The organism is Saccharicrinis aurantiacus, assembly GCF_001660705.2.
Classification (GTDB): domain Bacteria; phylum Bacteroidota; class Bacteroidia; order Bacteroidales; family Marinilabiliaceae; genus Saccharicrinis; species Saccharicrinis aurantiacus.
This window is the reverse complement of record NZ_LYBV02000052.1, coordinates 1-42,022: the sequence shown is the minus strand read 5'-3', so window position 1 is coordinate 42,022 and position 42,022 is coordinate 1. Positions and strand designations below refer to the sequence as shown.

At 37.0% G+C, this 42,022-nt stretch carries 48 protein-coding genes; 20 read left to right on the top strand and 28 right to left on the bottom strand.

Translation table 11 applies throughout. The features are described 5' to 3' along the window. Nucleotides 1–66 precede the first annotated feature (66 nt). The 19 genes from A8B35_RS22435 (at nucleotide 67) to A8B35_RS22350 (ending at nucleotide 21,486) form a co-directional block, all read left to right on the top strand. Nucleotides 67–2,601 (top strand): hypothetical protein, encoded by a 2,535-nt coding sequence (locus A8B35_RS22435; RefSeq protein ID WP_075604083.1) that lies wholly within the window; start codon nucleotides 67–69, stop codon nucleotides 2,599–2,601. Between the two features lie 128 nt (nucleotides 2,602–2,729). Continuing rightward, nucleotides 2,730–3,281 (top strand): hypothetical protein, encoded by a 552-nt coding sequence (locus A8B35_RS22430; RefSeq protein ID WP_139314993.1) that lies wholly within the window; start codon nucleotides 2,730–2,732, stop codon nucleotides 3,279–3,281. Nucleotides 3,282–3,363: 82 nt separating this feature from the next. Then, nucleotides 3,364–4,206, top strand: a complete 843-nt coding sequence (locus A8B35_RS22425) for a hypothetical protein (RefSeq protein WP_068475778.1) — start codon at nucleotides 3,364–3,366, stop codon at nucleotides 4,204–4,206. An 88-nt stretch (nucleotides 4,207–4,294) separates the two neighbouring features. Beyond that, nucleotides 4,295–4,684: a hypothetical protein gene (locus A8B35_RS22420; RefSeq protein ID WP_068475776.1), complete on the top strand. Its 390-nt coding sequence runs from the start codon at nucleotides 4,295–4,297 to the stop codon at nucleotides 4,682–4,684. 18 nt (nucleotides 4,685–4,702) lie between these two features. Further along, the gene (locus tag A8B35_RS22415) at nucleotides 4,703–5,890 is read left to right on the top strand and encodes a hypothetical protein (protein ID WP_068475775.1); all 1,188 of its coding nucleotides are present in this window, start codon (nucleotides 4,703–4,705) and stop codon (nucleotides 5,888–5,890) included. Between the two features lie 86 nt (nucleotides 5,891–5,976). Further along, nucleotides 5,977–6,240, top strand: a complete 264-nt coding sequence (locus tag A8B35_RS22410) for a hypothetical protein (protein WP_139314992.1) — start codon at nucleotides 5,977–5,979, stop codon at nucleotides 6,238–6,240. A gap of 231 nt (nucleotides 6,241–6,471) precedes the next feature. Further along, entirely contained in the window at nucleotides 6,472–7,434 is a 963-nt protein-coding gene (locus A8B35_RS22405) for a hypothetical protein (protein WP_139314991.1), read from the top strand. 13 nt (nucleotides 7,435–7,447) lie between these two features. Then, a complete protein-coding gene (locus tag A8B35_RS23485; protein WP_171973260.1) occupies nucleotides 7,448–7,624 on the top strand; it encodes a hypothetical protein in 177 nt (58 codons plus the stop codon). Between the two features lie 10 nt (nucleotides 7,625–7,634). Then, the gene (locus tag A8B35_RS22400; RefSeq protein ID WP_068475769.1) at nucleotides 7,635–8,111 is read left to right on the top strand and encodes a hypothetical protein; all 477 of its coding nucleotides are present in this window, start codon (nucleotides 7,635–7,637) and stop codon (nucleotides 8,109–8,111) included. Between the two features lie 57 nt (nucleotides 8,112–8,168). Then, nucleotides 8,169–8,783 carry a hypothetical protein gene (locus A8B35_RS23650; RefSeq protein ID WP_222844208.1) on the top strand — a complete coding sequence of 205 codons (615 nt, stop codon included), beginning with the start codon at nucleotides 8,169–8,171 and terminating at the stop codon, nucleotides 8,781–8,783. A 19-nt stretch (nucleotides 8,784–8,802) separates the two neighbouring features. Further along, the gene (locus A8B35_RS22390) at nucleotides 8,803–11,349 is read left to right on the top strand and encodes a ring-infected erythrocyte surface antigen domain-containing protein (RefSeq protein WP_068475767.1); all 2,547 of its coding nucleotides are present in this window, start codon (nucleotides 8,803–8,805) and stop codon (nucleotides 11,347–11,349) included. Next, nucleotides 11,339–12,694, top strand: a complete 1,356-nt coding sequence (locus A8B35_RS22385; RefSeq protein WP_068475765.1) for an SAM-dependent methyltransferase — start codon at nucleotides 11,339–11,341, stop codon at nucleotides 12,692–12,694. Before A8B35_RS22390 ends, A8B35_RS22385 begins: the two co-directional genes overlap by 11 nt. Next, nucleotides 12,691–16,638, top strand: a complete 3,948-nt coding sequence (locus A8B35_RS22380; RefSeq protein ID WP_075604081.1) for a strawberry notch-like NTP hydrolase domain-containing protein — start codon at nucleotides 12,691–12,693, stop codon at nucleotides 16,636–16,638. The genes A8B35_RS22385 and A8B35_RS22380 overlap by 4 nt, the downstream gene beginning before the upstream one ends. Then, on the top strand, nucleotides 16,635–18,644 hold the full coding sequence (locus A8B35_RS22375) for an LPD1 domain-containing protein (protein ID WP_068475760.1): 2,010 nt from the start codon (nucleotides 16,635–16,637) through the stop codon (nucleotides 18,642–18,644). Before A8B35_RS22380 ends, A8B35_RS22375 begins: the two co-directional genes overlap by 4 nt. 42 nt (nucleotides 18,645–18,686) lie before the next feature. Beyond that, a complete protein-coding gene (locus A8B35_RS22370; protein ID WP_068475758.1) occupies nucleotides 18,687–19,529 on the top strand; it encodes a hypothetical protein in 843 nt (280 codons plus the stop codon). A gap of 107 nt (nucleotides 19,530–19,636) precedes the next feature. Continuing rightward, complete coding sequence (locus tag A8B35_RS22365) at nucleotides 19,637–20,161, top strand: P-loop NTPase family protein (RefSeq protein WP_068475756.1); 525 nt, start codon at nucleotides 19,637–19,639, stop codon at nucleotides 20,159–20,161. 2 nt (nucleotides 20,162–20,163) lie between these two features. Then, nucleotides 20,164–20,496: a hypothetical protein gene (locus A8B35_RS22360; protein ID WP_068475754.1), complete on the top strand. Its 333-nt coding sequence runs from the start codon at nucleotides 20,164–20,166 to the stop codon at nucleotides 20,494–20,496. Then, on the top strand, nucleotides 20,493–20,903 hold the full coding sequence (locus tag A8B35_RS22355; protein ID WP_068475752.1) for a hypothetical protein: 411 nt from the start codon (nucleotides 20,493–20,495) through the stop codon (nucleotides 20,901–20,903). Before A8B35_RS22360 ends, A8B35_RS22355 begins: the two co-directional genes overlap by 4 nt. Nucleotides 20,904–20,913: 10 nt before the next feature. Next, the gene (locus tag A8B35_RS22350) at nucleotides 20,914–21,486 is read left to right on the top strand and encodes a glycoside hydrolase family 108 protein (protein ID WP_068475750.1); all 573 of its coding nucleotides are present in this window, start codon (nucleotides 20,914–20,916) and stop codon (nucleotides 21,484–21,486) included. Here the strand turns inward: A8B35_RS22350 and A8B35_RS22345 are convergent. The 15 genes from A8B35_RS22345 to A8B35_RS22275 form a co-directional block, all read right to left on the bottom strand. Further along, a complete protein-coding gene (locus tag A8B35_RS22345; RefSeq protein WP_075604079.1) occupies nucleotides 21,483–21,941 on the bottom strand; it encodes a DUF2798 domain-containing protein in 459 nt (152 codons plus the stop codon). The two genes, A8B35_RS22350 and A8B35_RS22345, sit on opposite strands and share 4 nt — an antisense overlap. A gap of 75 nt (nucleotides 21,942–22,016) precedes the next feature. Beyond that, a complete protein-coding gene (locus tag A8B35_RS22340; RefSeq protein ID WP_068475745.1) occupies nucleotides 22,017–22,373 on the bottom strand; it encodes a cupin domain-containing protein in 357 nt (118 codons plus the stop codon). Nucleotides 22,374–22,539: 166 nt separating this feature from the next. Continuing rightward, nucleotides 22,540–23,025 carry a hypothetical protein gene (locus A8B35_RS22335; protein WP_068475743.1) on the bottom strand — a complete coding sequence of 162 codons (486 nt, stop codon included), beginning with the start codon at nucleotides 23,023–23,025 and terminating at the stop codon, nucleotides 22,540–22,542. Nucleotides 23,026–23,129: 104 nt separating this feature from the next. Further along, the gene (locus A8B35_RS22330; RefSeq protein WP_068475742.1) at nucleotides 23,130–23,975 is read right to left on the bottom strand and encodes a helix-turn-helix domain-containing protein; all 846 of its coding nucleotides are present in this window, start codon (nucleotides 23,973–23,975) and stop codon (nucleotides 23,130–23,132) included. Between the two features lie 13 nt (nucleotides 23,976–23,988). Continuing rightward, entirely contained in the window at nucleotides 23,989–24,264 is a 276-nt protein-coding gene (locus tag A8B35_RS22325; RefSeq protein ID WP_068475740.1) for a cysteine-rich small domain-containing protein, read from the bottom strand. A 12-nt stretch (nucleotides 24,265–24,276) separates the two neighbouring features. Next, a complete protein-coding gene (locus A8B35_RS22320) occupies nucleotides 24,277–24,612 on the bottom strand; it encodes a DsrE family protein (protein WP_068475738.1) in 336 nt (111 codons plus the stop codon). 10 nt (nucleotides 24,613–24,622) lie between these two features. Next, complete coding sequence (locus tag A8B35_RS22315) at nucleotides 24,623–25,279, bottom strand: haloacid dehalogenase type II (protein WP_068475737.1); 657 nt, start codon at nucleotides 25,277–25,279, stop codon at nucleotides 24,623–24,625. Continuing rightward, nucleotides 25,276–25,686 (bottom strand): hypothetical protein, encoded by a 411-nt coding sequence (locus A8B35_RS22310; protein WP_068475735.1) that lies wholly within the window; start codon nucleotides 25,684–25,686, stop codon nucleotides 25,276–25,278. The genes A8B35_RS22315 and A8B35_RS22310 overlap by 4 nt, the downstream gene beginning before the upstream one ends. Before the next feature lie 112 nt (nucleotides 25,687–25,798). Then, nucleotides 25,799–26,485 (bottom strand): hypothetical protein, encoded by a 687-nt coding sequence (locus tag A8B35_RS22305; protein ID WP_068475733.1) that lies wholly within the window; start codon nucleotides 26,483–26,485, stop codon nucleotides 25,799–25,801. Nucleotides 26,486–26,554: 69 nt separating this feature from the next. Beyond that, a complete protein-coding gene (locus tag A8B35_RS22300) occupies nucleotides 26,555–27,289 on the bottom strand; it encodes an SDR family oxidoreductase (RefSeq protein ID WP_068475790.1) in 735 nt (244 codons plus the stop codon). A gap of 17 nt (nucleotides 27,290–27,306) precedes the next feature. Then, nucleotides 27,307–27,873 carry a carboxymuconolactone decarboxylase family protein gene (locus A8B35_RS22295; RefSeq protein ID WP_068475731.1) on the bottom strand — a complete coding sequence of 189 codons (567 nt, stop codon included), beginning with the start codon at nucleotides 27,871–27,873 and terminating at the stop codon, nucleotides 27,307–27,309. Nucleotides 27,874–27,988: 115 nt separating this feature from the next. Further along, the gene (locus A8B35_RS22290; protein ID WP_068475729.1) at nucleotides 27,989–28,468 is read right to left on the bottom strand and encodes a flavodoxin family protein; all 480 of its coding nucleotides are present in this window, start codon (nucleotides 28,466–28,468) and stop codon (nucleotides 27,989–27,991) included. A gap of 17 nt (nucleotides 28,469–28,485) precedes the next feature. Further along, nucleotides 28,486–29,049, bottom strand: coding sequence for a peroxiredoxin family protein (locus tag A8B35_RS22285; RefSeq protein ID WP_068475727.1), 564 nt, complete (start codon nucleotides 29,047–29,049; stop codon nucleotides 28,486–28,488). A 50-nt stretch (nucleotides 29,050–29,099) separates the two neighbouring features. Then, a complete protein-coding gene (locus A8B35_RS22280; protein WP_068475725.1) occupies nucleotides 29,100–29,375 on the bottom strand; it encodes a hypothetical protein in 276 nt (91 codons plus the stop codon). Nucleotides 29,376–29,525: 150 nt separating this feature from the next. Further along, nucleotides 29,526–30,101, bottom strand: coding sequence for a TetR/AcrR family transcriptional regulator (locus A8B35_RS22275; protein WP_068475723.1), 576 nt, complete (start codon nucleotides 30,099–30,101; stop codon nucleotides 29,526–29,528). A 30-nt stretch (nucleotides 30,102–30,131) separates the two neighbouring features. Between A8B35_RS22275 and A8B35_RS22270 the strand changes: the two genes are divergently transcribed. Beyond that, nucleotides 30,132–30,488, top strand: a complete 357-nt coding sequence (locus tag A8B35_RS22270; RefSeq protein ID WP_068475721.1) for a putative peptidoglycan-binding domain-containing protein — start codon at nucleotides 30,132–30,134, stop codon at nucleotides 30,486–30,488. A gap of 51 nt (nucleotides 30,489–30,539) precedes the next feature. On the opposite strand, the gene A8B35_RS22265 is transcribed toward A8B35_RS22270, so the two are convergent. From A8B35_RS22265 to A8B35_RS22205, 13 genes are all read right to left on the bottom strand, one after another. Next, nucleotides 30,540–31,196 carry an NAD-dependent epimerase/dehydratase family protein gene (locus tag A8B35_RS22265; protein ID WP_068475719.1) on the bottom strand — a complete coding sequence of 219 codons (657 nt, stop codon included), beginning with the start codon at nucleotides 31,194–31,196 and terminating at the stop codon, nucleotides 30,540–30,542. 6 nt (nucleotides 31,197–31,202) lie between these two features. Beyond that, complete coding sequence (locus A8B35_RS22260; RefSeq protein WP_068475717.1) at nucleotides 31,203–32,114, bottom strand: helix-turn-helix domain-containing protein; 912 nt, start codon at nucleotides 32,112–32,114, stop codon at nucleotides 31,203–31,205. 36 nt (nucleotides 32,115–32,150) lie between these two features. Beyond that, nucleotides 32,151–33,257, bottom strand: a complete 1,107-nt coding sequence (locus A8B35_RS22255) for an MBL fold metallo-hydrolase (RefSeq protein ID WP_222844207.1) — start codon at nucleotides 33,255–33,257, stop codon at nucleotides 32,151–32,153. Nucleotides 33,258–33,350: 93 nt separating this feature from the next. Then, a complete protein-coding gene (locus A8B35_RS22250; RefSeq protein ID WP_075604078.1) occupies nucleotides 33,351–33,818 on the bottom strand; it encodes a flavodoxin in 468 nt (155 codons plus the stop codon). 1 nt (nucleotide 33,819) lies between these two features. Beyond that, complete coding sequence (locus A8B35_RS22245; RefSeq protein WP_139314990.1) at nucleotides 33,820–34,242, bottom strand: hypothetical protein; 423 nt, start codon at nucleotides 34,240–34,242, stop codon at nucleotides 33,820–33,822. An 83-nt stretch (nucleotides 34,243–34,325) separates the two neighbouring features. Beyond that, the gene (locus A8B35_RS22240; protein ID WP_083634685.1) at nucleotides 34,326–35,282 is read right to left on the bottom strand and encodes an alpha/beta hydrolase; all 957 of its coding nucleotides are present in this window, start codon (nucleotides 35,280–35,282) and stop codon (nucleotides 34,326–34,328) included. A gap of 65 nt (nucleotides 35,283–35,347) precedes the next feature. Continuing rightward, a complete protein-coding gene (locus A8B35_RS22235) occupies nucleotides 35,348–35,839 on the bottom strand; it encodes a nuclear transport factor 2 family protein (protein ID WP_083634682.1) in 492 nt (163 codons plus the stop codon). A gap of 12 nt (nucleotides 35,840–35,851) precedes the next feature. Beyond that, on the bottom strand, nucleotides 35,852–36,700 hold the full coding sequence (locus tag A8B35_RS22230; RefSeq protein WP_068475710.1) for an SDR family oxidoreductase: 849 nt from the start codon (nucleotides 36,698–36,700) through the stop codon (nucleotides 35,852–35,854). Next, nucleotides 36,700–37,161: an SRPBCC family protein gene (locus tag A8B35_RS22225; protein ID WP_068475708.1), complete on the bottom strand. Its 462-nt coding sequence runs from the start codon at nucleotides 37,159–37,161 to the stop codon at nucleotides 36,700–36,702. The genes A8B35_RS22230 and A8B35_RS22225 overlap by 1 nt, the downstream gene beginning before the upstream one ends. A 94-nt stretch (nucleotides 37,162–37,255) precedes the next feature. Further along, on the bottom strand, nucleotides 37,256–38,215 hold the full coding sequence (locus tag A8B35_RS22220) for an alpha/beta hydrolase (protein WP_068475706.1): 960 nt from the start codon (nucleotides 38,213–38,215) through the stop codon (nucleotides 37,256–37,258). Nucleotides 38,216–38,326: 111 nt separating this feature from the next. Further along, the gene (locus A8B35_RS22215) at nucleotides 38,327–39,265 is read right to left on the bottom strand and encodes an SDR family NAD(P)-dependent oxidoreductase (RefSeq protein ID WP_068475705.1); all 939 of its coding nucleotides are present in this window, start codon (nucleotides 39,263–39,265) and stop codon (nucleotides 38,327–38,329) included. A gap of 825 nt (nucleotides 39,266–40,090) precedes the next feature. Next, nucleotides 40,091–40,591 (bottom strand): hypothetical protein, encoded by a 501-nt coding sequence (locus A8B35_RS22210; RefSeq protein WP_068475703.1) that lies wholly within the window; start codon nucleotides 40,589–40,591, stop codon nucleotides 40,091–40,093. Nucleotides 40,592–40,790: 199 nt separating this feature from the next. Continuing rightward, on the bottom strand, nucleotides 40,791–41,261 hold the full coding sequence (locus A8B35_RS22205) for a hypothetical protein (protein WP_068475700.1): 471 nt from the start codon (nucleotides 41,259–41,261) through the stop codon (nucleotides 40,791–40,793). Nucleotides 41,262–42,022: the final 761 nt, after the last annotated feature.

The window sequence follows — 42,022 nt, the reverse complement described above, 5'->3', positions numbered from 1 at the left end:
CCCAATTCTAAACAATTCCGGCTTACTATAGCCAAACACAGCCAATTCCCAACTTAACACTACTATATGTTTGTTTCCATTATGGAAGCAAGCACAAAGAAAATACTAGGCACATTAGCTGCTGTTGCAGCCGTTGGTGGAGGTTTCTACCTCATTAAGAAAGGCAAAAAGCTTCTAGCCGGGGCAAAAATGAACTTTGCCCTCTTAGGATTCCGCATCCACAAGATGAACTTACAGGAAGTTCAGTTTGCTGTAAAGCTTCGCTGCTACAATCCCACCAAAGCACCCATTAAGTTAGCAGTTAACCAGGTAGTTGCAAATTACAAAGGTTCGGCAGTCGCTTATTCTACTCCCGATATTAAAGGACTTACCATTGGTGCTGGCAAAACACAAGAGCCAGAAATCGTTTTTCAAGTGCCATACCTGAATCTTATGGGCAAAGGTCTTACTCTCACCGTGCTTTCCAATACTGAAAAGCTAAAAGCTGATATGACTTTCACCATGACCATCAGCGTTAATGGCGAAACTCTTACTACCACGCAATCATTATCAGAGGAACAAAATATGAACGGATTAGCATTGGGCGAATTGGGCATTGTATCCGGCCCACGAAACACCCAAAACGGTAAACGTTTCAACCACCTTATAAAAAAGGCAAACGGACAGGACACATTTATCAAAAACGGTAACGTTCTTGAGACAGTTGAAAGCTGTATAGATACAATTGGTTCACATTTTAGAGAGGTAGAAGAACTAGCAAGCTTGCTTAAAGGTGATACGTTAAAAGAAACTTGTCGTAACATCTTCAACTTTTCATATACCTATTTGCAATACCATAAAGACGATGATGGAACGGAACAGCTTCGAACTCCTTCCCGATCTTGGTTAGATGGTCAAATTAAGTTCAAACAAAAAGGTAGAAAGAACGCAGGGATTGACTGTGATGACTACAGCATTTTTGTAGGTTCACTGTTAAAATGTTTGGGTATTCCTTTCAAACTCCGGATTACTAAATACGATGGTAAAAAGAACTTTCAGCATATCTATGTTATTGTTCCTGCCCTTGGTGATTCAGAGGATGAAATAGTCATTGACCCTGTATTATCAAAATTCGATTACCAAAAACCATACAGCTTTGAAAGGTCAGACTTTGATATGTCTCCTTTGCAATTGGCAGGACTTCGAGGTATCGATGGCTTAACAGGTTCTAGCGCTTTAGGTTTACCCATTTCTGTACTATCAGGTATTGATTTAACTGGTGGTCATCAGGCGCAAGCCGATCATGAGGAACTTATTGCCATTGTTTCAGGTGTTGACTTTGATGAAGCTGTAAATGGATTAGGCGATGCGGATGATGCGACTTATCGCTATTTAGTGCGCACCCGAAACTTTTTAAAGAAAGAAGACAATAGAGCTCGGATGGCTCATATTCAAAATCCAACACAGTTCATTTCCATGTTAGATCAGGCCATTAAGTTTTGGAATACACCAAAGCGTGATGCCGTATTAGAAAAGTTATCAGATATTGAAGAAAAGCTTGCACAAACAGGTTTGATGCAATATGATAGTGAAGCTCTGCAAGGTTTAGCAGAACTAGATACCATTGAAGAAGAAGTAGATGGAGTCATTTTTGAAGAAGTGGGTGACCTTGGTTTTTTCAAACGTAAAAAAGGGAAAAGACGTGGTGGGTTCTTTCGTTCCATAAAAAGAATTGGAAAGAAGATTGGTAAAGGCATTAAAAGAGCTGGTAAAAAGGTCGGTAAAGTAGCCAAGAAAGTAGTTAAAGCAATCGTTAGGTTTAATCCCTTAACAATTGCCATTAGAGGTGGTTTATTAGCTGCGCTGCGATTAAATATGTTCGGTATTGCCAAGAAATTACAATATGCTTATTTACCTACCAACCTTGCAAGCAAATACAACATAGACCACACCAAACTTATAAAAATTAAAAAGGTACATGCTAGGGTAATTAAGCTATTTAGAGGCTTACAAGGGAAAGAAAAGAACCTGAGAAATGCCATTATCAAAGGAGCTAAACAGAAAAGCACTGACTTCTCTCTAAAAGGCATGGATGGTTTGTTGGGTGACTTACAAACCATTGAATCTATGGGAGAATTGGCAGAGTTGGGAACTTTAGGTGCAGTTGCTACCGCAGCATCAGTAACAGCTGCAAGTGGCGTTTTGGCTAAAATTGGAGGCTGGTTAAAGCCTATCAAGAATCTCTTTTCAAAGGTTAAAAGCAAATTTAAGAAGAAAGCCCCTGCCCTTCCTGCTCCAGTGCAGTCTAACCAGCAACAGGTATCAGACACATCAGCTTATATTCCACAGACCGATAGTATAATGCCCCAATCTAATTATGCCATTCCACAGCCAATACTAAAATCAAGGAATTATACACCACAAACAATAGCTCCTACTCCATTGGTTACAGCTCCAAAGAAAGGCATAAGTAAAGGCGCAAAAATAGGAATCGGATTAGGTGTTGCAGCACTCCTTGGTACAGGCGCATATTTCGCTTTCCGCAAAAAGGATGATAAGCCCAAAAAACGCACATCAAAAGCTAGTTCAAAACAGGATTTAGGAAGTATTGCACTTCAATAAACAATAGATAATCATTAATTAAAATTTTAAACATGGCAGTTAAAAGAACAACGTCAGGTGGTGGTGTCAGAGCCACCAAAATTGACTTTATGAAAGCTACCAACAACATAGGCAAGCCTATTGCTGCCGTGGCAGGGTTTGCAGTTGGTAAGTACGCTTTAAAGAAGTTAGAAAAGAGCCAAACTGTAAGCGGATTATTGGGTAACGACATGAAAACTTACATCGTCCCAGCAGCCGTTACAATGGGCAGTCTTATCGGAACTCAGTTTACCAAAAACGAATACGTAAAGTTGGGCTTAGTAGGTGCAGCTGGCGCTGGTGTCGAATCCATCATCAAAAAAGCCACAGGTAAAACCATTCTTCAAGGATTAGAGGGCATTATCGGTGATAATGATTTAGATGAAATGGACGGATTACAAGCGCTGAATCCTATCACGCAAGCTTTACCAGCAGCCGATATTGACATCGAGCGAGAAATACAAGCTTCTGTATCTGGAGCAGCATCTGACTTTTCAATGGGTGATGATCCTATCGGTAATGCAGCAACGGATTATGCCATGAGCGATGAACCCATTGGCGCAATGGATTATTCCGATGATGAACCTGTTGGGAAGATTAAAGAAATTGATCCTGATAGCATGGACTTTGACGTGTTTGCCGGAGACATGATGGCATCCTAGTGCAGACAAGTATTACACAATCTACAAAAAGCAACTATTAATTTAATTAAAAATAGGCTATTAAGCCGAAAAACAAATTCTTATGGCAGAGATTAATGAGCAAAATGATTTGTACCCTTCGATGGAAGAAATAGAGGGTTTAGAGGAAGCAATTCTTGAAAATGAAGAGAATGCTTTAGAAAAAGAAGAAGACCAAGACGATACTGTCGAGGGTATTGGCGACTTAGGACGCTCACGTCGTAGAAGCAGACGTAGAGGTCGCAGAGGACGTAGAAGAACAAGCAGAAAGCGTGCTGTGCGTAGGTCATACAATGCAGGACAAAGAAGCACCGCTGTAAAAACCGGGCTTACTAAAAACTTGACTTCAAAAGGCCAGTTTGAGTTACGCAGACAGCAGCTTCCACCAGAGATTCAAAAGGCATTGAAAGATGCACGCATGCAAACGGTTGATACGGCAATCTACACCGTTAAGTCGATTAAAGATAAATCGGATATTGATTTGATGGAGGCATCGGATGATAAGAAGGCTGGACGTACCAACCTGAATCGTGCTCAATTGGATTCGGGTAAGTATTTACTTCTAACTGATATAGTACTTGAGTACGCTCACGGAGCATCGGAGGAAGATAATGACCCAGCAGATTTTGCTTTTGGTCAGTTTGCATTACCGCCTGCAATCTTGAACGGTACCTTCGAGATGACATTAGGTACAAAGGTTATTGTTCCTGAAATCTCATGTGCAATTTTTGATGATACTGATACCACAAAACGTAAGTTCCAATACAAGCTTTCTAATCCAAAGTGGTTGAAACCATCAATGGATATTACACCAAAACTGAACATGCCGAAATCGGTATCAGGCGACAAGGTTTATAACCCTGCTGTTAAGGTGACACTATTGGGAACTATCACAGAAAAGGCATAGTCTTTCATTTTTGATATACCATAATCGTTGGGGGTGGTTTACTTCGGGTTTACTCAGTTTACTTCCCCCCTTTTTTTAACATGCAATCATGGAAAAACAAGACAATAAAGTACGCAAGCTTCAGGTCATCAAATTTGAAGTAAAGAAAGGTGAAACCTTTGAGTTTAACGGAAATACTAAAACCGAACATGACCGCATTACAGGTTTCTTTGTTCGTCTATCCAATACTGAAGCATTACCTGGTTCAACATTCCGAATGTGGCTCGATGATGTAGAAGTTATTCCGGATGATACAGAGGTAGCCATTGCGCACCACAACACCGATATGAGTATTCCTGATGTCACATTCCCTGTGGATGAAAAGGCAAAGAATAGTCCTGTTCGCATCATCTATAAAGACGATAGCGAGAACCTTGCAGCAGACGACAGCTACAACGTGCGTGTGTACCTACTGGCCATACAAGATATAAAGAAGTAAACCCCAAATACTCCTGATATGAAACGATACCACGTCATAAAAAAGCTATCTGCTAATAATGAGCATCTGAACGACCAGGACTTGCTCCCTGCATCTTGTAAAATCATAACAGGGATTGCAGTAACTACTAACGTAAAGAAAGAAGCCGAAGCTGTTGATGGTTTAAGTGCATTAGCATTTCCGCAAGGTTTAATTACTCGTTTGTTGGCATCTGACCAAGTGGCTCATCTGTTCTATTCATACATGCGAACACGTCCTACTTTGGATGAAAGCAAGGCGTTTTTTGAAAGCGATATTCTGCCTGAAATGGTCAAGGTATTGCTTGATGGCATTAATTATCCTTCTCTAAGTGATTCAGAGCAGATAACTTTTAGCTCCAAGCTAAATGAATTGCTCATGGGTGGTAGCGACCAAGCTGAAATAGATTGGGATGGGCGTTTTACCGACCTGAAAACTGAATACAAAGCGCATTTATTTGCATTCCTATTAAGTACTTATGGAGCGTTTGGTTTTGATCCTGAAACCGATTTGGAAGCGTATGATTTAGACTTACTTTTTAACGCTTCTACTTCTATACGAAGCAATGCGCTATACCAGATAACAAGCATCGTGTATTACAAAATACGTAGCAATGAATATCTAGAAAGCTATTCAACGGTTTCTAAAAGCATTAATACGTATGGGAACTCCATTATGCAGGATTATGACCGTGAGCTTGCGCAATTACAACTAGATAAACTAGCCTATGAACAAGCGGAAACACAAGGGCTTGCACACTATCTGTTTGCGAAAGTGAGTGTTTTCGAGAAAGGAAAAGGTATGGAAAGTCTTGCCTTTACTGAGCTTATCGCACAAGAAACGCTTTCGTTTATCTATCAAAATAGGAATGGTCTTTTTGTGCGTCCTGTACAAAAGTATCTACGTCCCGCTGCATATGAATGTGGCAGCTTAAGTCTCCTGGTTAATGGAAACAGTTTCTTACTTCGTGATTATACGCTTACGGCAAACCGAAACATCAAATACCTATCCAAAGAAGTGATCCCATTCAGCGAACCACTTGATGTGAATAGCAGCATTCATACGGTTTATAAAAGCAATATGAAAAGTGGTACTGAACCGCTTAATATTCGCATTTACATTCAGTACGAAGATTTTAAAGAGCCATTGGCAGAGCTTGAACCCCAAAAACAGGAGGCTGAGTTATGATGAACACTAGTGAACTCCTACACACCATTGCCAAAGACCGCATTGAAGGGCTTCGTACGATAGACAGCTATCAATTAAAGCCTGTGATGATAATGATAACATCGGCAAATCACAGCATCGACTTGAATAATGATATGTGGATTCTGAATACTAAGTCTCTGCCAAGTTCAATCGAAGAAATTGAAATGATTAGCAGCGATAATGTTTTCACGGCTACTCCAGAGGAATACGACTTTATGGATGAGTTCCGATTCCGTGTATTTACAGATTACATCGACATCAAAAGCATTGCAGAAACATTCAAGCCTTACCGCTTGGAATTTGTGAAGGTTATCCCCCATCGCACATAAAACGTGAGTTGAGAATTGGGATTTATACATCAAGATTTTACAAGCTATAAATAGTCTTGATACTAACTACTTGATACTAATAAAATGTTAGACTATAGAGAACAAATACAGAGCATATATGAGTTTATCAAGCGTTCAGAGGTAGAACAAAAATACCCCTACGCTTATGAAATATACCTGGTAACGGGCATGGACGAAACGGCATTAACTTCAAGAACTGCTGGAACGGAAATGTTCAATAACGATATTGAAAAAGCCATTGAAAAGGCAAAACAAGCTCACGGTACATTACGAGTAAATGTATATGGTGGTAAAAGCCATAATGCCAAGCACCTGAATGATTACACTATCAATATTAGTGGACTATTGAATCCTCCAAAACAGCCTTTGGAACGTGGAGATATTCAGACTATTGTGCAGCAGGAAGTTGAGAAACAACAAATCCAAAACAAGACAGATGACTTAGGCGAAATCAATGGTTTGTTGGGTTTGATTACAGGAGAAAATGAACAAGCAAAGGGTAAGGTTCAAAGCTTATTTGGGCTGTTTAATGCCTTGTCTGGTAACAACAAAGAAGTAGAAAGAATCAGCTATCAAAAGCAGCTTGACGATTTCAAGTTTGAAACACGATATACAAACCTGGAAGAAAGGTTTGAACGCCTACGTAACGAGAATGCAGAGTTACGTGCCGAAAAAGACCGCTACTATGGCGAAAATAAAGAGCTAAAAACCGAGAAGACAGACCTTGAAAATCGTTTGGCTGGATATGCTCCCAACGAAGTAATGAAGCGTGTTGCTACAGGTGCTTTAGTGGGTATTGGTTCTCGTATTCTTACCAATAGTCCGAAAACAGCCGAGCTATTGGGTTTATCAGCAGATGAACTCAAAGGGGCTTTAGGGATGGTTGATGATAATTCGGAAGAGTCTGTCAATATTCCCGACACTAATGTCGAAGTCACAGACATGGGTTCTACAAGCTCTCCCGAAGACCAAAAGAAAGCGGAGATTATCAAAAACTTATCTGATGCCCTTAGAACATGGGAACTGCAAGAGGTGGCTAAAATAGCCAACATCGTTGGGCTTTGCCTGGACAAAGCAGAACTCATTAACAAGACCCTCATGTTCTTAAATCAAGCAATGAATGGGGTTTCGCACCCGAAAACCGATTTAGACAACGAAGAATTAGATAACTAAAAAACATACGATTATGAGAAAGTTCAAAGTAGGAATTACCATTGAAGCCAATACGACAGAAACAGTTAAGCAAGTTGGAAACCTTATACAAAACGCTGTTGATAAGGTGGAACAAGAGGATATTATTAAGCTACTGACCAAGGTGGCGAAGAATCCAACGATTGTGAAAACAGCATTACGATACATCTAAAAATTAAGCTATGGAGTTGAATAAGGCAAGTAAATCAGCACTCATTGGCACAGGTATTCGTGTAGGCATTCCATTGCTAGCTCTTGGCATTGGTGGATTACTGATTTATCGTACCATCAAAAAAAGTAGGAATCCTGACGGCACATCAGCTATCGCAGCTCCTTCTATAAAAAAGATGGAGATAAAGCAACAAAACCTGACTATATCGCCATCGGATGCTGCCTTATTTGCCAACACACTCTATGGTGCAATGCTTGATTTTGGTACAGATGAGAAAACGATCTATAGCACTATAGCCAAAGTTAGAACTAAGGATGACATGTTGCTTGTCATTAAAGCCTTTGGATTAAAGATGTACTTATTGGGTGGTCGAGCTGCTCTTTTAGGACAGAATCATAATCTGATTGGTTGGCTTCGCTTTGAATTAGACGACAAAGAGATTGCCAAAATCAAACCCAAGTTCGATGCTTGGGGAATCCCTCTCTAACAGGCCATGCCTGAAATAATTATTCAAGCATGAGCTATAAACTAAACGATTGAGCAGATGAACAAAAAGATATTATTTATTTCGGGAGGGGTATTAACCACCGGGGCAATAGTGACCGCAATTGTTTTGATTCGCAGAAGAAACAAACGCAATCGTGAGCTATTGCCCTCAGGTGGTTATGAAAAAAGCCCTGCCAATATTCTAAGCACAAATAACAATGCCCTCCCTCCTAATTTCAAGAATTGGAATGGTGGAAGTACTTACCTTTCCTCTATGCCTAGAGGTATTCGCAATAACAATCCGGGTAATATCATTCAAAGCAAAAGCAAGTGGCATGGTAAGCTCTCAAAGGACCAGAACAAAGACAGAAGGTTCGAGATGTTTACTGCTCCTGAGTATGGTGTAAGAGCCATGATTAAACTTTTCCGAAACTACATGGGCAAAGGATTTAACACAGTAGAAAAGATTGTACACAGATACGCTCCAAGCTTTGAGAACAATACAAAAGCATACATCAATACGGTTTGCAAAGATTTAAAGGTGCAGCCTCAAACAAAGTTGCTACCCACAAAAAATACACTTCGTCTTTTGGTTTTCTCAATGGCAAAAGTGGAAAATGGGAAGAATTATATCTCTCCACAACTCTTTGAGCAAGCTTATTCAATGATTTAGAAACTTATAAGATTTACAAATGAGTACTATAAAGAAATTCAAGGGAGGCATTCCTCCAACACTAAGAAATGGCGAGTGGGCAACCAATGGTAATTACGCTTATCTGGGTATGCCCTTTGATGAGTACAAGGTGTTCCAGGGCATTTTTGATTTAAGTGAATCTCAGTCGGTTTCAGGTTTTGATTTTGAACCTGAACAGAAAGGTTTTATCATAAAAAAAGATACGCCTTTTTCACAGATTGTTGACTTAATCAACTCATTGCCCAAGGCTTTGAAGTATAACGATGATGATGCAACCAGTATTAATCTATTGTTTGAAGATAGTCCTTACATGGATGATACAGGTGCTAGAATTGCATTTCGTGATTTTGCATATACCATCAACCTAAAGCCCTTGGCAGCCGACAATAACGTGCTATTCAATATAGACAACGCTTTCTTGATTAATAACAGTAACGTCAATTTTGAGCTAATCAATTTTCAGTACCCTGCTTCAAAAGGAGCTTTGGAACTCTTTAATAGCTCAGCTACGCTTACCGAGTGTGGTTTTGAGGCCAAACAAGATGTTACTGCAGGAGATATTGTATTTAAAGATTTGGGATTGAACCGAATTGTGGTAGTTAAACCATCATTCAAGATGGAAGCCAACAATGCAGGGAGTATCTTTGATGTGATAGAATCGGGAACTACAGCTAATTTGGTTAATCCACAGCTTTCAGACGCTGCTTATGCACCACGCACAGCAGCTGGACTTCTGAAAGGCGGTATTATCATTATTGGTAATGCAAATAACATTAAGCCAGCTGGAGAAGATGCTTTACAAACGAGCCCAACATCAAACGAGCATGGAGGTATCGAGATACGTACCACTTTTGCCGATAGTATTAGTGGTTCTGTTACAGGTATTAGCTATAATGATCTTGCAGATAAGCCTGATTTAGCCTATAAAGCCGACTTGGTTGATGGGCAAATACCATCTGCACAATTACCATCCTATGTTGACGATGTTTTGGAGTTTGCAACACTCACTGATTTCCCCGAAAGTGGAGAAACAGGCAAAATATATCTCGATAAGGAAAAGAATAAAACCTATCGTTGGAGTGGTTCAGAATATATTTTCGTAGGAAATGCACTTGAATTGGGAGAATCTGAAACGACAGCACATCGAGGCGACCATGGTAAAGCAGCCTATGAACATAGTCAGGCTGACCATGCCCCATCTGATGCTACTAAAGGTGCGGATTGGCAGGTTAATGTGAGTAATAAACCAACTACCATATCAGAAGAGCAAGCTACAGCTATTGAGGCAAATACGGCCAAACGTACTTATCCTCAAACTGATGAAGATAAGCTTTCAGGCATTGATGAAAATGCCACTGTTGGTGCGGATTGGCAGGCGAATGTGAGCAATAAACCAACTACCATATCTGAGGATCAAGCCACAGCAATTGAGGCGAATACAGCCAAACGTAGTTATCCTCAAACGGATGAAGATAAACTCTCTGGCATAGAAGAAAATGCAACTGCTGGAGCTGATTGGGACACAAATTTACAGAACAAACCTGTAACCATAAGCCCAGAACAAGCTGCTGCGATAGAAAGTAATTCTCAAAAGAATAGCTACCCACAAGCAGATCAAGATAAGCTTTCAGGCATTGAAGAAAACGCCACTGTTGGAGCAGACTGGCAGGAGAATGTGAGCAATAAACCAACTACCATATCCGAAGAGCAAGCTGCAGCAATAGAGTCGAATACAGCTAAGCGCAGTTATCCACAAACGGATGAAGACAAGCTTTCTGGTATTGAAGAAAATGCGACTGCTGGAGCGGACTGGAATTCCAATTTGAGTAATAAACCCACTACCATATCAGAAGATCAAGCTACAGCTATTGAGGCTAATACGGCAAAGCGTACTTATCCTCAAACTGATGAAAACAAGTTATCTGGTATCGAAGAAAATGCCACTGTTGGAGCTGATTGGCAGGCGAATGTGAGCAATAAACCAACTACCATATCTGAGGATCAAGCTACAGCAATTGAGGCCAATACGGCAAAGCGTACTTATCCCGAAACAGATGAAAACAAATTATCTAGTATTGAAGAAAACGCCACTGCTGGTGCTGATTGGGAAACAAATTTACAGAATAAGCCTCTAACCATAAGCCCAGAACAAGCTGCTGCAATAGAAAGCAACAGTCAAAAGAATAGCTATCCACAAATAGATAAAGATAAGCTTTCAGGTATTGAAGAAAATGCGACTGTAGGTGCAGATTGGAATGAAAATGTGAGTAATAAACCAACAACTATATCAGAAGATCAAGCTACTGCCATTGAAGCAAATACAGCAAAACGTTCTTATCCCGAAACTGATGAAAACAAGTTATCTGGCATTGAAGAAAATGCCACTGCTGGCGCAGATTGGGATAGCAATCTAACAAATATACCTGAGGTGTTAGTAGCCTTTATACAAGCCCTAGAGAGTGATGGAGTTACGCATTTTGAGATCATAGAAGATGGAACAGTTCTTCGGTTAGGCAAAAAAAATAATTCTAAAGATGAAGACTAAAAAGGGCTACATATCAAGGATTCGTAAGGATTTACGCAATGCACATAAGCACTCTAAAACCACTATTGAGAAGATTGCCAAGGGTTTTGGTATCACCAATAAAAATTTGGTGAAAGAATATACCGAGTTGGCCATAGTTCTTAATGCAAGAGAGATCGCCCATGATGCTTCGCTCAATACCTACGAAAAATATCTTGCTATTGTAGCTCTTTACCAATCACAAGTTAACCTATCCATGCGTACCAGCATGAGCGTGTTGATGCAGCAATATTCCACACCTGCACCAATATCCTTCTTGGCATCAAGTTATGTGCGAAATCCGAAACAAGAAGCACTGTATTTAGATCCATCAGCAGGTAATGGATTATTGACCATTGCACTTCCATATCGCAAGACTTTTGTGAATGAATTGGATGATATTCGTTTGGCTAATTTAAAGGAACAACCCTTTGCCAAAGTAAGTAATTGGGATGCCTTAAAACCGCCTTTTACGTATAATAAAAAGTTTGAAGGTGTGATAACTAATCCTCCTTTTGGAACGCTTTCAGAAGCCATGCTTATTGGCAAATTTAAGATCAAACGCTTGGAACATGCCATGGCTTTAAATGCCCTCAGATGCATGAAAGATGATGGAAAAGCAGCCATCATTATTGGTGGTCATACCTCATGGGACAAACAAGGCAGAGTGTCTGCAGGCAACAATCGCATCTTCCTAAATTACCTCTATCATTTTTACAATGTGGAGGACATTATTCCGATCAATGGTAAAAAATTATACTCTCGACAGGGGACGTCTTTTAACACCAGATTGATACTTGTTGATGGTGCAAAATTGAAACCTGGAGGTGCAGCTCCACTCAAAAATGAGTTGCATAATACTATAGTAAATAGCCACGAAGAACTTTGGGAAAGAGTAAAGCTTCAGAAGTCTCCTCAAGCCTCCAAAACAAATAAGAAGAGTATTGTCCTGGCTAAAAAGAAAGCCATTCGCATTAAACAAAAACAATTGAATCAGTTACTTGAACCCCAAAGCTACGAAGTGCTGCATTTTGACGTTTTGACCCATTTAAATAGTCTAAAAGGAGTCTATGATGTGAAGAATCTGTTTGAGAGCCCCAATAAACATGGGGATGTGGTTTCTCATTTCTCACTGAAATATGCACGAGAGGATCAATGGAATTTTGAAACAGCACGCTTTGTAATTACATGGAATAACAAGTCGATTTTTATACCAGAAATAGGTCAACAATCACTTCCGAATACCGACATGGTGAAACACATTTTTCACCTTTTACATGAACGCTATCCTCGACTTCTAAAACCATTTCAAAATAACGCTCTATGAAATCAAGCATAAAATTCACTAAGAATAGCATCACTGTTCGCTTCACCAGTAAGCCGAAAAATCACGTCGAATCACGACTACTGGAATTGGGTTTTAAGACTAAGGACAACAAGACTTTTATCCGTACTCAAAAGCTCGCTCAAAACGAACATGAGTACTTGCAAGGTATGTTAGGTATTCAAGGTTTGGGTATGGCTTATATTCCAGCAGCGGAGAAAGGCTTTATCTTGGATACTACTGTTCCGGATTCCATGGGACATGAAATGCACATTGCCATCCGCAAAATCAAAAAAAGCATAGGTATGCCACTCTTTGATTTTGTAGCTGAGAAGCTGAATTACGAGAATGAGGATTTGGTTAAATCTCTTTCGTGTGAACAGATCGATGCAGTATCCTTAGCCATCTATAATATCGAAAGTCGCAAGCAAGGGATCATCGTGGGCGATCAAACAGGAATCGGAAAAGGAAGAACGGCAGCAGCTTTAATACGCTATGGCGTGAAAGCTGGATTGCAACCCATATTCCTATCTGAAAAACCCAATCTATTTACCGATTTATATCGTGATCTATCTGACATAGGAAGTTCCGCATTAGTTCCATTTATCGTCAATGCCAAGGAAAGTAAAACCAATATCAAGAATAAGAATGGTGATATCATTTATAAAGCCCCTGAAAAACCAACACAGGAGCGCATTATCAAGGATAAAAGCATCCCGAAAAACTACAATTTTGTTTGTGCGACTTATTCTCAATTTAATCAACCCAAGAAACCCGCCAAGCAGCAGTTTTTATACGCAGCAGCCAAGAATAATATCATCATAATGGATGAAGCCCACAATGCTTCGGGCAGCTCCAATACTGGCGAGTTTATGCAAGATGTATTGCGCCAAACCAAAGGCGTTTGCTTCCTGTCTGCCACCTTTGCCAAACGACCAGATAACATGCCCATCTATGCTCAAAAGACATCCATGAGTGATGCCAATATGAGCAAGGAGGACTTGGTAGAAGCCATTACAAAAGGCGGTGTGGCACTGCAAGAAGTACTAGCAGCTCAGTTGGTATCTGAGGGACAAATGATCAGGCGAGAACGCTCTTTCGAAGGTGTAGAGGTCAATTACATTGAGCTCAAGGAAAAAGCCAAAGAACAGGCTGATATTGCCGATAAGGTAACTTCTATCATTCGAGATATAATCGGTTTTCAGGAGAAGTACATCAACAAACAGGTGAATGAATTGGATCAAATTGCTGCTGCCGAGGGAAAGGAAGTGGAAACCCGAAAGGGAACCAGTAAAGCAGGCGTAGATAACATACCTTATTTCTCAAAGGTATTCAATGTAATCAACCAATTGCTGTTTAGTTTGAATGCCTCCGATGTGGCCGATCATGCCATTAAACGATTAAAAGAAGGTAAGAAACCTATTATTGCATTTGCCTCTACCATGGGAAGTTTCCTGGAAGCTATGGCGAAGCCTGATGATGTGATTAATGGTGATTTTTCAACGGTACTAGAGAAAGGGTTGGATTCTGTATTGCGCTACACCGAGAAAGATATTGATGGAGAAACAGAAGGTAAAACCTTTAATGTATCTGATCTTTCTGAGGATGCTCAGTTAGCTTATCGCGATATCATCAAACGTATTGAACTGGCTTCCACAGGCATTACCATAAGTCCGCTCGACCTGATTATCCAAAAGATTAAAGAGGCGGGATTTACAGTTGGCGAAGTCACAGGACGTAAGCTGTCGGTTCAATACAATTCCACTAAAGCCAAGAATACAACTGCCCTTGTACTCAAACGAAAAAAGGAGAATACAGCCGATTTGTTTCGTCAATACAACGATAATGAGATTGATTGTCTATTGATCAATCAGAGTGGATCAACAGGGGCTTCTGCGCATGCTATTGTTACAGATAAAGTGCCTGCAGAAAAGGTTAAGCAACGTGTGATGGTGATTCTACAACCAGAGCTCAACATCAATACAGAGATCCAGAAACGAGGTCGTATTAACCGAACTGGGCAAATACTCAAGCCTATCTACGATTATATTATTTCATCCATCCCTGCTCAAAAGCGTTTTATGATGATGCTTAAAAAGAAGCTGAAATCATTGGATGCCAATACCACATCCAACCAAAAGAGCAGTAAGTCACAATTGGAATCGGATGATTTTCTCAATAAATATGGCGATAAGGTGGTACGCCAATATATGATGGAGAATCCGCAGCTCAATAAAGCCCTAGATAATCCACTCAAATTTGAAGGCAAAGAGAGTGATGAAACACCCACAGAAGGCGATGCTTCTAAAGTAACGGGACGTGTGGCTGTGCTTTCAGTTAAAGAACAAGAGAAGTTCTATGGCGAAGTGATAGAGCGCTATAATGATTATATCGACTACCTCAAACAATCGGATGAATACGATTTAGAAGTCGAGGTGTTGAACCTAAAGGCCGCATCCAAAGACAAAAGTGTGGTGATTGCTGGTAAGGGAGGACGCTCTGTTTTTGGTAATGATACCTTTTTAGAAAAGTGTGAGTGTAATGTATTGAAGAAACCATACACCAAAACAGAGCTTGATAAGCTGATTAAGAAGCAACTTGGTAACAAGCATCCAGATAGCATTACCAATAATATTATTGAAGCTCATGAGAATTACATAGCAAGTAAATTAGCCAAGGATTTAAAGGACTTAAATAGTAAATATGATGATTTGCTGAATGGCATTTCTGAAGAAAAAGGATATCAGAAAATACCTGTCTTTGAAAAGCATCAGCGCATGCAATATATCACCGACAGAGAAGATGAAATTATACAAGCCAAAAGTCTAGAGACTACCCGAATCCAAACACAAAGTGAGAACCGAAAATCATATCTAAATGGATTCTTCCGCTTCTTTCAAGTCGGGCATGGATATTTTTATCCAGCGCTTAGTTTCGAAAGCGATAGTAGCGATAATTCCTATTGTATTTTCTTGGGTTTTGATATCAATAGCAAGCGAAATAACCCTTATGCACCATCAGCTGTAAAGCTTCGTTTTGCCATAGCTGATAGTCGTAAATACATTGTATTGGCCTGTTCAGGAGATACGGCCAAGGAAATTGAACGGATCCAGGCACGCAGTTTTCAGTTATCGACTTCCCAAAAGGAAAATCTAATTGATAGATGGGATGAAGCGATAAAAGACTTTACCCTGGACCGACAGATCAGATACATCGTAACAGGAAATATACTGCAAGGTTCAGCTGATTTTTCGGGTAAGCTCGTGAGCTTTACCACAAAAGGCAAAGGTGTTCAAAAAGGCATTTTAATGTCAGAAGCATGGTCACCAGAGAATGCCGATAACAAAGCCAATAGTTATGTAGTTGCACCAATAGCCAAGCTTCAAAAGCACATTCTAAGCCTTAGAAGTAGCGCAAGTATCACCACAGAAAATAAGATTACGATTACTCGCCATTTCGATGATACTTTCAAGATCATCATGCCCAAAACAAAGAGTCATATACCGATCTATACAGATAAGGAAGTACTGAAGCTATTACAGAACACACGAGATGGTTTTGAGATGATTTCAGGTAATATGAAGGCATCAGTGAGCACAGAAAAGATGCCCAAACTGATCAAGTTATTGGGAGAACGATTCAGCCTATCAGTAAAAGTACCTCGCCATTATTTTGAGGAGTTTCTGAAAAGTAGCTCAAAACGAAGCGATAGTATCGATAGCCTTACCAAAGAGGCCATGCAAATGTTTGAAACGGATAAAAAAGCCTTCCCACAAAAGCTGGCCAAACAAAAACAATCAGCAACTAAAGGCAAAAAGGTAAAGCTTGATACTGGAAAGCAATTGAAGCTTGTGAAGCTTCGGGCTAAAGCCATTCTGATTATGCAGAAGCAAATGAGCAATGTAGCTGGACTTGGTATGCATCCTAAAATTAAGACACTACTATGAGCCGAACTACAAAAATAACCTTACGCACAGATCGTTTTACTGAGCTCAAGGGCATCGATGATGATGTGGAAAAAGCCTTGCAAGACAAGCAAAAGAATCGTGCTTATAAAGATGCTGGAAAGCGTGTGCATGGCTCTCGTAAAGAGCAAGCCATGTACAGCAAACTCATAGGCAGTAAGGATTTAAATAACATAGAACAGGATGAAGCAACTGCCATTGAATTAATCAAAAAGGATAAGGTTTTCCCTAAGGTTGATGCTCAATTGGAGAAAGAAAATGGAATAGACTCAGGCTGTGCATTTTTAAAATCGAAGATTCGCCAGGCATATCCAGCAAAGCCATATTTGAATACCAAAGAATCGAGAGCACAGTACGTGAAAATGGCAGAAGCAATCCATGAAGTTTTAAGTGAGGCCATTGTTATTGATGATTTGAAGAAGCTATATACCATAGCAACAAACGAACAAATTGTTCCAAGAACTGATTTTACAATGCTTTTTGGTAAAAAGTTAAGGAATATCGTGAGTGTGATTTATGGCTATTCGAGTGGTGTTGGTGTGGCAAAGAAAACACTTACTGAGGCTCGTCAGTATTCAGGTGTAAGTAAAGAAACGGCTGCACCTCTTTACAAGAACCTAAAAACCTATTACGATAAGCTCATTGAAAAACAACAAAAGTGCATTGATTCAGCAAAACAGATTATCTCATCGGCAGATTTACGCAGTCATAAATACAGCGATCTGACTTTTAGAGGTGGTATGCTTTCTAGTATGAATAGCATTCCAGAATACGTGAAGTATGTGGAGTCGGTTTGTACTCGATTTATCAATGATTACAAAAGGGAATTTGATACCAAAAAGGAGCTTTTCCCATACAAAGAATTCAAACCCGATTGGTCATGGTCAGATACCAAAAGATCCACTAAATCAGAAGGTAATACAAAGCCAAAAATAGCAGCCATACCGCTTAGCTATATTAAGCGCACTGGTGGTTTATTTATTGAGCAAGCAGATGAACAGACTGTCATTCATAAACTGCATTTTAAATCGATAACTCTGGGAAACTACGTCAAGGATAATGAAGCCCAGGAGCACATTCGTCATTTTGTGGCATCCATCGTTGATTTATGCGAGATATTGGATATTGATTTAAGTATAAATAAGAAACTAGCCATCGGTTTTGGAGCATTTGGACGAGGAGGTAAAGCGATGGCAACCTATTATCCAATTCGGCAATTGATTAATCTCACCAAACGCAATGGAGATGGTTCTGTGGCGCACGAATGGGGACACTTTTTCGATCACTTTTTGAATGAATTTGGCTTGAGTAGGTTATCACTATTATCGGAAACCACTTATGATTTAATACTAGAGAAATTTGGTCGAAATAGAACTTACCTGAATAACTCAAAGAAATCATTTCGTAAGGCCTATTTCATAAGCACAATGGCATATGTAATAGAAACCGGAGTCACCCAAACACCATTCCACCAAAGCATGGCAGCACTGGTGAGTATGTTACGTTTTGGATACAATCATGAAGACAAATCATTGATAAGTTTTACGGATGCACAAAGCCATGAGAAAAAATCGACAGATAGCTACTTATATCACTATTCAAAACAACAAGGCTCATATTGGAAGAATATGGCTGAACTATTTGCCAGAAGCTTTGAATGCTACATCTATGATAAACTGAAAGAAAAGAATCGAGAGAATAATTACCTGGTATCAGGAGGAATGTTTGCCCATCCAGTTTACCCCCAAGGAAAAGAGCGTACCTACATCAATAAGTGTTTTGACAATTTGATAGAAGCGGCAAAGGCGCAATTTAAGCTAAAGTCCTTTATGCCATTCACCAAACAAAGAGCAGATGAATACATCGATTTGACGGAGAAAGGTAGTGTAAACAAGGGTGTGATTGTAGGTAAAGATCGAAAATTAGCTCTTGCTAAGATAAGAGCCAAAGCCATCCGCATAAAGCAAAAACAAGTCCTTATCAAATGAAGCGAATAATTAATAGTCTACTAAAACGTAATACAGATAGATATGAAACTTACAATAAAGAACTACAAAGAAGCCACTAAAGGAATTGATTTTAAGAAATTACCAGAGGTAGCTCAGGAAGCCCATAAGGAGTTTGATTCATTTGCCGATTTCTACAATGAGGATAAGGATATCAAAGAGATGTTGGATAATCACTTTAAGATTGTGGAGCCTTATCTAAAAGATGCTCCTAAGAAGAGTACATCCTCAAAGAAAGCGCCTGCAAAAAAGGTTAGCACAAAACCTAAAGCACCAAAGAAAAAGACAACAGCAGGTAAAACGACTCGGCAGCCCAAACAAGCCCAACGAAAAGCCATTGAAGTGGATTTAATGCCCATGGAGATAAAGGTAATCAGGCGTTACCTGAATTTTCATAACAAGAGCGTTACCGAACGGCAAGTATCTCTTTTATACAAGGTCATACAAAAGGCAGCTACTGAGAAAACCATCCGAAAAACAAGTAAGTACGCCTCCGAGATTAAAAGTATCAGCAATGATTTGATTAAGACCTATAAGGAGATGAATGCTACCTGTAAGTTTGAAGTTCCATCTTCAATATATAGTAAACTTAAGGGAATAGTAGACGATTATGGTGTTACTCCAGCTGTTGCACTCATAAAACGTTTTATCAACCTGTACGGCAATATTACTAAAGAGAAAGCACAACGTTTGTTGACAACAATTACCAATTCCCTGAAGAATGGAAAAGTAAAGCAATCTGAAAAGGAGTACGATCAGATTAAGAAGGTACAAAAGCATTTAAACGATTACCTGGAAAGTGATAAATTGCTAGTCACAAGCGTTCAACTCAATGGCCTAAAAGGAATAGCTGGATTGGGAAAGTAAACACCACTACTCCATCGCCCAAAAGTAGTGGTACAAGTACAAGGGCAGTAAATAAGTCTATCTCAGTTTCGCCAGATCAAGTGGTATCAGCTAGTGAATTGGCTCAAATGAAGTTTTCTACTTTACGCATTGGCGGTAAGTTTGGTAAACTGCTCGGGCAACCTTACAGTCCATTTTACCTGATGATTTATGGTAAGCGATTCAATGGCAAAAGTTCCGTAGCCATGTTGCTGGCCAATGTTTTAGTAAAAAGTAAGCTAAAAGTACTTTATATCTCCAACGAAGAAGGTGTAAAAGCCTCGCTTCAGGAGAAGTTATTACGTTTAAATATCACGCAGCCCATCGATTTTGTGGAAGATTATAATCCGAAGCAATTCAGAGCATACGATGTGGTATTCTTTGATAGTACCCAAACCATAGGTATTAAACCTGATGATTTTAAAGCATTGAAGCGACAATTCCCCAATACATCATTTGTACTTGTATTTAAAGCCAATCGTGATGGTACATCAAAAGGCGGAAGCGACTGGGAGCATGATTGCGATGCCATTATGCACATCGAAAATCAATCAGCCACCATGGAGAAAAACCGTTTTCCACACGGCAGTAACGAAACCATTAAAATATTCTAATCATGGAAGAAATGACCATTAAATTCTATTGGGTAGTCATTGCTGCCTTTAGCTCATTAATAGTGGGTGTTTTGTCTTACATCATCCGAAATGCACTGGCAAAAAATGCGACCAAAGAAACGGTGGAAGCCAAAACAGACCTGCTTGAAAAGGACATAAAACACTTGGCAAAGGAACTGAATTTATGCGAAGGAAAGTTCGCCGTATTGCACAAACGCATATCCGATTTAAGGGATAGCTCCAAGGAAATATACGTGAGTAAGGAGCTATTCCATCAAACCATTAAACAGCTTAACGAAAAGCTAGATACCATACTAAAATTTGTAGAACGATGAGAAAACTATTTTCAAAGCTAAGCAACGCAGGAGTTGCAAGTACACTTAAAGAAGGAACAAAGCTGATAGATGAAATTTTTACCACCAAGGAGGAAAAGCTCCAGGGTAAAATGGAGCTCTTCAAAATGGCTGTTTCAGACCGAGAATCAGCACGAAACATGTATGCCAAAGACAACTGGTTACAAAAGACCTTTGCAATCTTTTTCCTAGTTGCATGGTGTGCTTTAACATTCGTGATGCTTAACTATTTCGTGTTTCAAACCATTGAATTACAAGATTGGCAAATTGCCTTTATCAGCAGTATCAACGGAGGAATATCCACTAAACTAAGCACGATAATCGACTTCCTTTTCGGAGGTTCAATAAGTGGGGTAAATGATGTAAAACTGAAATCTAAACGATCATAAAACCAAAATCATGAAACATACTAAAACATTTGACGAACTCTTTGATGGAGTTATCAAGCACGAAGGATATTATGCCAATGTCGAGGGCGACCGAGGTGGAGAAACCTATATGGGTGTTGCCCGGAATTTGCATCCCAATTGGGAAGGTTGGCAATACATTGATGCCTACAAGGAAACCTATGGAAAAATAGCTTGGAACTTTAAAATTGATGTTCCTCAATTGACTCAGCTTGTAAAGGATTTTTATGAGCAGACCTTTTACAAAAGGTTTAAAATTGATGAAATCTCCGATGGTTCACTACAAGAAATCATTTTTGATTGGTGCGTTAATAGTGGAGTATGGGGAGCCAGAGGCGTTCAACGTGTGTTAAACCAATTCTTTGAAGCTGATTTAAAAATGGATGGTATTATTGGAAAAATGACACTTGCTGCAATTGCAAATTGCCAACCAAAGGAACTGTTTTGGGAAATCAAGAAAGCACGAATCCGCTATTACCACAAGATTGCCAAGAAAGGCAAAAATTATTTATTCCTTGAAGGTTGGTTGAAGCGGATTAGTTCGAATAAATATATGCGAACTTAGTTTTGTTTACTTCTTTTGATGGATAATAGAGGCTTAATAACCCCTCCTATAATAAGCCCTACAGTTAGAAAAATTGGAAGGCTCTTTTGAAGTTCAGCTCCCCATGCATCAGTAAATTGCACAATTGAGTTAAGTTCGTTGAATGAATACACGGCAATACCTGTCATCAATGTGCCAATGATTGCAGCAAAAGGAATTCCAAATGCTAATCCTTGAGTAATCACATGCTTATTCCTTAAGGTCTTATCAATAAGATGATTAATGTTGTCAATTATAATTATTGCTATAGGAATAACAATTAGTAGAGCTAATCCGTAATATAGCAACCACTTACTAATAAAACTTTCTCCAGAAGACATTTTTAGCAAGGTAAATATCCCGGTTATAATTGCCATTATAAAAGGCAAAGGAGCAAACTTTATAAGGTTTGATTTTATTCGTGATAGAGATTTCATTTATATCAGGTTTTATTCTTGAAATTGAAAAAATAGAACAACACAAGCGTATCATGTTGTTCTAAGCTATCTTATTCACTTATTATCAATTAAGGTTGCTTGCAATATCATTGGTTCGCTACCTGTATTCTTGAATGAGTGTTTAACTCCTTTGGGTGTAACAATTACATCGCCTTGCGAAATAGGATATTCTTTACCTTCAGTATTGTGCTTACCACCACCAGCTATTACAAAGTAAATCTCATCTTGATTAGGATGTATATGCTCACCTACTGATGCTCCAACAGGTACTGTTAAGTTAACTGTAGTATTAATTGGACTTCCATCAGGACGAGGAAGACCGAAACCTATTGCGGCGCGTCCTTTAACAAGACCTTCTCCACCATAAAAACTCTTTTCCCAATTCTTCTGACTTTCTGTTTTAATATGCATCGCTTTATTATTTAAATATTTACTAATAATTACATTACAAATGTACAGAATGCAGACGGGTTGCATGTGGACTCACGGCTCTCTTATGTGGAGATTTAGTTCAATTTTAAAATAAAAAAGGTCTTGATAAATTATACCAAGACCTTAGTTTATTCTATTGAAGAGGTTATTGGATAATGCCTTCCCCATTTTCTAGTTCCTCCTCATGGTCTACATAAAACTCAAGAATCGGAAGTAACATAAAATAGGTGAAAGGATCTTTGTCTTTTACAGACTCCATTACTGAAGCATATATTGGAATTAACACTCTAAAACGCTCCAAAACGGCTGCAAAAAATTCCGATATATTATTGGGTTCTGGAAAAAAACTTAGTTCAGTAGCACTAAGGTTTTCATAGTCAGAAAGTTTATCAGGGATTTGTCCACCCATAGCAATTATTCGGCTCTCAATTTTATCGGCAAACCCACCAAAACTTGATTTTAAAAATTCTATTCGGCTTTTAATTAATAACTCTGCTTTGCCACTTACCTTTATTAAAGCCACTTTTGAGGCATATGCATTAATTGTTTCTTGTGCATATAATGCGACTAACTCTTTATTAATTTCTTCTTGTGTAATACCTTTCAATAAGGTGTTTCCTACTTTTCCCATTGCTATACTTTTTAAATTGTTATCATTAACTAATTACAATACAAAAGTACAGCAGCATAGTGTATTAGATGTGGAAAATAGGTTCAGTAGTTTGGATTTTTAGCTCAAATTTGTTTTGAATTACGGAATTCACTTGGTGAAGCTCCTATGTTTTTGGTAAATAACCTTGTAAAGTATTGAGGGTCGTTAAATCCTGTATCATAAGCTATATCGCTAATGGACAAAGCTGTAGTTTTTAATAAATGTTGTGCTTTTTCTAGTCTTTTGCTATTTATATAATGTTGCGGTGAATCATTATAGGCTTTTTTAAACTCCCGCTTAAAGGATGATAAACTTAGATTACTCAACTTTGCCAACTCATCAACTGATAAATTTGAATAGAGGTGGGTATCAACCACTATACGCAATTGCGTTGTTTGTGGAGCATATAAATCGGATATTAGGTCGGCTATGGAGTTTATGTTTTCCGTCTTTATTAGTAACAATATCAACTCTTTAACCTTTAATTCTAAAATATCATCGGTTACAACTTCAGGATTTTCGAAATAAAACTCCAAGGAATCGATAAATCTTGCTATTATACTGCTTGAGCCTATTATCTGCTCTTTTTTTGCTTTTTGGCTCTTTTCAATAATCAAAGGTAAGTCATCGCCATAAATAGTTTTAAGGTGTTCCGGTATGAGATGAATAGCAAATACATCTACCATTTCACTCTCCATACTTGAAACTAAATCAAAGTAATACGTACCACATTGTAAGAGAACAGCCTCGTTAGATTTAATCGGTATATTTTTTACATTATAGGATTGCATTTTGAAGCCTGCTTCTCTGAAATAAAGAAAGCATCCTTCATTATTAAAAATACCTTCTTTTCGAAATGGAGCCGTTACCTTTGCTTTAGAAATAAGGACTCTTCCTTTGTATTCAAAGTTTTGTCGATTTACAATCATACAATTAAGAATTTTACCGTTCACTACCAATTTTAGAAACCAAACCCATCTTACTCATAACATGATCGTAGCCATGTTGTTTAGAATGTGTAATCGTACATTCGCTACAATCCTTTACGCCGTTAGTGTATTTAAAATTACCTCCACATTCATCTTTAAGCATATATAGGGGACAATAGCAAAAAAGGCAGTTAAATTCTTCTACATTCTTCACTTTATGACATGGAAAAAACTCGCACTGTTTGTGCTGAGTGAACTTATAATTCTCAGTTTTTGTATCTACAAGCATGAAACTTCAATTTTACAGGGTAAGCACTTTTTCATTGTTTTTTAGGTATTGTGTAAGTGGTTCACCCATATACAGAACATCTACTCCTAAATCCTTAATTTTATCCGCTACTCCAAATTGTTCTGCACATGCTTGGCATGCCTCTACATGAACGCCGGCTTCCATCATCTGGAGCACTTCTTTTTGTACTTCTGAATTTTCTCCTACTAGTTGAGCCGATGCGCCCCAAATAATTACATTAACTTCCTTCCACCATCCATTTGGTATTGCATTGGAAGCATACATTACAATCATTTTGCTAATGGTATCTCTATTGGTAGTTGTCCAAAGTATATTTAATTTATCCATTGTTGTTTGTTTAAATAATTTGTAATAATAGTTCAGATAAGTTTGAATCGTAATAATCAGCCTTTGAATACAAAGGGTGAAATAATTCTTTTTTTCGTGAGATATATGCTGTAGTTAATCCGGCTTTTTTAGCTCCAAATAAATCCCAATCATGCGTTGCAACCATTGCAATATCTCTAACATGTAGGGATGCTTGTTGAGCTGCATATTGATATATGTCATTGAAAGGTTTGTAACGAGAAACTGCATCTACAGAATACCAAGCATCAAATAATTCTATAATACCCGCATTTGAAAGCTGTTCTTCTATCATAGCTAATGATGAGTTAGAAACCGCAATAGCTCTTACATCATTTTCTTTTAATAGTTCTAAGGCCGGACGAACATCATCATAAGCAGGTAACTTCTTAAATGCACCTAATATTTCTGATTTTGTTTCTTGAGATAGAGCTTTAGAATTTTCATAAAACAAGTTTTCTAATGCAGCCTCCGCTAATTCACCAAAGTTTTTATATTCACCAACTATTCCCATTACAGTTGAGTTGTGTAATAACTTAGTGAACCAGTACTTTAACACATACTTATCCTCAAAATGCTTATCGAATTGTTTTTTTAATACACTTAAATTCAATAAGGTTTCGTTCATATCAAAGAATACAGCCTTCATTTCTTTCTGTTTAAATTCAAGTTTGTTAATGCTAAAGCAATGTACGAAAAGCCCATCACAGGAGGCTTATATTCCAAAGGTAAAATTTCGGCAGGCACATCTGGGTGAAGGTGAGTGTAAATACCAACTATCATGGTGACAATAACAGCAAGGTTTGCTAAAATAAAAACCCTTCTCCTTAATACTTCATTAAGATTTTCGCTTTTAAAGGCTAAAAAAAGAAGTGTCAAACCAATTCCAATTTCACCAAACTTAACAGCATGTTGCATAATTTCAGGAAACGGGAATCCAATTATTTCAAGATGCTGATAAATAAACGTTTTAAACGGTTCTCTAAATTTAGCTAAGCCTGGCACTAGCATTATAAACCCTAAAACTCCTGATAGTATTTTTACTGACTTCTTCATTTTTTTGTCTTTTAAATTTTTACTAGTACAAAAATAGGCCTAAGCATGATAAGCAATGTGGAGTATAAGTTCAAGGAAATGGATTTTTTGTCCAAATAAACTAATAACACTTTTAGCTTCTAAATTGATATATTCCAATACTTAAAAAGAATATGTACATCATGGTTAATAGTCCATAGGTAAGTTCAAAGCTTCCCCCAATTAAAATATCCAAAATGCCAATACTATAGCCAACTATACCTAATATACCAATTACAATAGCCCCGATTGCAAAGGGTTTGTTGAAACCTGACTTAAACAACGCATACCCTAAAATACCTGTAGATATTACTAGTGTAAAGAATCCAGGACCAGCAAATCCCATAGCCAAATGGTGAATGCCATTAATTACGGTTGCTATTGGGCTTGTTTCATTTGCACCAGATGCAATATATTCGCTTGTGAGTGTGGGTAAGGTAAATCCATCAATCAACAAACCGATAGAATAAAATAGTTGTCCAATGAACAAGCCTATCAAACCCAATAGTCCTACTTGTACTGCTTTACTATTTTCACTGGGTTTAATGTCTTTAAACAAAGAATAAAAACCAATTAGAATTAATGGCGTGGCAAATAGAGCCATAATATGCGAAATCAAATACGCTGAAGTTTGCGAAATTATTACCGTATCAACCAAAGTGTGTGGTGGAATTTGTTCGGGAGTAACACCTGGTGTAAACAGAATTGGAAAAATTCTGAAAACGTTTAAAAGTCCAGCTATGATAAAGCCGATTGCTCCAATTTTCCTATAATTGTTCATAATTCAACATTTAGTATAGGTAAGAGTTTGTTTCTGTTTAACAAACCCCTACACTATAATTTATATGCCTTAACCTTGCATATCTGCCATTACTATATTTTCAGAAAAACTCTGGTAGGCTCCTTCAAACATTTTAGCCATTTCATCAGGAAATAAATGGAATTCTCCATTCGCCAAAGCTTTTACAATCCCTTCTGAAACAACCGAAGTTGGAGACATTTCCGGAAACCCAGCTGTTTTTGCCATTTCTGTTTCTATTGGACCAGGGTGAACACTTAATACGTGAACACCTTTAGCTCCACACTCCACTCTTAAACCTTGAGTTAAAGAATAAGCTGCTGCTTTAGAAGCTGAGTAAGTAGAAAGTGGTGGGAAGTTTTTAATAGAAGCAACTGAATTCATCTGAACAATCGCACCTTTAGATTTCACAAGTGAGCCTGCAAAAGCATTAGCTACTCGTATTAAACCAAATGCATTAATATTTAATTGATTCATAAAATCCGCTTCAGCAGTTTCTCCTAGGGTTCCATGTGGTGTTCCTATACCAGCATTGTTGACTAAAATTTCAACATCCTGGGCTAATTCAGCTGCTTTATTAACGGATTCCGTATTGCTAACATCTAGCTGAACAGTCTGTACTTTATCGCCATATTTTTCTTCCAACTCTTTAGTTGACGCTACATTGCGTACGGCTAAATAAACTTTTTTTGCCCCTTCTGCAATAAATGTTTCTACAATTGCTTTACCAATTCCTCTGTTCGCTCCTGTGACAAGAGCAACTCTGTTTTTTATTGAAATACTCATGATATTTAATTTAAAAATTAGATTACTGATTCTGTTACTTTCTCCCATTTGTACTTTTCAAATGGTTTATCAACTGGAGTAGCTGCAAGATGGTTTACATAGTTGCTAATTACTTTTTGAGATAAACCAAGAATGATATCAAGCATATGTCTGTTTTCGTATCCAACAGCATAAAAACGTTGAGCTTGCTCATCAGCTAACCTACCTCTGTTTCTAACTATTGATAAGGTTGTTTCTCGAAGTACCTCAAGCTTTTCACTAGGAAGAACTGTCTCATTCCTTAAGGCTTCAATTATTTCATCATCTACTTTCATCATTTTAGCAATTCCGGTATGTGCAGGAACACAATAGTGACATTCGTGTTCTGCATTAATACTTTGCCAAACAACAGTTAATTCGTCAGCATTAAATGATGAGTTCGCAAACCAATCATGAAGTTTTTTATATGCTTCTAATAATTGTGGAGACTCAGCTAAAACACCATGCAAATTTGGTATCATTCCAAAATATTTTAACGATTGTTCTAATGATTCTTTACTTTCTGCCGGAGCAGTCTCAATTGTGTGAATTTGAAATTTATTCATGTTATTCTTTTTAAAACAAAGCATCTGCTTAGTTACTGTTTAAAATTTTTTACACTACAAAAGTATATTGAGCTAAATATTTAATACAGGATAATAAGCTCACTCTTTTGGACTATTAGTTCAAAAGTTGTGAAGCAAAACCTTCTCCAAATTTTCTTAGTTCCTCTTCCGCTTCTTTTGTTACAGAGGGTCCTTTAAGGATGCTCATTAACGTACCCGCCTTTACAACTGGTGCAGTTAATAAACTTTCGCAACCTTTTTGAGATAGTAACTTTTCTAAGTGTCTTAATGTCGATTCACCACCATACTTCGCATGAACCGCAACACCACCACATAATTTTCCCTGTAACTCATTTTCAGGAATACTCTTAATTGCCTTTATCACTGGAGAAGCTACACCTGCAATCCCACTACTTCCAGCCCAACAGGGAGTCCCAACTATTAAAGCATCATAGTCTGATAACATTGAGCCATTAAAATCTTTTGCCAAACTAACATCTACTTTAGTTCCTTTTGCTTTTAAACCTTCTATCATAGGGGTTATCGCCTCTTGTGTATGCCCGGTTTTTGTGTGATAAATTATTAGTATCTTCATATATTTAGACTTTTTGATTATACTTTAGCAAATACACTTTCAATTCCTGCAAACTTTTTTAACTCATCCATGCCCACATGGTCATCTACATGCTTACCATATTTTGCCATTACAACTTTAAAGTTTTCATCGATAAAGAAGTCTGCCGGAATAAGTGTTTGACTAGCATCCTTATCTTCAGGTAGATTAAGTTCTGCAACATCTTTTTTCGCTTTAAAAGCATCGGTTGCAATAAAGGTTCGCATCAGCTTAATCACTGAATTTTCAACACCATAAAGCTTATATATATTCTTTTCGGGGTCTCCAATTACAGGCCAAGGATTAACACCTTGATGGAAAACGCTTGATGATATTTTTTCGTTAGAACTCTCGAAGAAAAATAACATCTGCACACCTGATTGTTTTAATTTATAGTTCATACCCATTAGCTGATGTACCCTTCTGTTACAAAATGGGCAGTTTACGTTTCTGTAAAATCCTAAGATCATTTTCTTGCCTTTAAAGTCACTTAACTTTACTTCTTTACCATCAATGTCAACTACAGTAAAGTCTCTTGCATATTGTCCTTCCTGAATTTTCATTGTATTTATTTTTATCTAAGCTTTTGCTTAGTTATTGATTAAAAAAATAGCTACTGCATATTATTTATGATTATTGACTGAATGAGCCTAAGCCGAATTGGAAAATCCATGTGCGTAATAATAAATTTACTTCCCAGCTCACTAAGCACACCGACTGCTTGTTTTCGAGTAAATCCAGCACTCAAAAAGGTTTCAACATCTCTTTTTGTTGGAACACCTTTAGTTTGTTTAATTCTGTTCTGATAAGAATCAAAAGCACTCTTCTGGTTCAAATCTAACTTTGAGTAGTCAACTCTAAAATCCTCTTTTCTGCCTATGTTTCTCATTTTAATAAAATTAAATTAAACTAATCTATCGCTTAGTTTGAACTCAAAAAAATAAGTCGTGATTTCTTGACCTATTCAATTACAATACAAATATATGTAGCATTTTTCATCTGGTTATGGACAAAAAGTTCGCTTTCTTGGATATTTAGTTCACATCATTGGTTTAAGATTTTCAAATGTTGTTTCAATGTAATTATCAATTTGTAATCTATCAAAAACTTTAGAAACCTGACTCAATCCCATCATAGAAACCAGTAGGTAATTAGCTTGCTTCGCAATCGTATTGGTGTCACAATTCGTATTTACAGATAGTTTTTCAGTAAACAAAATCAGTAAATTTGCAGTAAAATTATGAACCTTAGCCTTAATAACTAAATCAGAATCCGCACCTAATTCAGTCATTGTATTTGCCAATAAACAGCCTTTAGCTATGTTGTTTTCTTTTGAAAAATCAAGGAAATCATAAAAGTAGCCTTTAATACTTTCTATTCCTCCTTCTCTGTTTTCAAGCTTTTTAACTATGGTGTTGATTTTTTGGTTATAACATTTCATGCTTTCTAAAAACACACCTTCTTTATTACCAAAGCTAGAATAAATTGAAAATTGATTGATACCCATTTCTTTCTCAAGCATTCGGGTAGAGGTAGCTTCAAAACCGTTTCGCCAGAAAAGGTTCATAGCTTTCTCAATTACTTCGTCCTCTTTGTATTTTTTAGTTCTAGCCATAAAAATAAATCATAATACAAATCTAAGCAATTGATTAGATATAATCAAGAGATTTATGTAAAACAAAAAACTCCCGACCGAAAAGAATCAGTCGGGAGTTTTTGTGTGCCCTGGAAAAGACTCGAACTTTCACGACCTTGCGGTCATTGGGGAGCAAAAGGTGTGCAGCGTGTCCTAAACCAATTCTTTGATGAAGACCTAAAGATAGATGGTATTATTGGATTCAACACCTTAACAGCTATCAATATTCAAGAACCTAAAGATTTGTTTTGGGAGCTTAAAAAGGCGAGAATTCGCTATTACCATAAAATCTCTAAAAAAAGGAAAAACCATTTGTTTCTGGAAGGTTGGTTGAAACGGATTGGAAAGATAGAGTTTGAGAAATAAATATCCTAAAAAGCCTTTCCCGATATTCAGCCCAACAAGATTTTACTGTATTTATGCAACCTTGTTAATATCTGCCCCCTCTAAATGTTTTAACGATTGTGGCTGATGGTATAAATTAATCATTGCCCTTCCGATTTTAACAGTAGTAGTTACCGATTTCATTCGTTTCATTAATGGGAATAATGGACGGGTAAGCACATATAGGGTATTGTACAGTTTTGTCTTCGATTTTGTGCCTCGTTCTGGTATAATTGCACCAGGGCGAAACATATAGGCATCTTTAAATCCCATATTCAAAATCATATTCTCAGTTTTACCTTTTACACGTGCCCACATTGTGCTGCTTTTTTCTTCACTATCAGTGCCCGAACCCGATATATAATTAAAAACCATATTAGGATTTATGCTATATAAAGTGGTAGCCAAAGCTTTTGATATGGTGTATGTAATTTCAGTAAATTCTTCTTCACTCATACTGGCACTTGACACTCCCATGCAATGAAAACAGGCGTCGTAGCCTTCAAATTGTTTTTTTATTGTGCTAAAATCTGTGAAATCAGCATGTGCAATTTCCTTTACTTTAGGGTGTGATATGCCTAGGGATTTTCTATTAATAAGTAATATTTGTTCTACTGTAGGGTCATCAATGCACTCCAGTAAAACCCCTTTACCTAACATTCCTGTTGATCCTGTTATTATTGCTTTCATGTGTTTTTAGTTTAAAGTTCTATATTCCGACGGACTGTATCCTGTTTTTGATTTAAACAGTTTGCTGAAATGCTGTGGATATTCAAAGCCAAAATCGAAGGCAATTTCACTAACAGATGAGTTTGATCCCAAAAGCTTTGTTTTAGCCTGCTCAATCATATATAAAGTAATGTGTTCTTTGGTACTTTTTCCAGTTTCCAGTTTCAACAAGTCGCTCAAATAGTAACCCGACATATTAAGCGCTTCACCACATTGCTGCACTGTAGGTAGTCCTTTGTTTACAATTTGTTCCGAAGTAAAATATTCTTTCAAGTACTTTTCAAACCGAATCAGGTAACCTTTATTTAGGTTGGTACGGGTGTAAAACTGACGATCATAATAGCGGTTACTGTATTTTAATAAGCTCTCCAGGTTAATATTGATTATTTCTTGGGAGTGCTTATCAATATTGTCGCTAATTTCCCTTTTTATATTATTCACAATATCAAGCAGAATCTGCTTTTCCTTTTCAGATACATGTAAGGCTTCATTCACCTCATAATCGAAAAATGAATATTCTGAAATTGTATTTGCCAGCGTAGCATTTCTTATTAAGTCTGGATGAAAAACGATAGTCCAACCTTCATCAGTCAGTACTGAGTTTTCCTGATCAGCTTCGAATGAAATAACTTGCCCTGGTGAGGTATATAGCATTGATCCTTCTTGGAAATCATACGAATTGCGTCCGTATACCATTTCGCAATTATTGGTGGTTTTTAGACTAATCATATACAGGTTTATTCTGTATTTACCTTTGTGAACTATGAAGTTAGGATTGTCTTTTGTTGAAAAAACGGAAATGAGTGGGTGTGTCGGACTTTGAAGATCTAACACCTTATGTACTTCCGAAATTTTATTAATGTTGATTATATCTTTCATAATTTGCTATTGATCCGTGGTTAATAAAATTAAGACTTATTTTACATCTTTCCACCATTGTGTATACAGCTGCGTTGTGTCGTTTAAGTTTACTTGCTCGCCTATCATAGGTGTGATAATACGTAGGTTTGAGTTTGAACCTGAAGTTATTTTTGTTAGAGGTTCGTCCCAATCGTGATTCGCTAAGGTAAATTTTCCAGAATGAACAGGTAGAAGAGCTTTTGCTTTTAAGTCTGCGCTTGCCTGTATTGGTTCGTTGGGAATCATGTGTATGTATTTCCATTTACTATCATATTGCCCATTTTCAAGAATTGCTACATCAAATGGCCCATACTTTTCTCCAATATTTGCAAAATGCTCGTCATAACCTCCGTCGCCACCAATAAATATTTTAGATGATGGCGTAAAGAATGCAAATGAAGCCCACAATGTTTGGTTGCGTTTAAAACCTCGTCCTGAAAAATGACGTGTTGGAGTAATATGCGCAACAAAACCTTCAGCTAGTGGAACCGATTCATACCAATCACCCTCCTTAATAATAGAAGGTTCAAAACCCCAATGTTCGAAGTGTGCACCAACACCAAGTCCACAAATAACCGTTTTAATTTTAGGTTTTAATTCAAGAATGGTCTTGTAATCCAAATGATCCCAATGGTCGTGAGTTATAAAAAGATAATCAATCTCAGGTATATCATCTGTTGTATACACATCGCTGCCTTTGTAAGCTTTTGTAGTAAACGAAACCGGCGATGCATTGCCACTCATTACAGGATCAACCAGTATCTTTTTACCATCCAATTGCATAAAGTACGATGAATGTCCCATCCATACGGTTACATTTTCGGAAGGATTTAGTGATTTTAAATCCGTTTTCTTTGTTGGAATATGTTGTGGTTCTTTAGGAGTGCCCGAAAATAGAAACTCTTTTAAAACAGTCCAATAATTTACCCCCTCTGCAAGCATTGGTGTGGGGGTTAGGTTTTTAAATTGACCGTTTTCGTAGTTCGGAGATTGCTCTATAAGGGCAAGACGTGCACCAGAAGGGTGTTTCCCAAACCGAGGAGTGCGCATAAATATTGCTACACCTAATACTATTGTGGCTATTATTAAAAAAGCTATTACCATCGTTTTTTTTATATTCATTTTGATAGAATTTATTTATACCACAAAGTACTATAATATTGATGCTTAATATGTATACATTTTAGTAAAAGATGAATACATTTTCCCGATTAGTTATTCATCAAGCCAATTGTTTACCTCGTTTTCAATGGTGTCCCAACTAAAATTTTCATATGTATAAAAGCCTCTTGGTTCACGGATCTTAGCACCTATAGTCAATTCTTCAAGGTCAGTAAATGTGCTGCCATTTGCTCCGGCATGAGTACTAAAGAAACGTACTGTTTTTCCTTTTAAACTATGGTTTTGTAGAAATGAACGAATAGGCGCTACATATGTATACCACCACACTGGCGTTCCTATTATTATATGGTCGTAGTCATCAAAATTTAAGTTGGATGATTTTAAAATAGGCTTGTATTGGTTCTTAATGTGTTGTTTACTAACATCCAACACAGTTCCTAAATTGTAATCTTCTTCCAATTCAATCCTGAAAACATCTGCACTTGTTTTACTTGAAATCATTTCTGCTACACGTTTAGTATGGCCTTGCAATGAGTAGTATATTACCAACGATTTTGACATACTAATCATCCTTATTAAGATTGTTTCGTTGGAGGATATCTTTACTAGAAAGCCATTTAAAGTATTCTTGTTCACCCATTTCAGCTTTCAGCTCAGCAGAATTAACAGCAGTGCCTTCCACCGTAATATAATTTGAAAAGTAAACAATCATATAATAATAGTTTACTTTTAATGTAGCATTTATGAGCATATCATATCCTGGCCCTGCTTTTTCTAAAGAGCTGTTTATAGCATCATCAATATTTGTACGCATCAGATAAGGATGGTATGAGTTTCCTGTTACTTTTTTCTGTCCTTGATAAGGTGTAAGTTCTTTACAACTTTTATTAGTCATAATTACACCATTATCAATAACTGTTACATTACGTCTCCATGTTACTATTGCTATAACTATTAATGTAATACCTAATATTATTAAAACCATTTTCTTCATTTTATAAGTGTACTTTTCATATTTTATAAACTGTCTAATTTTCTGCTTTTCATATTTTTAATAGAAGAATAAAATTAAAAGTAGGCATCATAGTATTCAGCAAAAGCTTGAATCTGAAAACGGTTGGCTTCATCAGAAACATTGGCATATTTATGAAGTACCTCAAAGCCATGAAACGCTCCCTTAAAGAGTTTAAAGTTTACAGGAATCCTTTCTTTTTTCAATGCTTCTACATAATTCAAGGTCTCATCTTTAAAGGGTTCTAAATCGCCAACAAAGCTTATTGTAGGCGGCATATTTTTGAAGTCTGTATTTAAGGAGGGAGATGCATAACTTGGAACTTCGCCTTTTATATTTCTGAGATATAGTTCCCAAGCGAACTTATTGGTTTTTGTATCCCAAACAGGTGCCGTAGTCATCGTTTTTGCCGATTCAGTTTGCTGCCTGTGATCTATCATTGGGTAGATAGGCATTTGAAATGCAATATTAAAATCCTTTGTATCTCGGGCTTTTAATGTAACTGCTGCAGTTAAACCGCCACCAGCGCTATGTCCGGCTAGTATAAATTTTGAAGCATCTATTTTCAATTCATTAGCATTTTCTTTTGCCCACAAAACTGTATCGTAACAGTCATTAAAACCATCAGGAAAAGGATTGTCAACCGATAAGCGATAGTCTGGCGTTATAACCACACAGGTGCGAGTATCAATAATGTTTTTGATAAACCCAGAAAAAGCCTCGGGAGAACTCATCATATAACCACCACCATGAAAATGAACCATGCAAGGTAATGTTTCATTGTTATTTATTGGACGATACACTCGCACTCGAATATCTGGCCCGCCATTTTTGCTTGGAATATAACGTTGCACACAATCCAGACCATCCACATCTTTACCTTTAGCTCGCTTTTCCATACTATTCAGAAGTTTGACAGCCCATTTACGACGGGCAAATCGAGCAAATAATCGCATGGGATAATAAAATTGTTGCAGCTGAGGTTCATACATTTTTCTTGTAGGCTTTTTCATTGAAAATAGTTTTGTATCAGGTAACTATCACACAAAGTGTATAGCTACCTGATGATTAATTTGTTTTATTCTCCAAAGAATGTAAAGCTAGCATGTTTAGTATCCATATACTCTTTCCATTCATGTATTTTACCATCACGTATAACTAACATAAAATGAAAGAAGTTGTTATATGTTTTACCGCTTACATGCTTACCAAATGTTTCAGCTTCAACAGCAACACGATCACCCTCGGCAGTCATAGCCGTTGGAGTAAGCGACATTCCATTTGGGAACATGGCTGGGTTTCCTGCTTCTAAACCTCGTACAAAATCTTTGGTGTGATTCCCAGAAATAGGCATATCGCCAGCCACCCAAATCTTTGCATCATCTGCAAATGTTTCTGTTACATAACTCCAGTTACCATCAGTAATAGCTTGAAATACTGCTTTTACAACTGCTTTATTCTCGTTTAATTGATTTTGTGAATTTTCCATTTTGTTTTCGTTTTGTGCCCATGATGGACTTACTGTTAATAAAAGGAGCATTAAGCTCGCAAGATTTAATATTGATTTCATTTGTTGATGTTCTTAAATTTCAGGAACTATCATGTCTGATATCATTTTCATGAATTCGTTTTCAGGCATTGTTTTTAACATGTTTCTCATCGCTTCGGCATCGTCTCCCGATACATTGTGTACAGGAGTTTCTTCAGTTGCGCATAAATAGATCTTATTAGCCACCTCTTGAGGATCTGATTCTCCATTTCCTTGTGAGCGCAGATTTTCGATATTTTCATTCATCTTCTCACTCATTTTTAGGCTATACTTGCGTATTTGCTCATCTCCATTCTCAAGATTTTTGAGGTTGATAGAACTAACCAGATTGGTGTTGTAAGAACCCGGGGCAATACACTTAACTTTTATATTAAATGGAGCATATTCCATTGCCAATGAATCGGTAAAACCTTCTATAGCATATTTAGCAGCGCTATATACCGAGGAAAAAGGAGAGCCAAAAAGACCAGCCAAAGAAGAAAGGTTGATGATTACTCCTTCTCCTTGCTTTCGCATATAAGGAAGCACTTCTTTGGTCACCCTCATTGTTCCCATAACATTTACCTCAAACTGAGCATTAATATCTTTTTCTTCCCATTGTTCGAAAACACCAAAACCGGCAATACCTGCATTATTGACTAAGACATTGATACTTCCAAATTTTTCTACTGCAGCGGATACCGTTTCAGAAATACTTTGCTGATTTGTAACATCAAGCTTGGTAACCAATAGGTTGCTAAATTGGTTAAGTTCTGTTTCCTCTTCGTGCGGAAGAACGGTAGCAACAACGTTCCAACCTTGTTTTTGAAATAGTTTTGCAGTTAATCTTCCAAATCCGGAGCTGCATCCTGTTATTAAAACTGTTTTTCTGTTTGTACTCATTACTTTATATTATGATATGATTTATAACCTTTCTCCCATATTGGAACCATTTTTCGCATGCGCGAATTAAATATGTATTTAAAGAGCCAGTTTGTTCCAAAGGGTTTTGGGTCGAAACTTCCTTTATATCTTAATTCTAATCCATTGTTTTTTGATGTGAAAAAGAATTCTCCAACATAGTTTTTTACCGGCATTCCACCTGGTCGAGCAGCATAACTAAAATAATTAGGCGCATCAAAGCCAACAATGTCTTCCTCAAGCTTTATGTTTCCGATGGTTAGTTTGCGCAGTGCTCCCAAACCAGAAGGGTGACCTTGACCTTCTTTCAACAATGAAATTTCGCCAATCATTATATCAGACTTTGTATACCACTCATGATCTACATGAAAATCCCAAAACTTTTGCGGTTCAAAACTTGGATAGAAATGAGAGAATTCGAATGTTACTTTTGACTTTGCCATGTTTTATTATTTTAATTACACTACAAATTTCTTGAATTTGAGTAGTTTGTATGTATATATTTTAAGGAAGGGTGAATACTTTTTCCGGAATTACTTAAACTAAATGTTTATTGAAGAATTCACTTAAAGCATCCGCTCCTTCTGCTACATATTCAGTTCTGTCATAAGTACTAAAATGAGTACCGTCTTTAATAATTTTAATTTCAGCCGAACCTTGCGTTTTCGCTTTAATAAAACGCTCTGTAAATTCACGAGTAAAGGCTTTCTCTCCTACAACTCCTAAATAAGGAATAGCTATTTGTCCAGCATAATCAAGGCCATGTGAGCGTGCAATTTGTCCAAATGAGAAAGGTACAAGGTGGTTGGTGTATGTTGGCCATTCAGCTTCTCTTCTTCGGAAGTAGTAATCGTACTGCTCACAAATAAAAACGCCAGCTTCAGCAGGTGGTGCTTCATTCATATCGGGCATAAGCATATCATCAGGTTCGGCAACTCCTGTTTCAAAGTAATGCTGTCTTGACTCAATTGACTTAGCATACATAGCTTTTCTCATTTCTTCAGGTACTAAGGGATTTGTAACGGTAGCTTCACGTAAGCTGAAATGACCACTTACAGTACCAAATGCCTTTACGCGAATATCACTTTGTAAAGCATCGGCTATGTATGACGAGCTATTGCAGATTCCCAAAGCACCAATACGGTTGCTATCGACATTTTTATGTGAAACTAGAAAGCTAATGGCGTTTTGTATATCTTCTGTTTTAGATGCCGGGTCTTCATACTGCCTTGGTTCACCTTCGCTTTCACCAAATGTTCTGTAATCGAAAGCCAGTGCAATAAAACCTCTTTCGGCTAATGCTTTAGCAAATACTCCAGGAGATTGCTCTTTAATGGTAGCCATTGGTCCACCTGCTACAATGGCGGGGTACTTTTTACTAAAGTCGGTATCTTTTGGAAAATATAGATGTCCAACAATAGTAGAACCAACACTTTTAAAATTTACATTCTTTCTAATGTACTTTTCTGTTATTAATGTTTCTTCTTGATTTTTCACTTTGCTATATTTTGAAATTACTTACACTGCAAATTTCCTGAATTTGAGTGGTTTGTATGTATATATTTTAAGGAAGGATGAATACTTTTTCCGGATTACTTTGATTCTACCCTACAACCACTGTTTTAGTGCCTTATCGCTTATCCTTTTCAAGTGATTTCGTTTCGACTCAATTTGAGCTTCTTTGTGTGGAGCTTGAATTTTATCTTCAGATATATAAGCACCTGTTGTGTCAGCATACTCACTAGATATTGCCAAGCGAACAATTCGGTCTGCACCAACTTCTGTAGGTGATGCCATTACATTCATAAAAAACTGCATCATTTTCGCTGTTCCTTCGAGGTTGCTTAGTAGGTTCGACTTTATATATCCAGGATACAAGTAATTTACTGTTACTCCTTTTCCTGCAAGCTTTTTAGCCAAATCGATAGAGAACATGTTCATCGATAGTTTTGCTTGTGTATATGTATCTGAAGTATCAAAATTTGGTTTTGATTCAATATCATTAAAATTAATCTGGTCAATAAAAGCAGTATTGGTGGTAAGATTCACAATACGCGATGGTGATGACTGTTGAATTCTTGGAAGTAAAAGATTGGTTAATAGATAAGACCCTAAATAATTGATTGACCAGTTGGTCTCAAAACCATCAGATGTAAATGTTGGTTTAGTTATATTGATGCCGGCATTATTAATTAATACATCAATTCTGCTATACTCAGCTAAGATTCTATCGGCACATCTTTTAACGCTATCCATAGAAGCCAAATCGCAAATTTGTAGACTCAGTGAACCAGTACCTTCGGTTTTGCTGATTTCACTAATTACATTTTCTGTTTTTGCTTTATTACGCCCAAGCACTACAACATGAGCTCCCATATTGTAAAGCATCTCTACTGCCACACGTCCCATGCCGTCAGTTCCCCCGGTAAAAACTATAGTTTTATCCTCTAGATTTTTATCCTTTTCGGGGATTGCATATTTGGGATTTGGATTTCTTCGCTGTGGGAGAAATAGGTTTAATAGTATACCAAGTCTTGAATTTGCCATGATTCTTCGTTTTAAGATTACAATGCAAATTTCGGTATAGCGGCTTTTTCGTATGTATATAAATTAGGGAAGTACGTATACTTTTTAGGGAAGATAAGTTTTCTATTATTGGAAAGGATGGCAAAACATTGATGCCTACAAAGAAACCTATGGAAAAATACCTTGGAACTTTAAGATTAATGTTCCTCAATTGAAACAGCTTGTAAAGGATTTTTATGAGCAGGCCTTTTACATAAGGTTTAAAATTGATGAAATCTTATGGTTCCTTATAAAAAATCATTTTTGATTTATACGTTAATAACGGTGTATGTGTAGCAAGAGTTAAACCAATTCTTTGATGGAGACTTAAATATGGACAGTATTATGGGAAAAATGACAATTGAAGCAATTGCCAGACTTTAAGGAGGATGCTTATAGATTAATCTTTTTCGTTAAGACTTATACATTTTCGTGGGAGGAAATAAAAAAACAGGAGATATAAAATTTATATAAAAAAAACTCAAAGTTATTAACACATTTTCTAGCATATTATATAGGTTTTCTTTAATCATTTGTATGGCAATCTGTATGTCCTCTACTTAATGAGCGTTCACACAATAAGTTATTTATCAATCTATTACACCCCAAATATAAAAACAACAACGGTTCGAATAAGAGGTCGTAGGCTGATTTGAAAAACTAAACTCCCAAAATACCACTGAGCCGAAGCTTTTGTTTTGGTTGTAAATTTATTCTTTTAACTAGCCGAAGCAAAAGCTTCGGCGAACTTATTCAAAGAGCTAAACTCGCAAATTTATGCTGACAGCCTATGCCTTTTATTTATTGTTAGCGTTTGTTATTTATTATCTTTCCTTCTGCATTAATTAGATATTCAGCATGTTCAGTTCCATATTTCCATTTTGTATAGTCTCCCCAGTCCCGTGATGCTAAATATAAAGAACAAACGATTCTATTTTGATTTACATAAGCCTTTCCTTTTCGAATTCCATGCTCCCATTCCGATATTGAATATAGAGCTTTTGAGTCTAGTACTTTACAAGATTTTATTACGTAAAGCATAAGGGAAACACTTTCTCCTTCGTCCATTATTAAGCAAAGTAATTCTTTGTCTTGGTATTTAGAATATGAGTGCAAAAATAAACCGCTTTCTCTGTATCGAACCATGTTCTTAATAAGTAAATCGGCTTCTACTTTTTCGAATCCATTTTCAATAATCAAAGTGTCTGATTGATTGTATGGATAATTGTACTCTTCTAAATCACAGTTTTGAGAATTAGCAGAGAAAGGTAAAGTTAAAATTATTAAAAGGATATATTCTTTTCTCATATGTGGTTCTTTATAATAAACGCTAACGGCTCGAATAAAGGATGTAGGCTGAATTTGAAAAAACAAAACAACCAAAACCCAGCAGAGCCGAAATTTTGTTTAGGATATAAATTTATACTTTTCACTAGCCGAAACAAAAGTTTCGGCGATTTTATTAAACAAACAAAAATTCCAAAACTATACTCACAGCCTATGACCTTTATTTTTTGTTACCAACTGTTATTCCTTCTCTAATAAACTTTAGAATTTCCTTTAATTCCTTTGGTACATTACTGTCTGAATAATTGAGTTTTGTTCCTAATTGTCCGCCTGTATACGTTGAAATAAAATAAGTATCTTTTTCTTCCTGAATTGTATCTTCCTTACAAACTGAAATCAATTCCCTAGTTAGTCTATTTAATTGAAGCCACTCATTTTTAGAAGTCTTTATCTTATATCTGTACTTTTCTCCTTTTATGTGTAAATAATTTGCGTGAATTGTCAAACGGTACAAATTATTTTTTTGATAGTTTATTTCAAACCTCTCTGTGATTGTTCCGTCGAATAAGCACTTATGTCCTATTACAATATGGGATAAAGTGTCCTTTTTCTCTTCTGCTTTTTTAAAACTGGTTGTCAGAGTTAGTAAAAACAATATTAAACAGATATTCTTGATTTGATTCAGATTCATGTCATTACTGTTTTCTGTATTTATTTTTGAGCGAGCTGTATTTTAATAGTTGGTAACGTTTAGCGTAAGAAGCGTTGTGCAAAATAATTACAACCTAATTTCCTAAGCCGAACCAAACTTAACAAAATACTTTGAACTTCAAAAACCTAATGACGCACAATGCTTTTTACGTAGTGTTGGGCTTTCGTTATTTCTTTTTCTGAACCTCATTTTTAAGTCCTTCCAACTTTAATTCCTTATGAGTGGCAATATTTGGTCTGACTGAGATAAAGTCAAATTCTCTATTCAAAGCTAATTCCAAACGAAATAAAGCGAATTCAAGTCCCCATAAGTCAGTCCAGATTTGTCAGTCAAAATAACCAAGATGTAAATATTTAAATCACGTTCAAAAAGAGAAGTCATGAAAGTCTAGCACGAAAAGCACCAAGTTTTAAATTTCAATAGTCATTCTGTAATTTTATAGGATTCCATATTTGCAAGCTGAAAAATCTAATTTTTAACGTTTTATCTCAATTATTTTCCAGCTTTGAAAGCTGTAAAGTACGTATTGTAGATTTACGTTTTTTCATAATGAAGCTCAATACAAAAAACACCAAATTTTAAATCTTAAAATAAGCGAATTTCATTGGTCATTCTGAAGTTTATGGGATTCCATATTTGCAGTCTGAAAGGTCAAATTCTTAACGTTTTATTTCTATTATTTTCCTGACTTAAAAGCTGTAAAGTACGTGTTGTAGATTTACATTTTACATAATGAAGCC

Excerpts from the sequence above, each read along its gene's own strand:
- A8B35_RS22295 (WP_068475731.1), bottom strand. The coding sequence starts at position 27,873 with ATGAATAAATTTCAAATTCACACAATTGAGACTGCTCCGGCAGAAAGT.
- A8B35_RS22425 (WP_068475778.1), top strand. The coding sequence starts at position 3,364 with ATGGCAGAGATTAATGAGCAAAATGATTTGTACCCTTCGATGGAAGAA.
- A8B35_RS22250 (WP_075604078.1), bottom strand. The coding sequence starts at position 33,818 with ATGTCAAAATCGTTGGTAATATACTACTCATTGCAAGGCCATACTAAA.
- A8B35_RS22345 (WP_075604079.1), bottom strand. The coding sequence starts at position 21,941 with ATGAAATCTCTATCACGAATAAAATCAAACCTTATAAAGTTTGCTCCT.
- A8B35_RS22290 (WP_068475729.1), bottom strand. The coding sequence starts at position 28,468 with ATGAAGATACTAATAATTTATCACACAAAAACCGGGCATACACAAGAG.
- A8B35_RS22435 (WP_075604083.1), top strand. The coding sequence starts at position 67 with ATGTTTGTTTCCATTATGGAAGCAAGCACAAAGAAAATACTAGGCACA.
- A8B35_RS22420 (WP_068475776.1), top strand. The coding sequence starts at position 4,295 with ATGGAAAAACAAGACAATAAAGTACGCAAGCTTCAGGTCATCAAATTT.
- A8B35_RS22375 (WP_068475760.1), top strand. The coding sequence starts at position 16,635 with ATGAGCCGAACTACAAAAATAACCTTACGCACAGATCGTTTTACTGAG.
- A8B35_RS22235 (WP_083634682.1), bottom strand. The coding sequence starts at position 35,839 with ATGAAATCAATATTAAATCTTGCGAGCTTAATGCTCCTTTTATTAACA.
- A8B35_RS22315 (WP_068475737.1), bottom strand. The coding sequence starts at position 25,279 with ATGAAGGCTGTATTCTTTGATATGAACGAAACCTTATTGAATTTAAGT.
- A8B35_RS22400 (WP_068475769.1), top strand. The coding sequence starts at position 7,635 with ATGGAGTTGAATAAGGCAAGTAAATCAGCACTCATTGGCACAGGTATT.
- A8B35_RS22300 (WP_068475790.1), bottom strand. The coding sequence starts at position 27,289 with ATGAGTATTTCAATAAAAAACAGAGTTGCTCTTGTCACAGGAGCGAAC.
- A8B35_RS22240 (WP_083634685.1), bottom strand. The coding sequence starts at position 35,282 with ATGAAAAAGCCTACAAGAAAAATGTATGAACCTCAGCTGCAACAATTT.
- A8B35_RS22305 (WP_068475733.1), bottom strand. The coding sequence starts at position 26,485 with ATGAACAATTATAGGAAAATTGGAGCAATCGGCTTTATCATAGCTGGA.
- A8B35_RS22365 (WP_068475756.1), top strand. The coding sequence starts at position 19,637 with ATGAAGTTTTCTACTTTACGCATTGGCGGTAAGTTTGGTAAACTGCTC.
- A8B35_RS22325 (WP_068475740.1), bottom strand. The coding sequence starts at position 24,264 with ATGCTTGTAGATACAAAAACTGAGAATTATAAGTTCACTCAGCACAAA.
- A8B35_RS22265 (WP_068475719.1), bottom strand. The coding sequence starts at position 31,196 with ATGAAAGCAATAATAACAGGATCAACAGGAATGTTAGGTAAAGGGGTT.
- A8B35_RS22335 (WP_068475743.1), bottom strand. The coding sequence starts at position 23,025 with ATGGGAAAAGTAGGAAACACCTTATTGAAAGGTATTACACAAGAAGAA.
- A8B35_RS22390 (WP_068475767.1), top strand. The coding sequence starts at position 8,803 with ATGAGTACTATAAAGAAATTCAAGGGAGGCATTCCTCCAACACTAAGA.
- A8B35_RS22385 (WP_068475765.1), top strand. The coding sequence starts at position 11,339 with ATGAAGACTAAAAAGGGCTACATATCAAGGATTCGTAAGGATTTACGC.
- A8B35_RS22245 (WP_139314990.1), bottom strand. The coding sequence starts at position 34,242 with ATGGTTTTAATAATATTAGGTATTACATTAATAGTTATAGCAATAGTA.
- A8B35_RS22370 (WP_068475758.1), top strand. The coding sequence starts at position 18,687 with ATGAAACTTACAATAAAGAACTACAAAGAAGCCACTAAAGGAATTGAT.
- A8B35_RS22360 (WP_068475754.1), top strand. The coding sequence starts at position 20,164 with ATGGAAGAAATGACCATTAAATTCTATTGGGTAGTCATTGCTGCCTTT.
- A8B35_RS23485 (WP_171973260.1), top strand. The coding sequence starts at position 7,448 with ATGAGAAAGTTCAAAGTAGGAATTACCATTGAAGCCAATACGACAGAA.
- A8B35_RS22350 (WP_068475750.1), top strand. The coding sequence starts at position 20,914 with ATGAAACATACTAAAACATTTGACGAACTCTTTGATGGAGTTATCAAG.
- A8B35_RS22340 (WP_068475745.1), bottom strand. The coding sequence starts at position 22,373 with ATGCATATTAAAACAGAAAGTCAGAAGAATTGGGAAAAGAGTTTTTAT.
- A8B35_RS22355 (WP_068475752.1), top strand. The coding sequence starts at position 20,493 with ATGAGAAAACTATTTTCAAAGCTAAGCAACGCAGGAGTTGCAAGTACA.
- A8B35_RS22310 (WP_068475735.1), bottom strand. The coding sequence starts at position 25,686 with ATGAAGAAGTCAGTAAAAATACTATCAGGAGTTTTAGGGTTTATAATG.
- A8B35_RS22225 (WP_068475708.1), bottom strand. The coding sequence starts at position 37,161 with ATGGCAAAGTCAAAAGTAACATTCGAATTCTCTCATTTCTATCCAAGT.
- A8B35_RS22205 (WP_068475700.1), bottom strand. The coding sequence starts at position 41,261 with ATGAATCTGAATCAAATCAAGAATATCTGTTTAATATTGTTTTTACTA.
- A8B35_RS22380 (WP_075604081.1), top strand. The coding sequence starts at position 12,691 with ATGAAATCAAGCATAAAATTCACTAAGAATAGCATCACTGTTCGCTTC.
- A8B35_RS22410 (WP_139314992.1), top strand. The coding sequence starts at position 5,977 with ATGATAATGATAACATCGGCAAATCACAGCATCGACTTGAATAATGAT.
- A8B35_RS22260 (WP_068475717.1), bottom strand. The coding sequence starts at position 32,114 with ATGAAAGATATAATCAACATTAATAAAATTTCGGAAGTACATAAGGTG.
- A8B35_RS22285 (WP_068475727.1), bottom strand. The coding sequence starts at position 29,049 with ATGAAAATTCAGGAAGGACAATATGCAAGAGACTTTACTGTAGTTGAC.
- A8B35_RS22280 (WP_068475725.1), bottom strand. The coding sequence starts at position 29,375 with ATGAGAAACATAGGCAGAAAAGAGGATTTTAGAGTTGACTACTCAAAG.
- A8B35_RS22255 (WP_222844207.1), bottom strand. The coding sequence starts at position 33,257 with ATGAATATAAAAAAAACGATGGTAATAGCTTTTTTAATAATAGCCACA.
- A8B35_RS22415 (WP_068475775.1), top strand. The coding sequence starts at position 4,703 with ATGAAACGATACCACGTCATAAAAAAGCTATCTGCTAATAATGAGCAT.
- A8B35_RS22320 (WP_068475738.1), bottom strand. The coding sequence starts at position 24,612 with ATGGATAAATTAAATATACTTTGGACAACTACCAATAGAGATACCATT.
- A8B35_RS22405 (WP_139314991.1), top strand. The coding sequence starts at position 6,472 with ATGTTCAATAACGATATTGAAAAAGCCATTGAAAAGGCAAAACAAGCT.
- A8B35_RS22275 (WP_068475723.1), bottom strand. The coding sequence starts at position 30,101 with ATGGCTAGAACTAAAAAATACAAAGAGGACGAAGTAATTGAGAAAGCT.
- A8B35_RS22330 (WP_068475742.1), bottom strand. The coding sequence starts at position 23,975 with ATGATTGTAAATCGACAAAACTTTGAATACAAAGGAAGAGTCCTTATT.
- A8B35_RS23650 (WP_222844208.1), top strand. The coding sequence starts at position 8,169 with ATGAACAAAAAGATATTATTTATTTCGGGAGGGGTATTAACCACCGGG.
- A8B35_RS22215 (WP_068475705.1), bottom strand. The coding sequence starts at position 39,265 with ATGGCAAATTCAAGACTTGGTATACTATTAAACCTATTTCTCCCACAG.
- A8B35_RS22230 (WP_068475710.1), bottom strand. The coding sequence starts at position 36,700 with ATGAGTACAAACAGAAAAACAGTTTTAATAACAGGATGCAGCTCCGGA.
- A8B35_RS22210 (WP_068475703.1), bottom strand. The coding sequence starts at position 40,591 with ATGAGAAAAGAATATATCCTTTTAATAATTTTAACTTTACCTTTCTCT.